Source organism: Martelella lutilitoris, from assembly GCF_016598595.1.
In the GTDB taxonomy this organism is placed as follows: Bacteria; Pseudomonadota; Alphaproteobacteria; order Rhizobiales; family Rhizobiaceae; genus Martelella; species Martelella lutilitoris_A.
The window spans coordinates 173014-230684 of sequence record NZ_CP066788.1; the positions used below are offsets into that span (position 1 = coordinate 173014).

General features: G+C 63.0%; 44 protein-coding genes and 3 pseudogenes (2 of these 47 only partly in view). 28 read left to right on the top strand and 19 right to left on the bottom strand.

Annotated elements, in window-relative coordinates; all coding sequences use genetic code 11:
• The 6 genes in view from JET14_RS22350 to JET14_RS22375 are tightly spaced (at most 22 nt apart) and all read left to right on the top strand, a layout consistent with a single transcriptional unit that may run on beyond the window.
• On the top strand, positions 1-608 hold the 3' portion of the coding sequence (locus JET14_RS22350; RefSeq protein WP_200338345.1) for an ABC transporter ATP-binding protein. Its footprint begins 112 nt before the window's first position; the window shows 608 of its 720 coding nt (coding positions 113-720); its start codon lies off the left edge, out of view; its stop codon occupies positions 606-608.
• A complete protein-coding gene (locus tag JET14_RS22355) occupies positions 605-1318 on the top strand; it encodes an ABC transporter ATP-binding protein (protein WP_200338346.1) in 714 nt (237 codons plus the stop codon). Before JET14_RS22350 ends, JET14_RS22355 begins: the two co-directional genes overlap by 4 nt.
• Entirely contained in the window at positions 1315-2178 is an 864-nt protein-coding gene (locus JET14_RS22360; protein WP_200338347.1) for a branched-chain amino acid ABC transporter permease, read from the top strand. The genes JET14_RS22355 and JET14_RS22360 overlap by 4 nt, the downstream gene beginning before the upstream one ends.
• Positions 2179-2187: 9 nt before the next feature.
• Positions 2188-3219, top strand: coding sequence for a branched-chain amino acid ABC transporter permease (locus JET14_RS22365; RefSeq protein WP_200338348.1), 1032 nt, complete (start codon positions 2188-2190; stop codon positions 3217-3219).
• A 22-nt stretch (positions 3220-3241) separates the two neighbouring features.
• A complete protein-coding gene (locus tag JET14_RS22370) occupies positions 3242-4078 on the top strand; it encodes an intradiol ring-cleavage dioxygenase (RefSeq protein WP_200338349.1) in 837 nt (278 codons plus the stop codon).
• A 7-nt stretch (positions 4079-4085) separates the two neighbouring features.
• The gene (locus JET14_RS22375; RefSeq protein WP_200338350.1) at positions 4086-4418 is read left to right on the top strand and encodes a hypothetical protein; all 333 of its coding nucleotides are present in this window, start codon (positions 4086-4088) and stop codon (positions 4416-4418) included.
• A 10-nt stretch (positions 4419-4428) separates the two neighbouring features.
• Here the strand turns inward: JET14_RS22375 and JET14_RS22380 are convergent, their stop codons facing one another.
• The gene (locus tag JET14_RS22380; protein WP_200338351.1) at positions 4429-5379 is read right to left on the bottom strand and encodes a LysR family transcriptional regulator; all 951 of its coding nucleotides are present in this window, start codon (positions 5377-5379) and stop codon (positions 4429-4431) included.
• Between the two features lie 93 nt (positions 5380-5472).
• Between JET14_RS22380 and JET14_RS22385 the strand changes: the two genes are divergently transcribed.
• The 6 genes from JET14_RS22385 (at position 5473) to JET14_RS22410 (ending at position 13779) form a co-directional block, all read left to right on the top strand.
• Positions 5473-6546 (top strand): maleylacetate reductase, encoded by a 1074-nt coding sequence (locus JET14_RS22385; protein ID WP_200338352.1) that lies wholly within the window; start codon positions 5473-5475, stop codon positions 6544-6546.
• 48 nt (positions 6547-6594) lie between these two features.
• Positions 6595-8352 (top strand): FAD-dependent oxidoreductase, encoded by a 1758-nt coding sequence (locus JET14_RS22390; RefSeq protein WP_200338353.1) that lies wholly within the window; start codon positions 6595-6597, stop codon positions 8350-8352.
• 435 nt (positions 8353-8787) lie between these two features.
• Positions 8788-9747 carry a VOC family protein gene (locus tag JET14_RS22395; protein ID WP_024707919.1) on the top strand — a complete coding sequence of 320 codons (960 nt, stop codon included), beginning with the start codon at positions 8788-8790 and terminating at the stop codon, positions 9745-9747.
• The gene (locus JET14_RS22400; protein WP_200338354.1) at positions 9747-10397 is read left to right on the top strand and encodes an alpha/beta hydrolase; all 651 of its coding nucleotides are present in this window, start codon (positions 9747-9749) and stop codon (positions 10395-10397) included. The genes JET14_RS22395 and JET14_RS22400 overlap by 1 nt, the downstream gene beginning before the upstream one ends.
• Before the next feature lie 200 nt (positions 10398-10597).
• Positions 10598-11872 carry an ABC transporter substrate-binding protein gene (locus JET14_RS22405; protein ID WP_200338355.1) on the top strand — a complete coding sequence of 425 codons (1275 nt, stop codon included), beginning with the start codon at positions 10598-10600 and terminating at the stop codon, positions 11870-11872.
• 290 nt (positions 11873-12162) lie between these two features.
• A complete protein-coding gene (locus JET14_RS22410) occupies positions 12163-13779 on the top strand; it encodes a GMC family oxidoreductase (RefSeq protein WP_200338356.1) in 1617 nt (538 codons plus the stop codon).
• A gap of 181 nt (positions 13780-13960) precedes the next feature.
• Here JET14_RS22410 and JET14_RS22415 read toward each other — a convergent pair whose 3' ends face one another.
• From JET14_RS22415 to JET14_RS22425, 3 genes are read right to left on the bottom strand one after another with little or no spacing between them, the layout of a single operon-like run.
• Positions 13961-14470, bottom strand: a complete 510-nt coding sequence (locus JET14_RS22415) for a DUF805 domain-containing protein (RefSeq protein WP_200338357.1) — start codon at positions 14468-14470, stop codon at positions 13961-13963.
• Complete coding sequence (locus tag JET14_RS22420) at positions 14467-16149, bottom strand: toxin-antitoxin system YwqK family antitoxin (protein ID WP_200338358.1); 1683 nt, start codon at positions 16147-16149, stop codon at positions 14467-14469. The genes JET14_RS22415 and JET14_RS22420 overlap by 4 nt, the downstream gene beginning before the upstream one ends.
• Positions 16146-18293 carry a hypothetical protein gene (locus tag JET14_RS22425; RefSeq protein ID WP_200338359.1) on the bottom strand — a complete coding sequence of 716 codons (2148 nt, stop codon included), beginning with the start codon at positions 18291-18293 and terminating at the stop codon, positions 16146-16148. The genes JET14_RS22420 and JET14_RS22425 overlap by 4 nt, the downstream gene beginning before the upstream one ends.
• 255 nt (positions 18294-18548) lie before the next feature.
• Between JET14_RS22425 and JET14_RS22430 the strand changes: the two genes are divergently transcribed.
• Positions 18549-20441 carry a DUF2207 domain-containing protein gene (locus JET14_RS22430; RefSeq protein WP_200338360.1) on the top strand — a complete coding sequence of 631 codons (1893 nt, stop codon included), beginning with the start codon at positions 18549-18551 and terminating at the stop codon, positions 20439-20441.
• Positions 20442-20496: 55 nt separating this feature from the next.
• Here JET14_RS22430 and JET14_RS22435 read toward each other — a convergent pair whose 3' ends face one another.
• Positions 20497-20955: a pyridoxamine 5'-phosphate oxidase family protein gene (locus tag JET14_RS22435; protein WP_200338361.1), complete on the bottom strand. Its 459-nt coding sequence runs from the start codon at positions 20953-20955 to the stop codon at positions 20497-20499.
• A gap of 151 nt (positions 20956-21106) precedes the next feature.
• The gene (locus JET14_RS22440; RefSeq protein WP_200338362.1) at positions 21107-23836 is read right to left on the bottom strand and encodes a DUF2339 domain-containing protein; all 2730 of its coding nucleotides are present in this window, start codon (positions 23834-23836) and stop codon (positions 21107-21109) included.
• Positions 23837-24022: 186 nt separating this feature from the next.
• Between JET14_RS22440 and JET14_RS22445 the strand changes: the two genes are divergently transcribed.
• Positions 24023-26089, top strand: coding sequence for a hypothetical protein (locus JET14_RS22445; RefSeq protein ID WP_200338363.1), 2067 nt, complete (start codon positions 24023-24025; stop codon positions 26087-26089).
• A 52-nt stretch (positions 26090-26141) separates the two neighbouring features.
• On the opposite strand, the pseudogene JET14_RS22450 reads toward JET14_RS22445, so the two are convergent.
• A pseudogene (locus tag JET14_RS22450) lies at positions 26142-26314 on the bottom strand (AraC family transcriptional regulator); the annotation flags it as partial.
• Between the two features lie 124 nt (positions 26315-26438).
• Here JET14_RS22450 and JET14_RS22455 point away from each other — a divergent pair.
• The 3 genes from JET14_RS22455 to JET14_RS22465 all read left to right on the top strand — a co-directional run bounded on the left by JET14_RS22455 (position 26439) and on the right by JET14_RS22465 (position 30825).
• Positions 26439-27230, top strand: coding sequence for a response regulator transcription factor (locus JET14_RS22455; protein WP_200338364.1), 792 nt, complete (start codon positions 26439-26441; stop codon positions 27228-27230).
• 176 nt (positions 27231-27406) lie between these two features.
• Positions 27407-29173 carry a ShlB/FhaC/HecB family hemolysin secretion/activation protein gene (locus JET14_RS22460; RefSeq protein WP_200338365.1) on the top strand — a complete coding sequence of 589 codons (1767 nt, stop codon included), beginning with the start codon at positions 27407-27409 and terminating at the stop codon, positions 29171-29173.
• Positions 29174-29250: 77 nt separating this feature from the next.
• Positions 29251-30825 (top strand): serine hydrolase domain-containing protein, encoded by a 1575-nt coding sequence (locus JET14_RS22465; RefSeq protein WP_200338366.1) that lies wholly within the window; start codon positions 29251-29253, stop codon positions 30823-30825.
• 298 nt (positions 30826-31123) lie between these two features.
• Here the strand turns inward: JET14_RS22465 and JET14_RS23080 are convergent, their stop codons facing one another.
• Positions 31124-31423, bottom strand: coding sequence for a hypothetical protein (locus tag JET14_RS23080; protein ID WP_200338367.1), 300 nt, complete (start codon positions 31421-31423; stop codon positions 31124-31126).
• 128 nt (positions 31424-31551) lie between these two features.
• On the opposite strand from JET14_RS23080, the gene JET14_RS22475 reads away from it, so the two are divergent.
• Positions 31552-32577: an alpha/beta hydrolase family protein gene (locus JET14_RS22475; protein WP_246750677.1), complete on the top strand. Its 1026-nt coding sequence runs from the start codon at positions 31552-31554 to the stop codon at positions 32575-32577.
• Positions 32578-32637: 60 nt separating this feature from the next.
• Here JET14_RS22475 and JET14_RS22480 read toward each other — a convergent pair whose 3' ends face one another.
• Both JET14_RS22480 and JET14_RS23010 read right to left on the bottom strand, forming a co-directional pair.
• Positions 32638-32823, bottom strand: coding sequence for a hypothetical protein (locus JET14_RS22480; protein ID WP_200338369.1), 186 nt, complete (start codon positions 32821-32823; stop codon positions 32638-32640).
• A 288-nt stretch (positions 32824-33111) separates the two neighbouring features.
• Positions 33112-33270, bottom strand: a pseudogene (locus JET14_RS23010) (hypothetical protein); the annotation flags it as partial.
• A gap of 158 nt (positions 33271-33428) precedes the next feature.
• Here JET14_RS23010 and JET14_RS22485 point away from each other — a divergent pair.
• The 4 genes from JET14_RS22485 (at position 33429) to JET14_RS22500 (ending at position 38095) form a co-directional block, all read left to right on the top strand.
• Entirely contained in the window at positions 33429-34436 is a 1008-nt protein-coding gene (locus tag JET14_RS22485; protein WP_200338370.1) for an ABC transporter substrate-binding protein, read from the top strand.
• Between the two features lie 187 nt (positions 34437-34623).
• Positions 34624-35673 (top strand): ABC transporter ATP-binding protein, encoded by a 1050-nt coding sequence (locus JET14_RS22490; protein WP_200338371.1) that lies wholly within the window; start codon positions 34624-34626, stop codon positions 35671-35673.
• The gene (locus JET14_RS22495; RefSeq protein ID WP_200338372.1) at positions 35670-37352 is read left to right on the top strand and encodes an ABC transporter permease subunit; all 1683 of its coding nucleotides are present in this window, start codon (positions 35670-35672) and stop codon (positions 37350-37352) included. The genes JET14_RS22490 and JET14_RS22495 overlap by 4 nt, the downstream gene beginning before the upstream one ends.
• A gap of 14 nt (positions 37353-37366) precedes the next feature.
• Positions 37367-38095 (top strand): HAD family hydrolase, encoded by a 729-nt coding sequence (locus JET14_RS22500; protein WP_200338373.1) that lies wholly within the window; start codon positions 37367-37369, stop codon positions 38093-38095.
• 44 nt (positions 38096-38139) lie between these two features.
• Here the strand turns inward: JET14_RS22500 and JET14_RS22505 are convergent, their stop codons facing one another.
• On the bottom strand, positions 38140-38916 hold the full coding sequence (locus JET14_RS22505; protein ID WP_200338374.1) for a DeoR/GlpR family DNA-binding transcription regulator: 777 nt from the start codon (positions 38914-38916) through the stop codon (positions 38140-38142).
• A 191-nt stretch (positions 38917-39107) separates the two neighbouring features.
• On the opposite strand from JET14_RS22505, the gene JET14_RS22870 reads away from it, so the two are divergent.
• Positions 39108-42836: an autotransporter domain-containing protein gene (locus JET14_RS22870; RefSeq protein ID WP_246750678.1), complete on the top strand. Its 3729-nt coding sequence runs from the start codon at positions 39108-39110 to the stop codon at positions 42834-42836.
• Between the two features lie 179 nt (positions 42837-43015).
• On the opposite strand, the gene JET14_RS22515 is transcribed toward JET14_RS22870, so the two are convergent.
• Positions 43016-43813 carry a transcriptional regulator gene (locus tag JET14_RS22515; RefSeq protein ID WP_200338375.1) on the bottom strand — a complete coding sequence of 266 codons (798 nt, stop codon included), beginning with the start codon at positions 43811-43813 and terminating at the stop codon, positions 43016-43018.
• Between the two features lie 217 nt (positions 43814-44030).
• On the opposite strand from JET14_RS22515, the gene JET14_RS22520 reads away from it, so the two are divergent.
• The 5 genes from JET14_RS22520 (at position 44031) to JET14_RS22540 (ending at position 51228) form a co-directional block, all read left to right on the top strand.
• Complete coding sequence (locus JET14_RS22520) at positions 44031-45611, top strand: ABC transporter substrate-binding protein (protein ID WP_200338376.1); 1581 nt, start codon at positions 44031-44033, stop codon at positions 45609-45611.
• A gap of 50 nt (positions 45612-45661) precedes the next feature.
• Complete coding sequence (locus tag JET14_RS22525; protein ID WP_200338377.1) at positions 45662-46693, top strand: ABC transporter permease; 1032 nt, start codon at positions 45662-45664, stop codon at positions 46691-46693.
• Positions 46690-47514, top strand: coding sequence for an ABC transporter permease (locus tag JET14_RS22530; RefSeq protein WP_200338378.1), 825 nt, complete (start codon positions 46690-46692; stop codon positions 47512-47514). The genes JET14_RS22525 and JET14_RS22530 overlap by 4 nt, the downstream gene beginning before the upstream one ends.
• A 58-nt stretch (positions 47515-47572) precedes the next feature.
• Complete coding sequence (locus tag JET14_RS22535) at positions 47573-49159, top strand: ABC transporter ATP-binding protein (protein WP_200338544.1); 1587 nt, start codon at positions 47573-47575, stop codon at positions 49157-49159.
• 74 nt (positions 49160-49233) lie between these two features.
• On the top strand, positions 49234-51228 hold the full coding sequence (locus JET14_RS22540) for a CocE/NonD family hydrolase (RefSeq protein ID WP_200338379.1): 1995 nt from the start codon (positions 49234-49236) through the stop codon (positions 51226-51228).
• A gap of 180 nt (positions 51229-51408) precedes the next feature.
• Here JET14_RS22540 and JET14_RS22545 read toward each other — a convergent pair.
• From JET14_RS22545 to JET14_RS22575, 7 genes and pseudogenes are all read right to left on the bottom strand, one after another.
• A pseudogene (locus JET14_RS22545) lies at positions 51409-51894 on the bottom strand (TRAP transporter large permease subunit); the annotation flags it as partial.
• Positions 51895-52046: 152 nt separating this feature from the next.
• Positions 52047-52376, bottom strand: a complete 330-nt coding sequence (locus tag JET14_RS22550) for a cupin domain-containing protein (RefSeq protein ID WP_200338381.1) — start codon at positions 52374-52376, stop codon at positions 52047-52049.
• 36 nt (positions 52377-52412) lie between these two features.
• Positions 52413-54353 (bottom strand): heparinase II/III domain-containing protein, encoded by a 1941-nt coding sequence (locus tag JET14_RS22555; RefSeq protein ID WP_200338382.1) that lies wholly within the window; start codon positions 54351-54353, stop codon positions 52413-52415.
• A 73-nt stretch (positions 54354-54426) separates the two neighbouring features.
• Complete coding sequence (locus JET14_RS22560; protein WP_200338383.1) at positions 54427-55521, bottom strand: ABC transporter ATP-binding protein; 1095 nt, start codon at positions 55519-55521, stop codon at positions 54427-54429.
• A gap of 21 nt (positions 55522-55542) precedes the next feature.
• Positions 55543-56382 carry a carbohydrate ABC transporter permease gene (locus JET14_RS22565; RefSeq protein WP_200338384.1) on the bottom strand — a complete coding sequence of 280 codons (840 nt, stop codon included), beginning with the start codon at positions 56380-56382 and terminating at the stop codon, positions 55543-55545.
• Positions 56383-56392: 10 nt separating this feature from the next.
• The gene (locus JET14_RS22570) at positions 56393-57274 is read right to left on the bottom strand and encodes a carbohydrate ABC transporter permease (RefSeq protein WP_200338385.1); all 882 of its coding nucleotides are present in this window, start codon (positions 57272-57274) and stop codon (positions 56393-56395) included.
• A gap of 169 nt (positions 57275-57443) precedes the next feature.
• Positions 57444-57671, bottom strand: partial view of an ABC transporter substrate-binding protein gene (locus tag JET14_RS22575; RefSeq protein ID WP_024708590.1) — the 3' portion only. The gene runs 1062 nt beyond the window's last position; the window shows 228 of its 1290 coding nt (coding positions 1063-1290); the start codon falls outside the window, past its right edge — the gene reads right to left on this strand; its stop codon occupies positions 57444-57446.

Below are 57671 nucleotides of genomic sequence, written 5' to 3' on the forward strand. Positions count from 1 at the left end.
ATGGCGCGGGGAAGTCCACGCTTTTCAACCTCATCACCGGCAATCTACGGCCGGACGGCGGGCAGGTAATGTTGGGCGACCGCGATGTCACCCGGGAGAGCCCGATGCAGCGCTGCATCAGCGGAATCGGCCGGTCGTTCCAGATCCCGCAGCCTTTCGACCATCTGTCGGTCTATGAGAACCTGCTCGTGGCCGCGCGCTTCGGCGGAGCCGTGGGCGCATCCGAGGCGCCGGGATTGTGCATGTCGATTCTGGCGCGGACGGGGCTGGAGCAACTGGCCCTCCACAAGGCCGGCGTCCTGCCGCTGCTGAGCCGCAAGCGGCTGGAACTGGCGCGCGCGCTCGCCACAAGGCCGCGCGTTATCCTGCTTGACGAGATCGCCGGCGGGCTGACCGATGGGGAGTGCGCGGAGCTCGTAACCACGATCCGCGCAATCCACGCCGAGGGCACCGCCATTCTCTGGATCGAGCATGTCCTGCATGCATTGAACGCGGTGGTGTCGCGGCTGATGGTCCTGAACTTCGGTCGCATGCTGATGATCGGCGATCCGGAAGAGGTGATGGCCGCGCCCGAGGTGCGCGAAGTCTATCTGGGGATCGAGGCATGAGCGCGCTTCTGGACATTCGCGATCTGACCGCCCATTACGGCGACTTCCAGGCCCTGTTCGGCATTGACCTGACGCTGAATGAGGGCGAGACGCTGGCGATCATCGGGGCAAATGGCGCCGGCAAGACCACGCTGATGCGCGCCATCACCGGCATCGCCCGGGTAACGGCGGGCACGGCCGCCCTGAACGGCAAGCGCATCGACCGGCTCACCGCGCCCGATATTCTGCGCGCCGGCATCAGCATGGTGCCGGAGGGGCGGCGACTTTTCCCCAGCCTCACCGTCGAGGAAAACCTGCTGATCGGCGCCCATGTCCGCAAGGGCAATGCCTTCTGGAACCTGTCGCGCATTTTCGAGCTCTTCCCGGTTCTGGCTGAGCGCCGCGGCCAGCCCGCCACCGCGTTATCCGGCGGCCAGCAGCAAATGGTCGCGATCGGACGGGCGCTGATGTCGAACCCGTCCGTGCTCCTGTGCGACGAACTGAGCCTTGGTCTTGCGCCCGTTGTCATCCGCGAGATCTACGCCGCCTTCCCGACGATCCGCGAGAGCGGAACCGCGATCATCGTGGTCGAGCAGGACATCGGCCAGGCGCTAAAGATCGCCGATGGCGTCCATTGCATGATGGAAGGCCGCATCACGCTGTCGGGCCCCCCTTGCGAACTGTCGCGCGATGCCATCCACGACGCCTATTTCGGGATCAGTCACGCATGATTTGGCTTGAAACACTCATTCAGGGCTTGCTGCTCGGCGGATTGTACGCCCTGTTCGCTGCGGGGCTCAGCCTCGTCTTCGGCATTATGCGCCTGGTCAATCTGGCCCATGGCGACCTGATCGTCCTGGCGGCCTATCTTATCCTCGGCATCGGCACGGCCATGGGGCTGAACCCGTTCATCGCCGCGCTGATTGCCATGCCCATCATGTTCGCCCTCGGCTATGTGCTGCAGACCGTGCTTTTGAACCGCGTGCTGGGCGAGGACATCCTGCCGCCGCTGCTGGTCACCTTCGGGCTGTCCGTCGTCATCCAGAACGCGTTGCTGCAGCAGTTTACCGCCGACAGCCGCAAATTGCCGGTCGGTCCCATCGAGGCGCAATCGCTGTCTTTCGGGTCGGTCAATGTCGGCATCATGCCGCTGATCACTTTCGCCTCGGCCATACTGGTGATCCTCTGCCTGAACCGGATCTTCTATCGGACGGCGCTTGGCAGGGCGTTCCGGGCCACGTCCGATGATCCGGTGACGGTTCAGCTTATGGGAATCCGGCCAAGCCGCATTTTCGCGGTGGCGACGGGCATTGCCATGGTCGTCGCCACCATCGCCGCGCTGTATCTGGGCGCGCGCGCCAATTTCGATCCGTCCATCGGTCCCGCCCGCCTTCTCTATGCCTTCGAGGCGGTTATCATCGGCGGGCTCGGGAGCCTGTGGGGCACGCTGATCGGCGGGCTGGTCATCGGCGTCGCGCAGGCCTTCGGCGCGGCGCTCAACCCGCAATGGCAGATCCTGGCGGGCCATGTCGCCTTTGTTGTCGTGCTGCTGTTGCGGCCGCGCGGGCTGTTTCCGCGCGCCTATGATTGAGGACCGGCCATGAGAAAATCCCTGGAACTCCTCTTCGTTGCCATCCTCGTCGCCATCATGGCGATCATCCCGCTGTTCGGCCTGCGCGCGCTGGTGCAGGACCTGTTCATGGTGTTGTGCCTGCTGGTTCTGGCATTGAACTGGAACATGCTTGCCGGCTTTGCCGGCCTCGTCTCCGTCGGCCAGCAGCTTTTCGTCGGCGTCGGCGCCTATTCGATGTTCGCAGCCGTTATCCTGTGGGGTATTGATCCCCTGACCGGCGCGGTGATCGGCGGCTTGGTCGCCATGGCGCTGTCGGTCCCGGTCGCCTTCTTCACGTTTCGTCTGAACGGCGCCTATTTCGCCATCGCGACATGGGCGGTTGCCGAAATCGGCCGGCTTTCCATCGGCCAGTGGCGCGCGCTTGGCGGCGGCACGGGCACCGCTCTGCCGCGTGGAGCCGCGCGCGATATGCCCGGCGTTCAGCTCCTGCGCGACGTTCTCGACATTTCGGGTGCGGCGGCCGTCGATGTACTGACCTACTGGCTGGCGCTGGGGCTGGTCGTGGTGATGCTGGTCGCCAGCTGGCTGTTCCTGCGCTCGCGCATGGGGCTCGGCCTGCAGGCCATGCGCGACAATCCCGTCGCGGCCCGATCCGTCGGCGTCGATGCCGTGCGCCTCAAGGCGCTGGTCTTCCTGTTGACCGCGTTTGGCACCGGACTTTGCGGCGCGCTGATCTTCATACAGACCGGACGCATTGCGCCCGACGCCGCGTTTTCGGTGATCGACTGGACGGCCTTCGTCATTTTCATTGTCGTCATCGGCGGTATCGGCACCTTGCCAGGCCCGATCGTCGGCGTGTTGGTCTTTTACGGCCTGCAGCGGCTGCTTTCCGACTACGGCACGGTCTATCTGATCGTTCTGGGCGTGATCGGCATCGTGATCATGCTGTTCGAAAAGAGGGGATTGTGGGGCGGCCTGATTCAGCGGACCGGTTTCGACCTGCTGTCGCTTGAACACATCCCGCCTGGACCCGGTCCCGATAAACGCACAACAACCTGATGCGCCCGAGGAGGAGCAACGCATGAGCTATTTCAACGAAACGACGTCAGCCGACACGGTCAACGCCCGCATGGGGCCTGAAACCGATCCGCGTCTTGCCGAAGTCATGACATGTCTCGTTCGCCACATTCATGACTTTGCCAAGGAAATCCAGCTGACGCAGGACGAGTGGGAGTATGCGATCGCCTTTCTGACCAAAACCGGCCAGATGTGCTCGCAGGAGCGGCAGGAATTCATTCTGCTGTCGGACGTTCTGGGCGTTTCCATGCTGGTCGACGCGATCAACAACCGGCGTCCCGAAGGCGCGACCGAGAACACCGTTTTCGGGCCGTTCCATGTCGACGGGGCGCCGATCCGGCAGATGGGCGACAATATCTCCCTGGATGGCAAGGGCGAAAGCTGCCTGTTCGAGGGCCGGGTGCTGGACCGCGACGGCAATCCGATCGAAGGCGCGACGGTGGACGTCTGGTCGGACAATGCCGAGGGCTATTATGACGTTCAGCAGCCGGGCATCCAGCCGAAATGGAACAATCGCGGACGGTTCATCACCGGGGCGGACGGCCGCTACAGCTTCGTCGGCATCAAGCCGGTCAGCTACCCGATCCCCGATGACGGGCCGGTGGGACAGATGCTCGGCCATCTCGGCCGCCACCCCTACCGCCCCGCGCATATGCACTATCTCGTCACCGCGCCGGGCTATCAGAAACTGGTGACACACACCTTTGTCGGCGGTGACGAATATCTGGAATCCGACGCGGTGTTCGGCGTCAAGAAATCGCTGATTGCGCCGTATGAGAGGGTTGAGGGCAGCACCACGCAATGGCGCTCTCCGTTCGACTTCGTCCTCGTATCATTGTGAGGTCTGAATGCCCAATGTCAAAATATTCGTCGACGAGGCGCTCTACAACGCGGCACAGGAGAAGCTGGTCGCGCTATTGCCTGATCTGCGGATAGCGCTGTGTTCACTGCTCTCGGTCGACAATGCCGCCTGTCATCTGGCCATGCTTCCGGTTCTCGGCCTGTCCGATCAGCCGCAGGTTAGCGTCGAGCTCAATCTGTTGGCGCGGCCGGACCGGACCCGGGAGAAGATCGCCGAAATTGCCGGAGAGCTTCGCAAAAAGGTCGGCAATGCGACCGGCCAGCCTGTGGCGGTACGCATCTCCATGCTGGATCCGGAGACCTATGTCGCGCTGAAATGACCTTTGCGCTTCAGCGCCGCCGGTGGGTCACCTGTTCTTCATGATCCATACTGGCCTGCAGGCGCTGGGCCTCGATATGCAGGAATTCGATGAACTGCCGGGCTGCGGGCGGTCTCTGTCTTTCGATCATGGTCAGAACGCCGAGCTGGCGGTCGGGATGGTCGATTTTCAACGGCAGCACGGCCAGAGGGATGGTGCGGCGGTTTTGGAAAACCACGGAATAGGGCAGGATGGTCAGGGAGTCCGAACCCATCAGCAGCGACTGGATCGAGGCGAGCGTTCCGCCGGAGAAATTGATCATGAAATCCTTTTGCCCGATCGATTTCAGCGCCCGTTCGAGATCGCGGTAAAGCGGGCTGTTGGCGGGCGGCGCGATCCATGGATAGCGGGCGACGGCATCGAGCGTGATGCCCTTGACCCGCGTCAGGGGATGGTCCGCGCGGCAGGCGACCACGTTCCTGCCCGAAAGCAGAGGCAAAAAGTCCATATCCACAGGCACCTGCCGCGGATGAAGCGGCAGAATGGCGATATCGAGACCGCCATTGCGCAATCCTACGGAAAGGCTGTCCAGATAACCGTAGGACTGGTCGATATACACATCCGAATGACGCGACTGAAATTCGGCGATCATGACCGCCACGACGCCGTCGGTGAAGATCGGCGATCCGCCGACGCGCAGCCTGCCGGCGAGCCCCTGGCGGAAGCGCCGGACCAGAAGGCTGGCTTCCTGGTTGGCGCTGCGGATGCGGCTGCCCAGCCGCGCGAGACTGGCGCCCAGTTCGGTGGCGCGCAATGGCCTGCGCCCGGGCTCGAACAGCGGCATTCCGATCCTCTTCTCGAGCAGGGCCATGCTGCGCGAGACCGAAGGCTGCGACTTGCCGAGCTCATCCGCGCCTTCGGTCAAGCCGCCCTTTTCGACGATCGCCGCCAAGATCTCGAGATGCTCGCTGTCTATTTTCATAACCAAAAGCAATATAATATTCCGATCATCCGATCAATATCTCCGTTTGATTACGCTATTGTGATTTCCAGTCTTCACAGGAGGGAGGGGCCTTTGTCTTTTTTTCGCGAGCAATTCACCGCGCGCAGCGCGGCCGTACGCGTTCGTTTCGGCGCCGGCGTGCGCAAATGCCTCGCCGAGGAACTGGAGACGCTGGGCGCGCGCCGCGCATTGATCCTGACGACGCCCCAGCAAGCGGACCTTGCCGATGCCTTTGCCGAATACTGCGGAGCGCGCGCCGCCGGCGCTTATACCAATGCGACGATGCACACGCCGGTCGACGTCTCGGATGAGGCGGCCAGCCGCGCTGCGGAACTGGGCGCGGATATGCTCGTCTCCGTCGGCGGCGGCTCGACGATCGGGCTCGGCAAGGCGATCGCTCTCAGAACCGGCCTGCCCCAGGTCGTCGTGCCGACCACCTATGCCGGATCGGAGGCGACGCCTATTCTCGGCCAGACCGAAAATGGCATGAAGACCACCCAGACCAATGCGAAGGTGCAGCCCGGCACCATTCTCTACGACGCGGAACTGGTCACGACCCTGCCGGTCGAGATGACGGTCACCTCCGCGCTCAACGCAATGGCGCACGCTGCCGAAGGGCTCTACGCCCGTGACCGCTCCCCCCTTTCCTCGCTGATGGCCGTCGAGGGATTGCGCGCTTTCCGCGACAGTCTGCCGAACGTTCTGGCCGCGCCGACAGATGTGGCTTCGCGCGGGGAAACCCTCTACGGGGCATGGCTTTGCGGCACGGTGCTGGGACAGGTGGGCATGGCGCTGCATCACAAGCTCTGCCACACGCTGGGCGGAAGCTTCAACCTGCCCCATGCGGAGACCCATGCGATCATCCTGCCGCATGCACTTGCCTACAATGCCGCTGCGGTTCCGGAACTGCTGGCGCCGGCGGCAGAGCTTTTCGGCGACGACAATCCGGGCAGGGGACTTTATCGCTTTGCCAGGGAGATCGGCGCCCCTCTGGCCCTGCGCGATCTGGGGATGAGCGAGGCCGATCTGGACAAGGCGGCGGAACTGGCTGTCGCCAATGCCTACTGGAACCCGCGCCCGATCGAACGGGATGCAATCCGGGCGCTGCTTCAGGCGGCCTGGAGCGGGGATATGCCGGCCTTTTGATATTTCGGCGGCAATGTCCGCCTTGTTCTGTTCTTGGGAGGAGACCTTATGCCAGACATCACGACCGATGTATTGATCATTGGCACCGGCCCTGCGGGCTCGGCCACCGCCGCCTTGCTTTCGACCTACGGCATCGAAAACATGGCGGTGAACCGCTATCGCTGGCTTGCCAACACGCCGCGCGCGCACATCACCAACCAGCGCGCCATGGAGGTGCTACGCGACCTCGGTCGCGAGGTCGAGGACGAAGCCTATCTGTTCGCCACCCACCAGGCCTTGATGGGTGAGAATATCTTCTGCGAAAGCCTTGCCGGCGAGGAAATCGGCCGGATGAAGGCCTGGGGCAATCACCCGCTCTCCAAGGCCGAGCATCTCATGTCTTCGCCCACGAAGATGAACGACCTGCCGCAGACCTTCATGGAACCGCTGCTGTTCAAGACCGCATGCGCGCGCGGAACCCAGGCGCGGATGTCGACGGAATACCTGCGCCACCAGCAGGACGCCGACGGCGTTACCACGACCTGTCTGGACCGGCTGACGCAAAAGGAATTCACCATCCGGTCGAAATATCTGATCGGCGCGGATGGCGGCAAGTCCCTGGTCGCGGAGCATGAAAACCTGCCCTTCGAGGGCAGGATGGGCGTCGGCGGCTCGATGAACATCCTGTTCAAGGCCGATCTGACGAAATATGTCGCCCATCGCCCGTCCGTGCTTTACTGGGTGATGCAGCCGGGCGCCGATGTCGGCGGCATCGGCATGGGTCTGGTCCGCATGGTGCGGCCATGGAACGAATGGCTGATCGTCTGGGGTTACGACATCAACGGTCCCGAGCCCGAGGTTACGCCGGAGTTCGCCACCGGCGTCGCGCGGCAGCTGATCGGCGACCCGGATCTTGAGATCGAGCTCCTTTCGGCCAACACGTGGACGGTGAACAACTTCTACGCCACGAAAACGGCGAGCGGGCGCGTGTTCTGCATGGGCGACGCAATCCACCGCCACCCGCCCTCAAACGGACTTGGGTCCAACACCTCGATCCAGGATGCCTTCAACCTCGCCTGGAAACTGGCGATGGTTCTGAAGGGACAGGCGGGCGAGCATCTGCTCGACAGCTACGACGCCGAGCGTGCGCCCGTGGCAAAGCAGATCGTGACGCGGGCGAACCAGTCGATCGCCGAAACCGGTCCGATCTTTGCAGCCCTCGGCATGGCCGAAGGGGTGGACCCCGAGCAGATGCAGAAGAACCTCGAGGCGCGCACCGACGGCACTCCCGAGGCCGAGGCGCAGCGCGAGGCGATCCGCAAGGCCATTGCGTTCAAGAAATACGAGTTCGACGCCCACGGGGTCGAGATGAACCAGCGCTACAGTTCTGATGCCGTGGTAACGGATGGACAGATCGAGCCGGCTTTCCAGCTGGATGCCGATCTTCATTACCAGCCGACAACCTGGCCGGGCGCGCGCCTGCCGCATGTGTGGCTGTACCGCCATGACAACGGAGCCGAGGTCTCGACGCTGGATCTGTGCGGCCATGGCAGGTTTACCCTTTTGACCGGACTGGGCGGCGAGGCCTGGGTCGAGGCGGCGGCCCGGGTGGCGGATACGCTTGGCATTGAGATCGTCACGCATGTGATCGGGCCGCGACGGGAATATGTCGACCACAGCGGCGAGTGGGCGAGACTGGCGGAGATTTGCGACAGCGGATGCCTTCTGGTCCGGCCGGACCACCATGTCTGCTGGCGCGCGACATCGTGCGCCGATGATCCGGAAGCCGAACTGCAGCGCGCGCTGAAACACATTCTGGCCCGGTAGGACATCAGGAAACCGGCGGGCGGCGCGCGACGCGTCGCCCGGTCTCGAATGCAAGACGGCCCGAAACCGGACCGGCGAAACTTCATAACAGAAAGTCATGCAAGCCGCCCAACATCGCATAATCAGCGCTTCCGCCATGCGCTAGTATGATGCGCGAGGAGCATTCGGTTATTGGCGCAATAGCCGATGACGCGCGGGAATCGAACATGCTGCACCTGAAGAGGCGACGGCTCGGATTTTTCGCGTGGGCATTCGGGAGCGGAGCGCTGTTGCAAGCGGATGAGGAGTTTCGGCGGCACTGCGTTTTCAGGCCGATAACGTCTTCGCCGGACCACCCATGTTCATGCGCGGGTGTCGCCGGAAGGGGCGCGCACAGGGGCATGGTCATGCGCTTCGTGCGGGTCGAACAGTTGTTTTTTATGGGAGGATCATATCGTGGCGCAAATCAGCGGCTATCATCATCTGACGCTTTCGACGGATGGTGCGCAGGAGGATTTCGATTTTTACACCAAGACGCTGGGGCTTCATTCGGTCAAGCGCACGGTGCTGTTTGACGGCGTGATTCCGGTTTATCACCTCTATTACGGCTCGCCCGACGGCGATGCCTCGACCATCATCACGACTTTCCCGTTCCGCAAGCCGGGCGTCTATGGCCGCCGCGGCACCAACCAGTCGCGCACCATCATGCAGGCTATCCCGAAGGGCGCCGCGAATTTCTGGGTGGACCGGCTGAACGAGCGCGGCATCAAAGCCGAGAAGATCACCCGTTTCGGCGCCGACCGCGTCGTCTTCGCCCATCCCTGCGGCATTCCGCATGAACTGGTGGAGAGCGACAGCGACGACCGCACGCCGATCGCCAACGAGGCGCAGGGCGTGAGCGCCGAGCACGGCATCAAGGGCATTTACGGCGCCCTGATCGCCTGCTTCGACCGCAGTTCGATGGATGATTTCATGACCGTCGCCCTGCCTTTGACCAAAGAAGCGGACACGGATGAAGGCACGGTCTACCGCGTGCCCGATGCGAATGGCATCATCCAGCGCGTCGAGGTCATCACCGATCGGGAAAGTCCGCAGGGCACCTGGACGCTGTCGGGCGGCACGATCCATCATCTGGCGCTGAACACCGGCGATGAGGAAAACCAGCTGAAATTGCGCGCCCATATCGAGGGTCTCGGCTTCACCGACATCTCCGAGCAGAAGGACCGCAACTACTTCAAGTCCTGCTATGTCCGTTCGCCCGGCGGGGCGCTGTTCGAACTGGCCTGGACGACGCCGCAGGGCTGGGCCCGCGACGAACCTCCCGGCCAGATCGGCAAGACGCTTGTGTTCCCGCCATGGTTCAAGGACCGCGAGGATGAGCTGCGCGCCGGGCTTGAAGAGGCCGAGTTCGTTTGATGGCTTCGGGTGCGCTTCATCTGCCGGCGGAAAAACAGGCCAGGGCGATCTGTGTGTTTGTGCATGGCCGGGGGCAATCGCCCGAGGAAATGCAGGCACATGTCCTGGACCGCCTTGAAGCGCCGGAGGTCGCCTTCGTGCTGCCGCGGGCCGAAGCAGGCTCGTGGTATGAAGCGAGGGCGATCGATCCCCTGACAGACGGGACGCGGTCTGCGCTTGCGGCCGCTCTGGAGCAGCTTGCCGCCGATGTGGCGGGCGCGCGCGCTGCGTTCGGCGCGCTGCCCTTGCTGCTCGCCGGGTTTTCGCAAGGGGCCTGTCTTGTTCTGGAATATGTCTTTGCGGGGCTAGCCGCCCCGCAGGCGCTCGCGGCCTTCACCGGTTGCCGCGTGGGCGCGGAGACGGATGAGCGGCCCCGGCGGCTGGCGCCGGATCTGCCGGTCTACCTGACGGGCTCGGACGCCGATCCGTGGATTCCCGTCAAAGCCTTTGCCGAAGCCGCCAGGGAGATCGGCGCGGGCAAAGGCCGGCTGCGCGCGGACGTCTTCCCCGGTCGCGGCCATGAAGTATCGGATGCGGAAGTGGCCATGCTGCAAAGCCTGTTGCAGGATCTTGCTGCGGGAGCGCCCCTTGGCATGGGGGCGGCGCGCTAGCGCATCGGCCCAAAAATCGGAATCGATTTTCGGAAAGCACGATGCGTAGATTCAATAGGTTAGAGCGTCCTTTGTGCGTCCGAATGGACGCACGGCGCTCTGGTTGCATATTTTCCCGAGCCGCCGTTGCGGAGGCGTTCGCGATGCGGATGGTGACCGGCGGGCAGAGGGATCGGACGGAACACAAAGGGAGAGGAAAAATGATCAACAGACGAAAGTTTCTGCGCTCCACGGCGGCCACCGGGCTGATGCTTGCCGCGCCCGGGCTCGCGGCGCCCGCGATCGCCCAGGGCCGGAAGATCAAGCTCGGCTATGTCTCGCCGCAGACCGGCCCGCTTGCCGGCTTTGCCGAGAGCGATAATTATAATATCGAGGCCTTTCTCGCTTCGTCGGTCGGCAAGAACTTCGAGGTTATTGTCAAGGACAGCCAGTCCAATCCCAACCGCGCCGCCGATGTCGCAAAGGAGCTGATCCTGAGCGACGAGGTCAATCTGATGCTTGTCGCCTCGACGCCTGAAACGACCAATCCCGTTTCAGGCGTGTGCGAATCCGAGGGCATTCCGGTGCTTTCGACCGTGGCGCCCTGGCAGCCCTGGTTTATCGGCCAGCAGGCCAATCCGCGTGATCCCTCAAGCTGGCAGCCTTTCGAGTTCGCGTTCCATTATTTCTGGGGCATGGAAGATATCATCGCGGTCTACACCGCCATGTGGGATCAGCTCCAGACCGACAAGTCCGTCGGCGGCCTGTTTCCCAACGATGCCGACGGCAATGCCTGGGGCGATCCCGAAACCGGCCTGAAGCCGGGCCTTGCCGAACGCGGCTATGCACTGACCAATCCCGGCAGCTTCCAGAACCTCTCAGACGATTTCTCGGCCCAGATCAACGCCTTCAAGGCGGCGAACACCGATATCATCACCGGCGTTCTCATTCCGCCGGATTTCACCACCTTCTGGAACCAGTTGCGCCAGCAGGGCATGCAGCCGAAGGCCGTCACGGTCGCCAAGGCGCTTCTGTTCCCGCAATCGGTGGAGGCGCTCGGCGAGGCGGGCAACAACCTGTCGTCGGAAGTGTGGTGGACGCCGAACCATCCCTTCTCGTCTTCCGTGACCGGGCAAAGCTCGGCCGAGCTTGCTGCGGATTTCACCGCCAAGACCGGCCGTCCGTGGACCCAGCCGATCGGCTTTGTGCACTCGCTGTTCGAGGTCGCCGCCGATGTGATGGGCCGGGCCGAGGACCCCACCGACGGAGAGCTTGTCGCCGAGGCGATCGCCGCGACCGACATGGAATGCGTCGTCGGCCCGATCGCCTGGAACGGCAAGGGCGTGCCGCCGTTTGCGGCGAAAAACGTCTGCAAGACGCCGCTCACCGGCGGCCAGTGGCGGATCAAGGATGACGGCGGCTATGACCTGGTGATCGTCGAAAACGGCGCGGCGCCGGAAATTCCGACCGGCGGCAAGATGGAAGCGCTCAGCTAGCGCGTCTTTCGGCCGGATACCCCTTTGTCTTCCGCCCGGATGACAAGGCGGAGGTCTGGGGCGGGTCTGGGTCTCGATGAAACGCGGACCCGCTCCACATTCATCCAATCGATCGGTGCCCGCGCGCGCCGAAGGCAATGTTGCCGCCTTTTGTCAAAAAAAACTGGCCTGCGCAATCCGATCGGTTCAGACTGGCATTGGCGGGCTCGCCTTGAACCAACGGGATCGGGTCCTTGATGTCTGCATCGACGCAAGGGCCGTGGGCATCGACGCTGCCTGGAGTGATGAGCATGGTTGAAACAGAGACCGTCGACGACGGCGAATTCGATTATATCGTCGTCGGAGCGGGATCTGCCGGCTGCGTGCTGGCCAATCGGCTCAGCGCCAATTCGGCAAACCGCGTGCTGCTGCTTGAGGCGGGCGGGCACGACAACCACCACTGGGTCCACATCCCGGTCGGTTATCTCTATGCCATGGGCAATCCACGGCTCGACTGGTGCTATCGCACGGCGCCGGAGCCGGGGCTGAACGGCCGCGCGCTTGCCTATCCGCGCGGCAAGGTGCTGGGCGGCTGTTCCTCGATCAACGGCATGATCTACATGCGCGGACAGGCGGCGGATTACGACCAGTGGCGGCAGGCGGGCTGCACCGGCTGGGGCTGGGACGATGTGCTGCCGCTGTTTCGCAAGTCCGAAAATCACTTTGGCCCGGCAAGCGCCGTCCACGGCAAGGGCGGCGAGTTGGACGTCTGCGAACAGCGCCTGCACTGGCCCGTGCTCGATGCCCTTGCTGCAGCGGCCGAGGAAATCGGCATTCCCGCCACCGACGATTTCAATGACGGCGACAATGAGGGCGTCGGCTACTTTCCGGTCAACCAGCGCGGCGGCCTGCGCTGGAACGCCCGCAAGGCCTTCCTGAACCCCGCCCGGTCGCGATCCAATCTGCGCATCGAGACGAAGGCCCATGTCGCGCGCATCGCACTGTCGCAGGGGCGCGCGGAGGCGGTGATCTACCGCCAGAACGGCCGGACCAGACGGGCCGCCTGCCGGGGCGAGATCGTGCTTGCCGCGGGCGCGGTGAACACGCCGCAGCTTCTGGAGCTTTCCGGCATCGGCGATGGTGGCCTGCTGCAGTCCCTCGGTCTTCCCGTGGCGCTCGATATTCCCGCCGTGGGCGAGAACCTCCAGGACCACCTCCAGATCCGCACCGTGTTCCGCATCACCGGTGCGCTCACATTGAACGACCGGCTCGCAACGCTGGCAGGCAAGGCCGGCATCGCGCTCGAATATGCCTTGCGCCGCACCGGGCCGATGTCGATGGCGCCGAGCCAGCTTGGCATCTTCACCCGGTCTTCGCCCGAGCATGAGCGGGCCAATCTCGAATACCATATCCAGCCGCTTTCGCTGGAAGCCTTCGGCCAGCCGCTCGACAGGGAGCCGGGTGTGACGGTTTCCGTCTGCAACCTGCGCCCGGAAAGTCGCGGTACGATCCATATCACCGCCCCGACGCCCGACGCGCCGCCCGACATCCGCCCCTTGTATCTCTCGGCGCGCGCCGACCAGATCGTCGCCGTCGACAGTCTCCGCCACGCCCGACGCCTGATGGCCGCCGCCGGTCTGGTGGGGCTCAACCCGCGCGAGATCAAGCCCGGCCCGGATGTGCAATCGGACGAGGATCTTCTGAAGGCCGCCGGCGCTCTTGGCACCACGATATTCCACCCGGTCGGCACGGCCCGCATGGGCGGCGACCCCGCAAGCGTGGTCGACCCGGAACTCAGACTGCGCGGCCTCGCCAATCTGCGCATCGCGGATGCCTCGATCATGCCCACCATCCCCTCCGGAAACACGCATGCGCCGGTGACGATGATCGCGGAAAAGGCCGCGGAGATGATGCTGGCGGCCCGATAGGAATCGCCCGGCACAAGATGTTTTTCCTATAAACGCGGGCTTCAGCGTGTCGCATGCTGGCCCTGTCATGGGCCATGCGCGGCGAACGGGAGACTGACATCTGCTCCACCGCCAAAGCGGGCATCGGCAAATATCTTCCCGGAAAGTTGATCTTTTCGGCGGATCGTCGCCGATCGCGCCTTCATGCTTCCGGCGGCGGGCCGAAACGGTTCGGCTTGCCGCCGCCCGCGCGAGCCAGGAGCACGATGAGATAGATCGCGGAGCCGGCCCCTGAGAGCGCCGCGACGCTGACCACGGCGATGATCTGCGGACCGGTATTGCCAAAGGTCGCGACCTCTTCGAGCGGTTTGGAGAGGCCAAGGAGCAACGCGAAGCTGATGAGGGTGATGGCAAGCGGCAGCCCGGCAGGCAACAGGATCCACCATCCCCGCCGGTTCACGTCATGCAGGCGGCGGACGCCGGCCGAAAGCAGGGGAAGCAGCGTGACGATGATGAAGAATACCGTAACCGGATGACGATCCTGAAGCCCACGTTCCGGATCGGCCGGAAACAGAAGATCGTCGGCCATGCCGGCACTCAGCTGGCCAATCACAAGCGCCAGCACGAACCACCAGTATTCCGCCCGCGAGGCCCGCCCGCCGAAGCGGGCGAATTTCCTCAAGGAGGTCAGGATCGCCCGATGCGGACTCATGGCGCATTCCGGGCGGGGGTCGCGTCTCCCTGCAGCCGGCCGTCACGCCAGAGCTGATGGGAGACGGGACCCTCGGCGTCGTAATAGGTGGTGGTGCCGTCGCGCTTGTCGTGTTTCCACATCTGCACTTCCTCAAGCGCGCCGTTTTCCGCCAGGATGTAGCGCGGCCCGTCCTTCATACCGTTGCTGAAGCTTGTGACCGCGATGCGGTAGCCGTTGCCGTCAAAGGTCGTCCAGCGGCCTTCCTGGATACCGTAGTCGTAGCGGCCCTGTCGCGTCTCATCGCGGTAGGGCACCTGTTCCAGCCATTCGCCGTGCTTTTCGCCGTCGACATAGCGGCCGCCGGCAATCATCCGGTCGCCGTCCAGCTCCTTGTAGGGGCCGTCCAATACGCCCGCGTCATAGGTGGCGAGCCGTTTGAGCTCGCCGTTCATCCTGTATGTGCGCTGCGCGCCGGTCAGCTTGCCGTCATCGTCATAGGTCTCGTGGATGACGTCGCTGGAGTGTTCCGTCCGGCGCCAGTCGCCGACGCGCTTGCCGTGGTCGTAATAGCCCCGGTCCCACTCCCGACCGCGCCAGGCGCGGGTGTAAAGACCGTCCTCCTTGCCGTCGACATAGTGGACGCGGGTGGTGATCTGGTCGATTTCGGTGGTCGAGACGAACAGGCCGCGATATTCGCCGTCAACCAGTTCGGTGCGGTCGAGAAGCTTATCGTTGAGATACTTCGTGAACAGGAGATAGCCGTCGGCCTTGATCTCGGTTTCGGTGAAATTGCCGTAATGCTCGACGGTTTTTTGCCCTTCGCCGCGGCCTTCGATCTGCACCGGTTCCTGGAGCCAGATCAGCGCTCCGTCCTTCCATTTCCGGTTTCTCAGTTCGCTTCCATCTTCGGCATAGTCGGTCTGGGCGACCAGTTCGCCGGATTCCGACCAGCGTTTTGCGCTGCCGGTCGGTTTGCCCATATCATAATGCTGCTCGGCCCGGCGCGCGCCCGAGGGCCAGTATTCGGTGACGACCCCATCGGCCGCGCCATCGACATAACGGCCTTCCTCGATGAGGTTTCCGTCCTCGTCATAATCCTTGTAGGGCCCGTCGCGTCGGCTAATCGACCAGTGGATTTCGGCGGCAAGCTTTCCGTTTTCGTGGTATTTGCGTTCCACGCCGTCGATATGGCCGTCGACATGATTGTTTTCGGCCGAAAGCGTGCCGTCCTCATAATAGAGGCGCCACGGACCGTTTAGCACGTCATCCTTCCAGGTGGTTTCGCGCTGGGTCTTGCCATCCGCCCAGTACCGGACCTCCGTGCCGTTTTTCTTTCCATCCTCATAAGGCGTGCGGCCCACGACATTCTCGTCCTCGTCGAAGGTCACCATCTCGCCGTCGCGACGGCCGGCCTCGTTGAGCGGAACGCGGGTCTTGAGGTAGCCCGAGCCGGGATAGAAGGTCTCGATCTTTCCGACCTTGCGGCCTTCATCCAGCGTCGGGGCGGTGTTCCAGACGCGGGCGTAACGGTCATCGTCTTCGTCGTAGATATCGATGATATAGACGCCGTCCTTTGCCTTTTGCGGCGGCGTGTAGCTGTAGGCGCCGTCCGGGGCTGGTGCCAGGTTTTCATCGACATTGGCGGCATGGGCGGCGCTTGCGGAAAGCGCGAGCAGAAGGGCGAGAGCGGTTTTCATCGGGCGTCCTCCCTCGGTTCGGGCAGATCGGGAAAGCGGATCTCGAAGCGTCGTGTCACCGGGGCGGAACCGGTATCCGCTTCAAGGATGCGTTCGGGCCGGCCGGCGGCGCGGATGTTCCCGTCATCGAACAGCGCTGCGGCGAGCGTATCGTCTGGGGAAAGGGGCGTGCCATCCGGCGTGACCAGCGCCAGCGCCGTGCCCTCGGCATCGACCAGCCGGAAACGCGCGTTGAATGCGCCAATCGTCATGGCGCTGTCCGCGCCGAGGGTTTCCGGATCGATCAGCCATGGCCGCGCGGGATCGAGCGCTTCGCTCGCCTCACGCCAGGCGACGGCGGTCTCGCAATCGATGACGACCGTGATCGGTTCATGCCCATAGAAATGGGTGCGGATGCCGTCATCGGTCTGAAGCTGCAGCGTCGTCGTGCCGGTCCCTTCGTCCGCCTGCGTTTCGAAGACCAGGGCGTGACCGGCAAGCGATACGGGCTCATCCAGCCCCGCCGCGCAGTGCTTCGCCTGCGTCGTCGCCAGCCTGAACCGCAGCGCGGCGAGATCGAGGCCTTCGGGCGTGAGCGCATCGAGCGCCGGCGGCGCGCCAGCCGGATAAAGCGCCCGCATCTCGGGTTCGGTGTCGGGATCGATGCGTTTGCCGCGTTCGGTACGGAAGGTGACCGCGCGGGTCGCGGCCGGCGTTTCGGCATAGCGTTCGACGCGGATGTCGATCTTTTCCGGCACGGTTTCAGCCTTGAGCGCCACCCTGAGGGCGCTGTAATCCGGCAGCGCCAGTCGTCTCGCCTGGCTTTCGGCCGGCGTCAGCCAGTCCGAGCCGCTGTCGGCGGCATAGATCTGGCCCTTGACGTCGCTTCCTTCCGGGAAGGAAAGGCCGAAGAAATCCCAGGTTTTGCCGGAGAGCAGCAATTCATAGCCGTCATCGGTTGGCCGGAACTCGGCCGAGGCACCGTTGCGGCTTACGCTGGCCTTCCCGTCCGCATCCGGTCGCAGCGTGAGCGTGAAAGGTTCCGACGGATACCAGTCGACATCGGCGGTGAGCGCCGTCGCCCGCTCCAGATCGTCGCGGACATCGCCGATGCCGACCGGGCGCGCCCGCGAGACCGTCCGAAACCCGCCATCGCCCGGAACAGTCACGGGCAAGGTGGCGATGAACTGCGTCGGCAACTCGGTTTCGTGGTCGAAGAGATGAAAATCATGAAGCGCGAAACGGCCGATATTGCTGCCCGCCGCGGGATCATGGGCGAAGCTTAGCGTGTAGGTCTTGCCATGCCTGTCTGCCTCTCCCGGTTCGCCGGGAAACACCATGTCGGGCTCGGGCGGCATGACGATGGTTGAAAACGGAAAGGTCGGCATGTCATGCCATTCAGGCTCGCCCCGGAATGCGTGGGTGTAGAGCGGGAAGGGGCTCTCCGTATTCGCCATCGCGATGGTCTGGCGCGAGAAACGCTCATCCTCCGCGCCGGGATTGATGCGCGTATCATAGGTCATCACCGAGCGTTCGACCCAGCCGCTCTCGCGCGCCAGCACCGAAACGCCGGACAGTCTCGTATCCGCCGACACACCCTCATAGCTGAGGAAAACCTCGTTTGGCGTCACCGCGCTGACCGTGATCTCCACATTGGCGACGCCCGACAGCGTGGTCGTGGTCGTCCAGCCTTTCTCGACTTCGATTTCGACCGGCAGGACCGGCTGGCCGAGCTGGTCGCGCATCTGGGCCAGCATGGCTTCCGGCATCTCGGCATCGCCGCGCGGGGCGAAATCCTTGAGCCCGTGACTTTCCGGATCGATCGTGGCGGAAAAGCCCTCGCGCATCAGGTCGGCAAGATCGTCGGGCGCGTCGCCGAAGGCGGTGCTCGTCACCCGCGATCCCTCGTCATAGGCGAACCACAAAGGGAGGACATCCATGCTGATTTCGCCATCGTCGTCGCGGCCGGTGACCGCGAAGCGGGTCAGCGCCGAAACGAACTGGTTGTCGCGGAAACGCGAATCACTGAAGCCGGAAGCCATGGAAATTTCGAGGTGATAGGTCCGTTCGCTGCCGACAGCCGGGTCGAAAATGATGGTCTCGGCCTTTGCCACGCCGGGAATGGCGGCGACAAGCAGGGCGAACCAGAAACGTCGTTCGGTCATGCTTTCTCCTTCGATGGCGCAGTCATGAAGGGGTGGGCTGAGAGAGGCAAGTAACTGTAAGTTGAGATTTACTTCCTGTCGGGAAAGACCGTTCTAACGAACGGATTTGTCTATGCTTTTTGGCCGGGCTATAAGGGCCCGTCACCCGGATTCGCCACACCAAAAGCCAGGGCCTCAGCCTATTTGTTCATGAAATCATGCTCGGTTTTCCAGACAGTTTTTGCCCGCCGGCACGGCAAAGCGGATGGCGGGCTTTTGGTCTCGGGGAAGCGGATCATCACGGCCTTCCTGCTTGTGCTGATCTGGCTCTCGCCGGCCTTGGCGCGCGAGCGGATCGAACGTTTCGAAAGCGACATTGCGATCGGCGCGACCGGCCGCCTCGATATCACCGAAACAATCGCGATCAAGGCGGAGGGGTACCGGATCGAACACGGCATCTTTCGCGATCTGCCGATCGCGGGTCGGACGGCGGAGGGCGGCGTCGATCCCGGCGCGCTGCAGGTCCTTTCGGCCACGCTCGACGGCAAGCCGGTGCCCATGCGCGTTGCCCGCCGCAGCGACTATATCCGCATCTTTCTGGGGGATGCCGGAACCGATCTCGAACCGGGCGTTCACACCTTCCGGTTTGCCTATCGCACCGGACCGCAGATCGAAAACCGCGACGGTCACGACGAATTCTACTGGAATGTAACCGGCTCCTACTGGGCCTTCCCGATCGACAACGCCGCCGCGACCATTCGCCTGCCAGAGGGCGCGGCGGCCACGCAGGTCGCCGGCTATACCGGCCCGCTCGGCGCGACGCGCGCGGAAGTGTCCCGCGGCCTCAGCCCGGATGGCGGCACGGTCGATATCTCGACCTACCGTATTCTCGACCCGGAGGAAGGGCTCACGGTCGCTGTCAGGTTCCCGAAGGGCTTCGTCAGCGAGCCGGCGGCCGCCGAGCGGTTCCGGTGGTGGGTGCGTCGCAATCCGGGCGTGGCGATTTCCGCCGTCGGCCTTGGCGCTCTCGGCCTCATATTCCTATTCGTTTCCCGCAGGATCAGGCGGCCCGGAGAAGAGCAAGCATCACGATACCCTGTGGTCGAGCGGCGAAAGCCGCCGCGCGGCACGACGCCTGCTCAGGTGCAGTATATTTCGATGCGGCGGATGCTCGGCCATTCCGCGCTCCTCGCGACGGTCATCAATCTCGGCCTGCGCGGGCTGATGACCATCGTGCCCGAGGGCAAGGCCTGGCGGATCGTGCTGGATAAGGGCGATCCCGGCATGCTGGCGCCCGAGGAGGAAGCGCTGGTTTCGGGCGTGCGCGCCGAAGGCGGCAGCGTCCTGGTCGAGCGCAAGAACCGGCAGACGCTGCGGCGGCTTTACGGCGATTTCGCCCGCGCGGTGCGCACCACCCATGGCCGGCGGTATTACGCGCCGAACGGCAGGTGGAAACTGGCCGCCGCCTTCCTCTGCTCCGGCCTTGCCGCAGCTCTTGCGCTGACCGGCATGGATGGCGAAGGGTGGATCCTCGCCTATGGTCCGCTGCTGCCGATCGTGATCGGCCTTGCCTTTGCGGGCTTCGATGCGCGCGCCTCGGCGGATACGTTCAGCAATACGGCGGGAAACGGCATGGGCGGCGGGCTGGTCGCGAGCGCGGGGCTGTGGCTGGTGACAGGCTTCTTCACCGGCGCCTTCGGCTGGGCGACGGCGCTCGGCCTCGTGGCAACGCCGCTGCTGTTCTGGGTGTTTGCCGCGCGGATCGGCCAGCCGACGGAAGAGGGGCGGGCGCGCGAGGCGGAAATCGCGGGGCTGCGCCTCTATCTCGAACGCGTCGGCGACATGCGCCACGCCAATCGCAGCGAAAGGGACGCGCTTCCCGCCCTTCTGCCGTTTGCGGTGGCGCTCAATATGAAGTCAGAATGGAGCCGCGCCTTCGACAGTGTCATGGACGCCGGCCCCGGCACCATCAACCCGATCCCCTTCGGCCTGCACCCGACCTTTTACGACACGGGCGCGAATGGCGCGACCATCTTTGGCGCCTGTCAGGCCCTCAGCACCAACCTGACGGCCTGCATCTCGCCCAACGGATCGGGCTCGGGAGGCGGTTTTTCGGGGGGTGGCTTCTCCGGCGGGGGCGGCGGAGGCGGTGGCGGTGGTGGCTGGTAAACCGCGCCGCCACCCAAAACGTCGCAAGTGAGGCCGTGCAGGGCTCTATGGTCGGCTAGAAGCGGACCTCGAAATGGTCGCCCATATCGGGCTCCTCGTCCGTCACCTTGGCCTTTGCGATCTGGATGGCAAACCCGATCGCGCCCTTGGTGGCCCAGACCTCGGCGAAGTCCGGCGTAAACCGGATCAGCCGGATGTCGGGATCGTCGATGCCATCGAACCAGCTTGAAGCAATCGGATTCCAGAGCTCCTCGAGCTTTTCCCGGTCCTGGACCACCTCGGACCGTCCCTCGACGCGGGCATGCATCTCGCCATTACCGGTGACGATCAGCGAACTCTCGGTCTCGCCGGCCTCGATCGCCTTCACCAGATCAGTGCCCTTTGCGGTGATGAACCAGATTACCCCTTCCTTGTCATTGGGGTAGGGTGCCATCGGCACATGGCGGGCCGAACCAATGCCCAGCATCGCGGCGCGAACGTCGTCCATTTCTTTCCAGAATTCGGATTTTGACATTGTTTTCTCCTTTGGAGGCATAAACGTCTTCCGTCCGGAAAAGTTGCTTGCCGGAATCGCGGATCGGGCCACACGTCGATTTTCCCGCAAGGCCCCGTGAGGGCGCGGTCGCGAATGCGCCGCGTCTGCAGACGGGCGCGCGGAGGGACGTCTATCGATCTTGCCCGCCGCCCGAAGCTTCGCGCGGCCCCGCCATGCTGTTCCAGCGCAGGTTCATCACACGGTCGAGCCAGCCAAGACCGGCGAGCGCCAGTCCGAGCCCGATGAGGGAGACGACCCGTAAAAGCCCTTCCAGGCCGGAAATATCGATGAGGAAGACCTTCGCGATCGTCAGTCCGGCCGCGGCCATGGCGACCTTGCGCAGGACGTTGGAGCGCCTGGAGAAGCTGACGGCGAGCAGGATTGCGCAGACGATCAAGAGCGCGATCGTGTAGCTGTAGAGCTCCGGCTGGGTGACGCCGGGCGCCGAAAGGTCGGGCCCGTGCCAGAACCGGCGGATTTCGCAAACGAGATAAAAACCGGCCAGCAGGCTCGATATGCTGACAAGGCCGGTCCGCAGCCACGGCCCGAGATTGACGATCCTCCAGGCGCCGATCGCCAGCACGGCCGCGAGCGGCAGGTAGCTGAGCGCAAGACTGTCGAAAACCATCGGGCCCGTGACGGGGTGGAACCGGAACAGCAGGGGATTTGAAATCGTCAGCGGCACGGCAATCAGCGCGGCGGAAACGAGGCCGAAGAGCAAGGCGAGACCCAGCCGGAACAGTCTCAGCCACCTGCCCGTGGTCGGCACCCGGTTGATCTGCGCCAGCATGGCGACGGCCATCACGGCGGCCAGAAGCCCCGGCTCATCCGGCACCAGCCGCTGCAACACCGCGCAGGCGAAGACGGCGGCGACCGTCCACGTGGTGGTCTCGATGGCCGCCTGAACCGACTGACGTGCGCGCGACACCGTGAGGCGCCATCCGGCATAAAGCAGCACCAGCGTGCCGCCATAGGCTTCAAGCAGCGCCAGCCACGACGTGTCGCTGCGCACGGCCCAGAAAAAGCCGGGATTGGCCACCAGCCGGAAGGCGATGATGGCGAGCGCCGCCTTGGTGAAGAGGCCGATCAGGGCAAGGTCGAACCGCCGGTCGAGCGCGATCGTGAGGACGACGACAACGCCGAGCGCCAGCGTGAGGGCCGCCTTCGTGAGCACCACGAACAGCGCCAGCGCCAGCATCGAGAGCGCGGCAATGGCGAAAAGCGCCGCGCGCATCTGGCGCCGGCTGCGCTCCTCCGCGCGCAACGTCCGGTCGGTCAGCAGCGCCATGACGGCCGATACCGCCAGGAGATGGATGCTCCAGAGATAATCCCCGAAAGCCGCCGCGGGCGACCACAGAAATTCGAAAATGAAGGCGGTCGCCGGGGCAAACGCCGCCGCGCCCAGCGCAAACCCGAGCGCCGTGTTTTGGTCCTCCCCGCAACGGGTCATCCGCCAGAAGGCCATCAGAGATGCACCGACGGACAGGATCAGGGCGAAGGTGATGAAAGCGGAAGACCCGGCTGTTGCATCTGCCGGAGGCTGCAGCGCGGCAACGAATGACGCGAACAGCGGACCGCGCTCGACGACCTGCAGGACAGGCACGGACAGAAACGCGGCGGCAGGCAGGAACGACATGTCCCTCAGCGCTTCCGCACGGCGCATCCATAAAAGCGTCGCCGCGAGGACGAAGGCGATGAGCAGAAAGGCAAAACAGGCCTCTGTCGCGGATGGCGCATCGGTGGACAGGAGAAGGCCGGCGCCGCTGACGAACAGCGTCATGGCCGCGACGACCCGGGTGGGGAAATCGGCGCGCGGCTTGAGACCCGCAAGTGTCGCCAGAACCGTCTGGCCGGCATGGGAGGGCACAAAGCTCTGCACCGGGAGGATCACAGCCGCCAGCCAGGAGAGAGCAAGAAAGACCGTATAGTGGATCAGGCCGCCGGTCGCGAGGTAAAGTCCGGTTGCGGCCATCGCCGTTGCGGTCAGCACGAGGGCGGAGACCCATGCCCAGCGCTTGACGCTGTCCACCGCAAGGCCGGCAATGGCGATGAAGGCGAAATAATAGAAAAACAGCCAGCCGCTCTCCGCACTGCCGCCGACCAGAAACGGCGCGGCGGTGGCCCCGATAATGCCGACGGCGCTCAGGACCGAGCCGTAAAGCCAGCCGAGCGCAACCGCGAGAATGCTGAGCAGAACCAGCCCGGCCAGCGTCATCTCGGCGGAAACCAGTCCATAGAGAAGACGGGCGGCAAGCACGGCGGCAAACAGCGTCACCAGACCCGCGCCTGCAAAGACGGAGGGCAGGTAGCGCGTTGACGGCGTCGTCTCGTCGCCGAAGCGGCGGCGAAGCCCTTCGCCGGCGCCCACCAGCGCCACGCCCAGCATCAGCGCCCCGAAAACCCGCCAGACCGGCGTCAGAAGCCCGTTTTCGACGCCATATTGCACCATGAAGATGCCGCCCAGCGCCAGCGAAAGCGCCGCGAGCGCGATTGTCCAATTCTGGCGCAGCCATCCGCCGAACGTCTGCAGCAACGCTCCGGTAAAGACGAAGGCCCGCGGCGGGCCGCCGGTGGCTGGGGGCATCTTTCCGGCGTCCGTCGATCCTGATTCCTCAGGTGACCGGGCCGTTTCCGGTTCTGTCGTTTGGGCCGCGTCCTCCGCCCGCTCCGCCATCGCTCTTTCCGGCTCTTCGGCCGTGACGGCCGTGGCGGCATCACCGCGGCATTCCAGTTGCTCCAGCCGCGCCAGAAGGCTCCGCTGAGCATCCTCCAGTCTCTTCATCCGCTTCCGCATCCCGGCGTTGGACGCGATCAGCGCCAGAACAAGGATGAGAACCAGAAACTCGAAGAACGATGTCATATCAGGGCATTCCACTTTCACGACGCAATAGGGGCGGTCTAGCGCATCGGCCCGAAAATCGGAATCGCTTTTCGGAAAGCACGATGCATCGGTTCAATAGGTTAGAGCGTTCTTTCGTACATCGCCGCTGCGTCATGCATGCGCAACCGGAATCAATCGCCTGACTAAAATCTCGGCCGCTCACGGTTGCGCATCGCGGCCCGGCAAACTAATCGGGTGCTCTCAAACAGAAAAAGACTGACAGGCAAAAGGACGCACTCCATGGAAAACGAGAAAAAGCGCAGGCACACGTCCAGACGGATCCTGCTCTGGTCGGTCGCGGCAATTGCCGTGATCGCGGCGGCGGGCGTGGTCGGCGGCAAGGTCATGCTGGAGAAGACGGTCAGGAACAGTCTTGAGCAGAGTGGAACGCGGGCCGCCTCGGTCGAGGTCGACTTCACGGGCCATGTCCATCTGAGCGACGTGACCGTTCCCCTGGAGAATGACCAGACGCTGCATATCGCCTCCATAGAGGCGCGGCCAGAATTCCTGTTTCTTTCCGGCATGATCGACGCAAGGGACCTCGCCTTTGAGGCAGGCCCGATGCATGTCTCTGTCCCGAGCGTGCTGGTTGAGGACGCCGGCATCAACCGCGCCTTTCTCGCCGCTGCGTCCGGCGAGGCCGATCTGACGCCCGCCGAGCGCGTCGCGCGGCTTTCGGCAGGCCGCATCGAGATAGCGTCCGTCGCGGTTTCCCAGAGCCAGCAAGGGATTGACCAGACCACGACCTACTCCGACGTCGTGCTTGAGAACATCGTCGACGGCCATGTCGGACGCTATTTTGCAAGCGGCATGACCAGCGACACGGAAGTCGCTCCCGATCCGCGCGCAGACGGGGATGCGAAGCCGGTATCCGTCAAGCTTTCGGTCGGCGCGATTGAGGGCGAGGACATCGATGCCCCCTTCCTGACACGAATCTACACCGAAGCGAAGCCGGCCGATGGCGAGAACGCGGCGCAACAGGTCTACGGCCCGGTCACGGTGAAGGATTTCGTGATGGAGACCGCAGACGGCCGGGTAACCTATGCGGAGATGAGCAGCGATGGCTTTTCCATGCGCCTTGCCGACGAGCCGTTCCTCACAACGCCGGAAAGGTTGGGAGCGTTATCGGACACAGAGGCGCTGCTGCCCGGCGACGGAGAGCGGCTGGGTCTCGAGGCCTTTCTGCTTCTCGATGCCATCGCGAAAGGCGACCTGCAGATTTCCGGCATTGGCCTGACCACGGACGAGGAGCCGGACATGACCTTCGCGATCGATAGACTGGCGGTCACGTTTGATGATCTTGTCCTCGGCTTTTCGATGGACGGGCTTGACGTGCGCGCCGGAGACGACTCCCTAACCGTGCGAAGCGCGTCGTGGACGGACTTTTCGCTGGCTCCCACGCTGGCGGGGGTTCGCGAATATCTCAAGACCGGCCCCGGCGCGCCGGACATGGCGTGGAAGGCTGCGTTCCTGCCTGCTTTCGGCACCCTCAGCCTGTCGGATTATGCCGTCAACATGAACCCCGACGCCGAAAACGGTTTCGATGTCGACAAGCCTCTCAATGTCGCGGTCAAGGATTTCAGCCTGGCGCTTCAAGACCCCGTCAACGGCATCCCCAGCGATATCCGCATGGTGATGAACGAGCTGAAGCTGGATCTGGCGGGACACGACGACAACGAGGCGTTCGCCCTCTTGAAACAGCTCGGCTATCAGGAGGTGAGTATCTCTGAAAACATCGCGCTTCACTGGGACAAGGCGAACAAGGCGCTGATCGTCGAAGACATCGGTTTCAGCGGCGACGACATGGGAAGCGTCTCGCTTTCGGGCGTAGTCGGCGGCTTCGGGGAAGCGTTCTTCTCCGGCGACAAGGCACTGATGCAGGCTGCCGTCTTCGGCCTGAACGGCCGCGCTGTGACGCTGAAAGTCGAAAACGACGGCCTCTTTGCCCGGGGGCTGAAGCTTTACGCCGATCGGAACGGGATGAGCGAGGAACAGGCCGCGCTCACCCTGTCAATGTTGCCCTCGATTGCCGCGCAGACCGTCGGCGATGGCGATCCCGGGGTTCAGGCCATGATCGATGCGATTTCGGCCTTCATCGCCGACCCGAATACGCTGGAAATCGCCATAACTGCGAAATCCGACCAGGGCATCGGCGCACCGGCCTTCATGGCCGCGACGACGGATCCGGCAAGCCTGCTGCAACAGGTCGATATCACGGCAAAGGCAGACTGAGAGACAGGCCGGCGGCCCGGTCTCGGGCTGCCGGCCTCACATGCCATCCCGGTCATCCGGCGGCGGTCGGGGGCTCGTCACCGAGATTGCGCGATACCCTCTGCGCCAACGCCCGCCGGCCAGTTCGCGCAGGGCGATGACAGGACGCAACCGGCGCCGCCAGCGGCCGAATGTCAGGCCGGTTTCCCCGAGCATCAGGCGTTTGAGGGATCGCTCGCCCATGGCGGCTCAAGCCTTCCGGGATGTTCCGCGGGGCGAAAGGGTTGCGGATCGCCGCTCTTGCCCATAATTTTTCCCCTGGCTTACACAAAAGAGTGGAAATCGCGGCCCTCAACGGTCACATAGTCTGATGCTGAACGAAACAATCGATACCGAACGGATTTATGCGCTCTGGGACGAGCTTTCGGATTTCGAGGCGTCGCGCATGCCTGAGGCGCGCGTGCATCTGCTGTCCGTCGTCTGCGATATGATCGACGCGCGACAGGCCGACTGGATCGGCGCCGTCAGGCTTGTCGACAACATCCATCGCGATCCGCTTTTCGGCTGGCGCCCGCGCAGCCTCTCGGCCCTTTATCCCGACGCGGAAACCGAACGGACCATCCAGGAAGCCTTTGCCCTGATGGAGAAGGGCGAACCCGACATCACCACGATCCGCAATGCCGAGCTTGCCGGACAATTCCGGGTTTTCATGCTGGACGAACTTGCAACGCCCGAATGGTTTGAAAGCTATTCCTACAAGACCTTCTATCGCGGGCTGGACCGGCTGGATTCGATCTGGGTCGGCATTCCCATCAATGCCGACGCCGAGATCCAGATCGGCTTTCACCGCGCGCTCTCGCAACCGCGATTTTCGGAGCGTGATCGGCGGATTGTGACGCACGCCTTGCGCGGCATCCGCTGGTTCTATCGCCTGCAGATGCTGTCGGAAGGGATCGGCGTCGCATCCGAACCCTTGACGCCGATGGAGAGCAAGGTGCTGCGCGACCTGCTGCAGGGGCTTTCGGAACGCCAGATTGCCGAAAATAACGGCCAGAGCCCTCATACCGTCCATGATCATGTCAAGCGGATCTACCGCAAATACGGCGTTTCCAGCCGCGCCGCGCTGATGGCGCTCTGGCTGGGTCAGCCCATCCCCCCCTGATCAGGGGATTCCAAACGCAGGACGGCTGGTCGATAAGCCTTGGCAAAACAGGGTCTCGTCAAATCCGGCGCGCCGCGCCGCCGTCATCAGGCTGAATGGAGAGCAGGGTCCCTTGTGCAACGATCAATGTTGGGGGAACCATGCGTCAAACAGCCCTGTCAGAGAATCCCGGTTTCTTGACGGTAACGCACCTGAAATTGCTTGCACTGCTCGAAGAGGAAAAGGCTGAGGTCAGCCTTCTGGATACATCGCGCAAAAACGGTCCTCCCGCGCGCCCGGCTTCGTCATGGTGGGGGTTTCTCGCCTGTGGTCCGCTGGCGATCGTCGGCCTCTTCGCGCATGCCGACACGGCGCTCGCGCAAACCGCGGAGCGGATCGAGCAGACGGTGGCCGGCCAGACGACCATTCTCGAGCGCTTCACCCCGCCGCAGCGTATCGGCACGGTCGATATCAAGGTCCAGGACCAGCGCAAGCGCACCCCCGAAAAGGATGCCGCCCAGGTACGCTTCACGCTGAATTCCCTGACGGTCGAGGGCGCGGAGACGCTTTCCGACGCAGCATTTTCCGATCTCTGGCAGGGCATGACGGGCAAGGTCATCACGCTAGCCGATCTCTATCGGATCGCCGCGGAGATCGACGCCCGGTACCTGAGCGCGGGCTATCTCGCCATGACCGTCGTGCCGGTCCAGGATTTTTCCTCCGGCAAGATCACGCTCCGCGTCTATGAAAGCTATGTCGAGACGCTGGAAGTCAACAGCACCATTCCGGACATCCGCGAGCGGCTTGCGCCCTATATCGACCGGATCATCGCGATGCGCCCGATCCGGATCAAGGAGGCCGAGCGCATCCTGCTGCTGATGAGCGACCTCGGCGGGCTCGATATCGAAGGGACGCTGATCCGGCCGGAGACCCCGCAAGGCGGCGGAACGTTGCGCCTCGACATCGGTTTCGACCGCGCCTCGGCCGCAGCCGGGCTCGACAATCTCGGGACCGATGAGGTCGGCCCGCTGGAACTCTCCGGCAATGTCACCGTCAACGACATGCTGGGGCTTTTCGACACATTGAGCCTCGTCGGCGTCACGATTCCCGACACGCCGCAGGAGATGATTTTTCTTCAGGCATCGCAGGATATCCCGATCGGCTTCAACGGCCTGTCCGCCGGATACGACCTTTCCTACATCACCCAGAAACCCGGAGGCGACCTGAAGGCCGACGATATTCATATCGAGTCCGTGATCGGCACGGCGCGGCTCGACTATCCCTTCATCCGCACCATCGACCAGAGCCTTTTCGGCAGGATCGAGGTCAATCTGCGCAATGACCGCGTCGATGTGATGGGCGCCCGGGCGGCGCGCGAGCAGACCCGCTGGGCGGCCATGTCGCTGACTTACGACCGGCAGAGCGGACCGACGGCATTCCTGACGACGGCCGAGTTCGGCCAGGGGCTGGGACAGGAAACCGCCCTGCCCGAGGTGCCGGAGGATTATCGGTTCGCGCGACTGAACTTCGACATCGCGCATGATCTTGGCGCCGACACCGCCATTCGGCTGCGCAGCGCCGGACAGTATTCCCCAACGCCGCTGCCGGCGGCCGCGCAGTTTTCGCTGGGCGGCGATCCCTATGGCTGGGCGTTTGACGGCGGCACGCTGTCCGGCGCCAGCGGCGCGGCGGCGGCCCTTGAGCTCAGCCACGACATTGAAACCGGCTGGTCGGCGCTTCCGGGCCTGACCTGGACGACGTTTGCGGATTACGGCGTGGTCTGGAACGAAGACGCAAGCGCCGACTATGCGCGCGACGCGCTGGGGTCCGTCGGCGTCGGCGTCAGCGGCATGCTGGCGGAGAAGATGAGTTTTCAGCTGATCGCGGCCGTGCCGTGGTACAGTCCCGACGATGGCGAGGATGAGGGGCTCAGGGTTTTCTTCCGACTGGGCCTGCCGCTCTGACGCGGTCCCGTCCACATCGGCATACAACAACACGACGTTCCGGCCGCGCCGGTGATTAGGACGAGGAGAGGTTTTCCATGTCACAGTTCAGGGCTTCGCGCCGCCATTTCCTAGCAACGGTTTCGCTGGCTTCAGCTTCGCTGGCCTTGCTCTCGACTCCGGCACTTGCCGATATGCTGCCGCCGTCACGCACGCCAGGCGTCCCGGTTCCGCCCGGACAGATCGACGCGGCCGTGGCGGCGCTTGACGGCATCGTCGAAGACATCAAGGCCCGCAGCGGCGTGCCCGGCCTTGCCGTCGCCGTGGTTCACGGCGGCGAGACCATCTATGCAAAGGGCTTCGGCACGCGTGACGCCAATGGCGAATTGCCCGTGACGCCCGATACGGTGTTCCAGCTCGCCTCGCTCTCCAAATCTCTCGGCGCGACGGCCGTCGCCCGCCAGGTCAGCCGCGACGTGGTCTCCTGGGACAGCCGCATGCGGGATCTGCTGCCATGGTTTTCGCTCTCCGATGCGGCGGTGAGCGAAAGGCTGACGATCGGCGACCTCTACAGTCATCGCTCCGGCCTGTCGGACCATGCCGGCGATGAACTGGAAGACCTCGGCTTTGACCGCCAGACCATTCTCGAAAGGCTGCGGCTCCAGCCGCTTTCGCCCTTCCGCACCAGTTACGCCTATACCAATTTCGGCCTGACGGCGGCGGCTGAAGCTGTTGCGGAGGCTTCCGGCATGACGTGGAGCGAGCTTACGGAAGAAGCGCTGTTTCAGCCGCTTGGCATGACGCGCACCAGCGCGCGGTTCGACGATTTCATGGCACGCGAAAACCGGGCGACGCCCCATGCCAAGACTCCGGACGGCTTTCAAGCGCTCTACCAGCGCGAGCCCGATGCCCAGTCACCGGCGGGCGGCATCAGCTCGACGGCCAATGACATGACAAAGTGGATGAAGATGATGCTTGCCGATGGCGGCGACCTCATCCGCCCCGATGCCCTGCAGCCGGCGATCAGCCCGCAGAGCTTTTCCAGCAGGCCGCGCAGCCCGGATGAACGCGCGGGCTTTTACGGCTATGGCTTCGGCGTTGGCACCGACCCGAGCGGCCGCGTGGTGCTCAGCCATTCGGGCGCCTTCATCCTGGGGGCCGGCACCTATTTCGCGCTGATTCCTTCGCTCGATGTCGGGATCGTGGTTCTGTCGAACGCCGCTCCGGTGGGCGCGGTCGAGGCGATCGGCGCGAGCTTCACCGACATGGTTCAGACCGGCAGCGTGACGCGCGACTGGTTCTCGGGCTATGAGCGGCTGTTTGTCGGTTCCTACACGCCGCTCGGCGAGACCGCCGGCAAGCCGTTTCCCCGGGCGGCCGCGGCGCCGCCGCCCGCCAGCTATCTGATCGGCCGCTACAGCCATCCCTATTTCGGAACCGTGGAGGTGGTCGAGGACGCGGCCGACCGCCTGGTCTTGCTGGCCGGACCCGAGCCGAAGGCGTTTCCGCTGATGCCGTGGGACGGCGCAATGATGGTGTTCGATATCGAAAATGAGAACGCCCCTGCGGGCTCGCGCTCCGCCGCAACGTTTTCCGGCGGCCCGGACAAGGCGGAAACGCTGGAGGTCGAACTCTTCGTCATGAACGGACCGGCTCGGTTCGAACGGATATAGAGCGGTTTCCAGCCAATCATTCTGAGGTAAAAGGCTCGCGGGCGGATCGTGTCCCGCGGCGCGGCGCTTCTTCCGGATCGACCGCCATTGCGGCATCGAAGCTGCTCGATGCGGCGTTATCGCTGGTCCGCGCCGGGGGATACACGGCCACCACCGGCGCATTCTTCGCCAGCGCCCCCTATCACGACCATGATGATCCGTTCGAACGACTGATCGGTTACATCGAGTTCCGCACGGCGATCATCGAGGGCGATCTCGCCGAGTTTAACAGTCTCGTCGGCACCATGACGCAGGCGACCTATGGGTCGAATCCGGCGATCCGCGATGCCTGCGCGGCAGGCATTTTCGGGCATGCGGCCACGCTGGAGCCCGACATCGCGGCGGCGATGAAAGCGCGCGGGATTGCGGCAGACTGGACGCCCTGCAGCACGGCCTGGCCGCGCGCAGCCAGGCCGTGCTGCAGGGCGCGTTCATACTGGCCAAGGCGACGGGCGACCGCGCAATCGCGCGCGAGACCGTCGATCACCCGAGACGCTATCTGCTGCTCCTGTTCGAAACGGCGCCGAAGATCGGTGCCTCGATTCCCGAGGAGGATCATCACATGACTGGAATTCCAAATCCTGAAACGAAGACGATCTCCGGAATTGCCCGCCGGTCCGGATTTGTGTTCAATGCACTGCGTCCATAAGTATACCGTCAAGTCATGAGATGCGGAGATCGGGTCAATTGAGATTACGCGCGGTTCTGACGTTCGCTCTCGTTTTGACCGCCGCCGCGGGCTTTCTCCTTTGGCGGCTGGCCGATCATGACCTCGACCGGCGCAACAGCGAGCGCTTCGACTTCGTATCCGCGGGCGCGCCCGTGTCGGGCACGCTCTGGCTTCCCGACGAGACGCCAAGGGCAGCCGTCGTCCTCGTCCATGGCGACGGCGCCCAGGATCGCACGTCAGAAGGCGGATACGCTCCGCTGATCAACGCCATGCTCGATCGAGGCATCGCGGTGGCGTCCTGGGACAAGCCTGGCGTCGGTTCGTCTGCAGGTAACTGGCTGCAACAGACCATGGAAGAGCGTGCGGACGAAACGCGCATTGCGCTTCAGCTGCTGGCCCGGCGTTTCGATGGCCTTGTACACGGGGCTGTCGGCTTTTCGCAGGCAGGCTGGGTGCTGCCGCAGCTTTCATCCAACGATGCGGATTTTGTCGTTCTGGTCGGAGCGGCCGTGTCCTGGCAGGATCAGGGGGACTATTACACGCGCACGCGGCTTGCGCGCGAGGGGCTTGATCCGCCGGCGGTCGATCTGGCGATTGCCGAACAGAAGCTGGAAGACGCGCGCATCTTCGGGCCGGAGGCGGCCAGTGCGCCGGCCGGGATGCCCGCGGATCGCTGGCAGTTCATCAGGATCAACCGATACGCCGATGCGCGCGCTGCGCTTGCCCGGCTCGATCTGCCCTTGCTTGCCATCTGGGGCGCAAACGACCTGAATGTCGAGCCTGAGCGCAATGCGGCAATCTTTGGTGAATTCGTTTCCGGGCGGAATAGCCATAGCGAGATCATCATCTGGCCCGGGGCCACGCATGGCCTTTTGAAATCATCCGCCTACAACTGGCAACTGGCCGATGACTGGTCTCGGTTTGCAATCATGCGCTTTGTCCTTGAGGGCCGTCACGCCTTTGCGCCCGGTGCGCTCGACACGATAACCGAATGGATCCTGGCCAGAGGCAAATTCGGAGCGTCGGTGCGGCAACCATCATGAGAAACCTTCCCAGGGGATGAAAGGTTGCCGGCCATTGCGCCGCGACCGGCATGTGCCCGGTCAGTTGCGAGCGCCATCGCTCAGCAGCATCGCCTCGATATCATCGAGTTGCGATTGCAGGTCGGCGCTGTCCTCCGCCCCCCAGATGCGCAACGTGAACAGTCCCTCCACCGCCAGAAAGGCCGTTCGCGCCGCGCGCGCCTCTTTGCTGTCGCCCATTCGGGACAGGATCGAGCGGTACGACATCTATCCCCTCCTCATGGCCTGTCTGCTGGTGCCCATGGGCACTCTGGCGGACCGGGTGGGAAACAGGAAGGTGCTATTGTCGGGCCTAGCAATCTTCGCCTTCGCATAGGTTGCGCCGCCGGCGAACAGGGCGCCGCCCTGATTGCCGCAAGCAAGGCCGCCTTCAGTGCAACCCATATCGCGTTGCTGTCCGTGGCAGCCGCCGTGATTGCTGCTCTCGCCATCGCCGTCTACATTCTGCTGGCGCGCTATCGCCCGATCGGAGGCGCTCGCCACTGAATGCGACGGTCAGAGGCCGGCAGCGTACACCCCAGGAGCGATGCGCCTTGACGGGTCCCGGCGCGGAAGCCGGATTTCGACGGCAAGGCCGGCGTTTTGGGAAGGAAGGATCAGCGCATCGCCGCCATGCGCCTTTGCAATCGCCCTGACGATGGGCAGGCCGAGACCCGAACCGCCTCTATTGGCTCATACCCCATTGGAAAAGCATTCCCGTCGGGGCCTTGTATCTGACAAAAAACATCCGTACTGTCGCAAAACATTCATTTTAAGCGGATAAATGTCTTAAAACGTACATTTATGACGTTTCAGGTACAAAGGAGAGCAAAATGAAGAAACTTGGTTTGTGGACGATCGGTGCGGTGGCCGGCGCGCTGATTTCGAGCGCGGCGTTCGCCGAGACCATCACGGTTTACACGTCCTACGAAGAGGACGAGGCCGCGGCCTTTCTTGAAAAGGCAAAGGAGGCCATGCCCGATATCGACGTCAATCTTCTGAGGCTCTCCACCGGCGATCTCGCCGCCCGCATCATCGCGGAAAAGGCCAATCCCCAGCATGACGTGCTGTGGGGTTTTGCGGTGACCTCGATGGTCAACCCGCAGATCGAGGAGACGCTGGAAGCCTATGAGCCGAAGGGCATCGATACCGTTCCCGCGCAGTTCCGCGACCCCGACAACAAGTGGTTTGCGGTCACCGGTTACATGGCCGCGTTCTGCGTCAACAACGAGCGCCTCGAGGCCGAGGGGCTGGAAATGCCGACCTCCTGGGCCGATCTGACCGACCCGTCCTTTGCCGATGAAGTCGTCATGCCCAACCCGGCAAGCTCGGGCACCGGCTATATCCAGATCGACGCGCTGCTGCAGATGATGGGCGAAGACGAAGGCTGGACCTTCCTCGACAAGCTCGACAAGAATGTCGCGCAGTACATCAAGTCCGGCTCCCGCCCCTGCAACGTCGCCTCGATGGGCGAGTACACCGTCGGCGCCTCCTACGCCATGCGCGCCATCAAGAACATCGAGGAAGGCTACCCGATCACCATGGTCGTGCCGTCCGAAGGCGCTGGCAACGAGCTGGAAGGCAATGCGCTTGTCGCCTCCTCCGAGCATAAGGATGCCGCCAAGCGCTTCCTCGACTGGACGCTCAGCCCCGAAGCGGCCACGGCCTATTATGACTGGAAGACGATCGTGACAGTTCCGGGCGGCGATGTGCCGGAGCGGTTCATTTCCGCCGGCCTGCCCGAGGATGTTCCGGCCGCGCTGTTCCCGGTCGACTTCCGCGCGGCGGCTGAAGACCGAACGGAAATCATCAACACCTGGCAGGAACGCTACGAGCGCTAAGAAACGCCAGAGGATGACGTAGCCGGCGGGCGATGTTGCCCGCCGGCGCTTTCCGCCCAACGCATTTCGGCGGAGACAAGCTTCGGCTGACCAATTCAATTTAATTGCTTTACGTGCCCCGCGTAGAAAAGCGACATCGTCTTTTCCCGGCCCGCACGCCCAAACCCCCATCAGGAGAGAACGCGCGATGGACCTTTCGATCCGCAACCTTGTCAAGCGCTTCGACAGGCTGACAGCAGTCGACAATGTCACGCTCGATGTCCCGCACGGAAACTTCGTCTGTTTTCTGGGACCATCGGGCTGCGGCAAGACCACGCTGCTGCGCGTCATCGCCGGGCTTGAAGACGCGGACGAAGGCACGATCCAGCTCGGCGGCGAGGACTTGACGGCGGTGCCCACCAGGGCGCGCAATTTCGGCGTCGTGTTCCAGTCCTATTCGCTGTTTCCCAATATGAGCGCGGCGCGCAATGTCGGCTATGGGCTTGAATGCCGGCGCTGGGACAAGGCCAGGATCGGCAGCCGCGTCGACGAGATGCTCGACCTCGTGCACCTTGGCGACCATCGCGCCAAGCTGCCGGCGCAGATGTCGGGCGGCCAGCAGCAGCGCATTGCGCTGGCGCGCGCGCTCGCGCCCGATCCGTCGCTGCTTCTGCTCGACGAGCCGCTGTCGGCGCTTGACGCCAAGGTGCGCGAGGAACTGCGCGTGGAAATCCGCAGCCTCCAGCAGCGCCTGAAGCTGACCACGATCATGGTGACTCACGATCAGGAAGAGGCGCTGGCGATGGCGGATGTCGTCGTGGTCATGAACAAGGGACGCATCGAACAGATCGGCTCCCCGCGCGAACTCTATGCCGAGCCGAAAACCGCCTTCGTCGCCGATTTCATCGGCCGCATGAACATCTTGCGGCTGGATGAGAACGCGCGCATGCAGCCGAGCTTCGGCGGCGTCGCGCTTCATCTTGCCGACAGTGCGCACGCGGCGGACCATATCACGGCCCTCGGCGTGCGCCCGGAAATGATTTCCCTGAGCGATGCAGACGCCAGCGGCGACAACACGCTTCCCGCAACCGTCTCCGGCGTCACCTATCTCGGCAATATCACCCGCGTCGAGGTGGTGACGAATGCCGAGCCTAAGGCGCCGATTACCGTCGAGTTGCACGGCGCGAGCGCGGTTCCGAAAGTGGGCGAGCGTCTCGGCATCGTCATCCCGGCCGAAGCCCTGAGGGTGCTCGCATGAGCGACGCCGTGAAGACCGCAAGCCGCCCCGCGCGCGGCATCGACATTGCCGACCGCGCCAGCGTCTGGGCGATGACGCTGTTCGTCGCAGCGCTCCTGATCATCTTCCTGCTGCTGCCGTTGCTGGGCATTCTGATGCGCAGCCTCGAGACCCCCGACGGTCTCGGCTTGGGCAATTTCATCGCCACCTTCTCGACCATGCGGTTCTGGGAGCTTGTCGGCGACAGCATTCTGGTCTCGCTCACCTCCACGGCAATCGTGGTGGTGGTTGCCTATGGCTATGCCTATGCGCTGCAGCGCGCGATCATCCCCGGCAAATGGTTCCTGCGGACCGTGATCCTGGTGCCGCTGTTCGCGCCGTCGCTGGTTCAGGCGCAGGGACTGATCCTGCTTCTCGGGCGTAACGGCATCCTCAACCGCTATCTCGATTTCGATCTCGATATCTACGGCTTCTGGGGCGTGGCGATCGCCAATGCGCTTTACGCCTTTCCCTACGCCTTCCTGATCCTTTCGGCGGCGCTCGCCGTGGCGGATGCCCGGATCTATGAGAGCGCCGAGGCGCTCGGCGCCGGCCCGCTGCGGATTTTCCGCGACGTCACCCTGCCCGCCACCCGCTACGGGTTGGCGGCCACGCTGTTCATCGTGTTCATGCTGGCAATCACCGATTTCGGTAATCCGATGGTGATCGGCGGCGATTTCAACGTGCTGGCGACGGAAGTCTACAATCAGGTCATCGGTCAGGCCCAGTTCGGCCTCGGCGCGGTCATCGGCGTGGCGCTGCTGGTCCCGGCCATGTTCGCCAAGCTGATCGAAAAGCGGATGACGGCACGTCAGCACGCGTTGGTCACCGAGCAGTCCCGTCCCCTGACGCCAAAACCCTCGGCCCGGCGCGACCTGTTCTTCTCGCTCTATGCCTATCTGGTGGCGGGCCTGGTCGTGTCCGTCGTCGCCATTGTCGTGTTCGCAAGCTTCGTGCATCTGTGGCCATACAATATGAGCTTCACGCTGCGCCACTACCGGTTCGACGTGCAGAACGGCACGGATCCGCTCTGGAACAGCGTGTTCGTCGCTTTCGCGACCGCCATTGTCGGCATCATCGTCACCGGGCTCGGCGCGATTGTCGTGCACAAGTTCAAGACCGCGCTGACCGGTCCGCTGTCGTTTCTGGCGATCCTGCCGGCCGCCGTGCCCGGCATCGTGCTCGGTCTCGGCTATATCCTGGTGTTCAACGACCCCCACAACCCGCTCAATTTCCTCTACGGCACCTTTGCGCTGATCGTCATTCTCGAGGTCTATTACAACCACGCCCACGCCTTCCTGATCTCGTCCACCAGCCTGAAGCAGATCGGCGCGACCTTCGACGAGGCCTCGACGACGCTCGGCGGCACCTCGATGACCACCTTGCGCAAGGTCACCCTGCCGCTCATCTGGCCGACCCTTCTGGGTGTGGGCGTGTTCTATTTCATGCGATCCATGGTCTCGTTGTCGGCGGTGATCTTTCTCGTCACCCCCTCGACCCAGCTTGCCTCCGTTTCGGTGCTGCAATTGTCGGATCGCGGCGCGATCAACCAGGCGGCCGCCTTTTCGGTCTGCATCATGGGGATCGTGGTGCTTTGCCTGATCGTCGTGCGCGTGCTGATGCGGCTCGCCGGCGTCAGAGACGTAAGTCTCATAAGATAAGAGCGGAAAACGCCATGACGGCCTCCCCCATCAAGGCCATCCTTTTCGACAAGGATGGCACCCTCCTCGATTACCAGCGCACATGGGCGCCCATCAACCGGGCCGCCGCCGAGCTTGCCGCGAGCGGCGATCCGGCGCTTGCCGCGCATCTTCTGAGCGTCGGCGGCATGGACGCCGAAAGCGGACTGACATCGTCAAACAGCCTGCTGGCGGCGGGAAACACCGACGAGATCGCCAGGGCTTGGATCGAGGCCGGCGCGCCTTTCACCGTCGGCGAACTGACCGCCGCGCTCGATACGCTGTTTACAGCCGCGGCCTCCGACGCCGTTCCGGTTACCAATCTGGTCAAGCTGTTTCGCAACCTGCATCAACGCGGCTTCCGGCTCGGCATCGCCAGCAGCGACAGCCAGGCGGCGATCGAAAGTCTTGTGGAGCGGCTGTCGCTGACCCCATGGATCGATTTCATCGCCGGCTATGACAGCGGCTACGGCGTCAAACCGGAACCCGGCATGCTGCTGGCGTTCTGCGCGGCGATGGGCGTCTCCCCGGCGCAGACCGCGGTCGTCGGCGACAATCCCCATGACATGAACATGGCGATCTCCGGCGGGGCGGGCCTCAAGGTCGGCGTTTTGACGGGAACGGGAACGCGCGACGTGTTGCAGCCTCTGTGCGATGTCTGCCTTCCGGGTATCCAGACTCTCGCCACCGAAGTATTCGAAAACACACCGGCTTCGAGGACATGAAACGGACAGCGGAAAAGCGGCTGAAAGCGCGCTTTGGCCGCGCTTCAGCAGATGATCTCGACGTCGTTTTCCTCCAGAAGGCGACGGATTTCCCCCTCCGGCATGGTGTCGGTGACAAGGGTGTCCAGGTCGGATATCGACCCCAGCCGCACCATGGCCCGCTTGCCGAACTTGCTGCTGTCGACGGCCACAAGCGTGCGGCGCGATTGCGCCATCGCCGCCGTCGCCACAACGCTTTCGGCATGGTCGTCGTCGCAAAGGTCGCCGTCATTGTCGATGCCGCTCACCGAGATGATCGCACTATCGAACTTGAAGTTGCGGATGAATTCGGGCGTCTCTTCCTGGAAGATGCCGCCATGAATGGGACGCACGAAACCGCCGGGAACGGCCAGCGTGAAATTGGTGTTCTCGTTCAGGATCGTCGCCACCCTGAGGCTGTAGGTCAGAACCCTGAGATGATTGCGGCGCGACAGCGCGCGTGCGATCGCCTCGCAGGTCGTGCCGGAGTCGATGAAGATCGACGCGCCATCGGGCACAAGATCGGCGACAAGTTCGCCGATGCGCTGCTTCTGCTCCGCATTGTCGACGCGACGACGGCGGTAGACAGTTTCCTCCAGCGGGCCGACGAGAACCGCGCCGCCATGAAGACGACGCACGCGGCCCGCCTTTTCAAGCGCAAGAATGTCGCGCCGGGCCGTCTGCGTGGTCACCGTGAAGAAATCGGAAATCTCCTCTACGGAGATATAGAAGTTCTTCTCCATCAATCGCAGTATCGACGACTGACGGCCTTCCTTCTTTCTTTCCTCGCCGCTTCTTTCCACGTCCGCACCACCTCCAGCACCATTTCCGATTCTGTGTCCCCTTTTTGAAACACCGGGCGCGTGTACGCAAGGAATCTATAAAAATGTTGTAAATATGACATATACGGGGACTATATGTCGCTTTCGAAACATACTAACCTGACGACGCAAATCGAAATTTCATAGCGTTCCGATTACGAAAGGAATACCCGATGAATGGTATCATTCAGCGGCTGGGAAGCCGCGCGCAGATTTCAGGCAAGATGCTCGGCCTTCTGAGCGGCGTTTCGCTGCTGGCCGTCAGCGCTGTTCCAGCGAAAGCCGAAGACAATGCGCTGCGCATCATCTCCCTGAACACCTGGGGCGCATCGACGCTCATCCCCGAAGCCGCCGACCTTCTTTCATCGGGCAATTACGACTTCATCACCATCCAGGAATACCGCAACAGCTACGGCGTCGATATCCAGAAGAAGATGGCCGACCTTGGCGCTGGCGATTACGAGCTGCACTCGAAGGGCGACACCGGCCTTGCCTGGCGCGACAAGGACATTATCGATTACAGCAATACCGATGAGCCGGTTCACGTGGTTGTCGGCGGCGAGAACGGCCGCCCGCAGACCATCATCGCGACGGAGCATCTCGATTACCGCGACGATGCCTTTCTCCATCGTAACCGCGAAGCCCATGAGCTGAACGACTGGGCGGCAAGCAAGGCGAGCCCCATTATCATGACGGGAGACTTCAACGCGGGCGACGTCTCCGAGCGCGGACTGCTGGAAGTGGTTCAGCAGGAATTCATGATGAAGCGCGCGCGAGAGACCGGCAATGCGGACCACAAGGCCTGGGCGCTGCAATATGTCGCGCGCAATCACGCCATCGGCTCTGAAAAATACGCCGCCGCCGAAGCCTATATCAACCGCAAGTCCAACACCATGCCGGAAGGCCTGTTCACCGACGAGACCTATCCCGTGGCGGGCAACACGCCCTACACGATGAACCTTCTGAAGAAGCAGTACCAGATCCTGCAGAACCCCGAGGATCGCGAACGCTTCGCCCCCCACAAGCTGGCGGATGGCAGCACAACATGGCCGAGCGTCGAGGAAGACGACGAGGCCTTCAAATGGCCGTCCTGGGGCCGCACCCAGATCGACCACTTCATTGCGTCGCGCCCCTATGCCAAATGGTGGGAACTGACGGATGCCGAAGACGACCACTATGTCGGCGGCGTTCTCGACCAGGACATCAGCACGACGGACGAGGGTCACGCGCTCTCCGATCATGAGCCGCTCGCCCATGAAATCCGCTGGAAGGGCCCGAATGTCGAGGAGATCGGCGACGGCAGCGGCAAGATCCGCCTGACCTTCGATGCCAACACGCGCGATTCGGCAGAGCGCGCCAATGAATTCCGGCTGTCGCGCAACAACCACCGCACCGATGTCTATCTCGGCCAGCTTTCCGATGAGGATGGCCGTCCGATCTATGCGCAGGCCCCGGAAGTCACCGAGGACCGCCTCGGCTTCCTGCTCGCCAACGCGGTCTATGACCGTCACGACCCGGAAGCCTTTCAGGAGGAGCTTTCCCTCTACGTGCCCGCCGAACAGCAGGCGGTTTACAAGGCCTATCTCGACAAGCTGACGGATACCTCCAATCCGGAATTCTTCCGCAACGTTCTCGACGACTATTTCCAGGCGCATCGCGAAGAGTTCCCGGGCATCGGCAGCATCAGCGACATGAGCTGGGAGCAATGGGGCGATATCCTCATGAAATATGTCGATGAGGACCTTGCCTTTGACACCAAGCCGGAAAACCCGGCCTGGGACGAGCTTGTCGAAACGTTCGGTCTCAGCGATCCGGCCGTGCGCGCCGCGCTTTCGGCGAAGACCGGGCTCGACTTCGAAAACGATCCCTTCGCGCCCCTCAAGCTGGCGCTCGACTGCGCCGACGCGCAGCATCTGTCGCTTCAGGGCGCCCGCGCGATGTGCGTGGATGATCATGAGCGCTTCCGCGACATCGTCGTCACCGCCGGCAAGACTGTGGCGATCGACGAAAGCGCGGCACTCGGCTCCTCCGACGGCCTGATCACGCTCGACAATGGCGGCATCCGCACCGCCGGACCGGACGATGACTGGGCTCAGTGGACCGGCCCGATCACGGCGCTCGACAAGGCCATCCGCTTCGACGGCCGGGGCTGGATCGATGTTTCCCACCCGACGGTTCCGGTGACCGCTCTGAAGACATTCTCCGGCGACGGCACGTTTGAAAAGCGCGGCGTCGGCACCCTGCTCTTGACGGCCGACAGCTCCGGCTTTGCCGGCACCACGCTGGTCAACGAGGGCAAGCTGCTGGTGGGCGACGAAAACGGCGCCGGCGCGATCGGCGGCAGCATGGCCGTCAATGACGGCGCGATACTCGGCGGCTCCGGCACGATCGGCTCCGGCGCGGGATCGCTGGTCTCGATTGCCGCGGGCGGCACGCTGTCGCCGGGCAATTCCATCGGCACGTTGACCATCGACGGCGACCTCGCCTTCGCCAGCGGCTCGATCTTCGCCGTCGAAGTCGACCCGGAAAGCGGGCGCAGCGACGCTGTGACCGTCACCGGCAAGGCCTCGCTGGACGGCACGCTCGCCCATGTCGGCTTCGACGGCGTCTACGATCCGCGCTCGACCTACACCGTCCTCTCGGCCGGTGAGATCGAGGGCGAATTCGCAAGCGTCACCTCCGATTTCGCCTTCCTGACGCCCGACTTTCTCTATGGCACGGGCGAAATCGGCCTGAAGCTGCAGCGCAACGACCGCGATTTCGCATCGCTGACTCAAACTGCCAACCAGGCAGCCGTCGCGGCAAGCGTGGAGTCGATCGGCTTTACCGCCGGAAACCAGCTCTATGACGCGATCGTCATGCTGCCGGACGATCCCGATTTCATCCGCAACGGCTTCGACCAGCTTTCCGGCGAGATCCATGCATCGGTCAAATCCGCGCTGATCGAGGAAAGCGGCATCGTCCGCGGCGCGGAGGCCGATCGCCTGCGGGCAGCCTTCGGCACGGTCGGCGCATCGTCGGCGCCGGTTCTGGCCTATGGCCCGGACGGTGCAAACCTCGTCGCTCCCGATCAGGCAAACGGCATCGCCGCCTGGGGCAGCGCCTTCGGAGCGTGGAACACGTTCGACGGCAACGCCAATGCCGCCGGCCTCGACAGCGCGACGGGCGGCCTGCTTGTCGGCGTCGACATCCCGCTTGCCGAAACCTGGCGCGTCGGCGCGCTTGCCGGCTACAGCCATTCGAGCTTCGACAGCGATGACCGCGCGTCGTCCGGTTCCAGCGATAACTACTCGCTCGGCCTCTATGCCGGTTCGCAATGGGGCGGCCTCGGCTTCCGCTCGGGTCTCGCCTATACGTGGCACCAGATCGACACCAGCCGTTCGGTGTTCATCCCGGGCCTTACGAATGCGCTCGACAGCAGCTATGACGCCGGCACCTTCCAGGCGTTCGGAGAACTCGGCTATCAGTTCGACCTCTCCGACGTTCAGCTGGAGCCGTTCGCCAACCTCGCCTATGTCAATCTGGATACGGATGGCTATGGCGAGAGCGGCGGCGCAGCGGCATTGAGCGGCGCAAGCGGCAGCTCAGATACCACCTTCACCACCGTGGGCGCGCGCGTCTCCTCCGACTTCATGATCGGCGCAACGCGAGCAAAGGCAAGCGGCATGATCGGCTGGCGTCACGCCTTTGGCGATATCACGCCGTCCGTCACGCAGGCTTTTGCGGGCTCGACGCCGTTCGCCGTCACCGGCGTCGCCGTTGCCGAGGATGCCGCCGTGGTCGAGGCCGGCCTCGACTTCGACCTGTCGGCCAACACCACGATCGGCGTGTCCTACCAGGGCCAGTTCGGCGACGACGTCAGCTACAACGGCGTCAACGCAAGGCTCCAGGTGAAGTTCTGATCTGAAGGCAGGCCACGTTCCGGCGGAATAATTCCCGTCCGGAGCGTGGCCTATTTCCGAGAGGCTTGCGCCATTGCGCACGGCCGAAAGGGGGCATCCGTCCCATCGGCTCATCTTCTGATTTCGAGCGCGGTCGCAACCGGCGGAGTCGTTCCGGCTTGCCGGTCCTCGCAAGGCTTTTATCGTGCTGCGACAAGCGTGTGATTTTCGCCTTCGCTGTTGAGATAGCGGCGGACGGGAAGCGGCAGTTTCGGCGATTTTTCATTGAACAGGCCGCATCCTTCCAGCAGTCTGCGCTTGTCGGGGTTCGGCCCGGCCACGCGCCAGATCGCCCGCGTGGAATAGGGCAGGTTTTCCTGGCGCCAGGAAACGCCGGTCGTCACCCCGCGCAGATAGGTGCGCTGATGCTCGGCAAACGGCATCAGCGTCGTCTGACACAGGAAGGATTGTTCCCCCACCCCGCGCTCGACGATAAAAAGCCGGTTACGCCAGTAGGCCGCCAGTCCGACATATTTCGAGAACTGTCGAATCTCCTGGTCCCGGTCATAAATCCGCTCGATCGATTTGACCGTGATCTGGCCGTTTTTCTCCTCGATCCTGGCACAGCTTCGGACGATTTTCCCGGGCCATGACAGGCTTTTATGGTAAAGTTCGTAATAGCCCGTATACTGACGCAGCTCCGGCAGGTTTCCGGGGAACCCCTCCCGCAACAGAAAATCCGGTCCGACGGTCTCGGCAGGCGTGCCGAGTACGTCCTGGAAGCGCTTTTCCGGCAGCAGGAAGTCCTGCGGCTTGAGGTTGAAATGCCGCGCGATTTTCCCTGTATTATAGGGCGAAGGGCGCGTTTGCGCGGCAAGATAGCGGTTGAACTGCTGTCGATTGATGCCGATCTCGCGGCAGATTGCAGTAATCGACGGGCGAGTGTTGCAGGCAAATCGCAGATTGGCTGCAAAGAGACTGTTGTTTTGGGATTTCAATGTTTTCGAGGCCGGTCATTATAGCGTCAATTAGCGTCATTGTGCGTCAATACGCGAAGTTGCCTGGCTTGCGCAAGCCGCTTATGCCTTTGCGCATGAAATTTGACGGACCCGTCAATCGCGCCTTCAGGCATTTCGATATCGCCTTTGCGATCATCCGCAGTCGCGGGGCGACGCGGTCGATATGTGCAATGCTAAAACAGTCAGGGGAAACCATATGAGAAACACGAAATCAGCCATTCAGAAGACCGGCCTCAACCGTCGCGCCTTTCTGGCCTCCGCAGCCGCGGCCGGATTTGCGGCGACCGCTTCCGGTCTTCTCATTCCGCGCGAAAGCCTTGCGGCCGAAGAGCCGCAGCGCGGCGGTCATCTCGTTCTCGGCCTCGACGGCGGCCAGACCACCGATATTCTCGATCCCGGCACCTATGCCGGCAGCACCATGTTCCTGGTGGGCTTCACCTGGGGCGACCGGCTGGTGACCACCGATCCGGTATCCGGCGAGGCGCTGCCGAGCCTTGCCGAAAGCTGGACCTCTTCCGACGACGCGAAGACCTGGACCTTCAAGCTGCGCAAGGATGTGCGTTTTCATGACGGCACGCCGTTTACCGTCAACGACGCCGCCCAGACGCTCCGCCGCCATTCCGACAAGGATTCCACCTCCGCGGCTCTCGGCCTTCTCGAAGAGATCGAGACCATCGAGGAAAGCGGCGGGGATCTGGTGATCACGCTGAAGAACGGCAATGCCGACCTGCCGCTGATGCTGACGGACTATCACCTGCAGGTCCAGAAGAACGGCGGCATGGATGACCCCAACAGCGCCATCGGCACGGGCCCCTACAAGCTGGAAAGCTTCGAGCCGGGCATTCGCATTACCTTCTCGAAGAATGAGGATGACTGGAACGAGGATCGCGGCTTCGTCGACAGCGTCGAGGTTCTGGTCATCAACGACAACACCGCCCGCATCGCGGCCCTTTCGTCCGGCAAGGTGCATTTCATCAACACGCTCAGCCCGAAGACGATGTCCTTGCTGTCGCGGGCGCCGAATATCGAAACGATCAGCACCAAGGGCAAGGGCTTCTATTCCTTCCTGATGCATGGCGACACCGCGCCCTTCGATAATAACGATCTCAGAATGGCGCTGAAGCTCGCCATCGACCGCGAGGCGATGCTGAACACGGTGCTCGGCGGCTATGGCACGCTCGGCAACGATTATCCGGTCAACGATGCCTACGCGCTGGCGCCGACCGATATCCCGCAGCGGGCCTACGATCCGGAAGAAGCGGCGCACTACTTCAAGAAATCCGGCCACGAAGGCCCGATCCTGCTGCGCACCTCCGATGCCGCCTTTACCGGCGCGGTCGACGCCTCCGTCCTGTTCCAGGCCAATGCCAAGGAAGCGGGCATCGACCTCCAGCTGCAGCGCGAGCCGGCCGACGGTTACTGGTCGAATGTGTGGAACAAGAAGCCGTTCTGCGCCTCCTATTGGGGCGGCCGGGCGACGCAGGATATCCGCTACACCACAACCCAGCTTTCAACCTCGACCTGGAACGACACCCGTTTCAAGGACCCCGAATTCGACAAGATGCTGCTCGAAGCCCGCGCCGAGACCGACCAGGACAAGCGCCGCGCGCTCTACCGCCAGATGGCGATCATGGTGCGCGACAATAGCGGCCTGATCCTGCCGGTGTTCAACAATTACCTCAATGCCCGCTCGGTGAAGATGCAGGGCTGGATCGACGACGTCGGCAACGACCTGTCCAACGGACAGATCGCCAGCCGCGCCTGGCTCGTTTCTTGATCCGAAGAAAAGAGGAAGCCGCGGGATCAAGCCGCGGCTTTCACACCCCCATGACAGAAACACAACCAACACCAACCGCCCCTGTCGGCGCGCCCTCTCCCGGCCTGATCTTCGTTTTGCGCGCGCGCTTTCCCATGGCAAGCCGTATCGGCGAGCGGATCGTGCTCGGCATAGGCCTGCTTCTCGCCAGTTCGATCCTGATCTTCGCCGGGATCGAAATCCTGCCCGGCGACTTCGCCGAGACCTATCTCGGTCAGGCGGCAACGCCGCAGGCGATCGCCAATCTGCGCGCCGAATTCGGCCTCGACCAGCCGCTCGTGACCCGCTATTTCGACTGGCTCGTCGGCATATTGCATGGCGATTTCGGAACGTCCTGGGCAAGCGGCCAGTCCGTCAGCGGCCAGATTGCCGCCCGGCTGGGCAATTCGCTGCTTCTGGCGGGCGCCGCAGCCGTGATCGCCGTTCCGCTCGCCGTCGGCCTTGGCCTTCTCGCCGTGCTCTATCGCGACCGTCTGGCGGACCGGCTGATCAACCTCGTCTCGCTTGCCGCCGTCTCGCTGCCGGAATTCTTCGTCGCCTATCTGCTGATCATGGTGTTCGTGGTCCAGCATCCGGTCGCAGCCTTTCCGGCCACGGTCTATGACAGTATGAGCCTGTGGCAGAAGCTTCAGACCATCATCCTTCCGGTGGCGACGCTGGTTCTGGTGGTGCTCGCCCACATGATGCGGATGACCCGTGCGGCGATCATCAATGTAATGTCCTCCGCCTATATGGAGACCGCCGAGCTGAAAGGCATCGGCGCGATGCGGGCGATCGTGAAACACGCGGCCCCCAATGCGCTGGCGCCGATCATCAATGTCGTGGCCCTCAACCTCGCCTATCTGATCGTCGGCGTCGTCGTGGTCGAGGTGGTTTTCGTCTACCCCGGCATGGGCCAGTACATGGTCGATGCGGTGACGATACGCGACTTGCCGGTGGTGCAGGGCTGCGGGCTGGTCTTCGCCGCGATCTATATTCTGCTCAACATGACAGCCGACATTCTGTCCATTGTCGTCAATCCGCGTCTGAGGCATCCGCGATGAATATCCGTTCCGTTCCGCTGACGGCGTGGATCGGCATGGCCGGTATCGCCATCGCCGTCATCGCCGCCGTCTTTGCGCCCTTTCTCGCGCCCTACGGCGAAAATCAGGTTGTCGGAAGCCCCTGGGAGGCGGCGAGCGCGGCCTTTCCGCTCGGGACCGACAATCTCGGCCGGGACCTGCTGTCGCGCATGATCTACGGCGCGCGCATGACGCTGTTCGTGTCGTTTTGCGCCACCGTGCTTGCCTTCTCGCTGGGCGTTGTCCTGAGCTTCGTAGCGGCCGTCATGCGCGGCATAGTCGATATGGGCCTGTCGCGCCTCAACGACCTGATGATGTCGATCCCGACGCTGATCTTCGCGCTGATCGTGCTGGCGGCGCTGCCCCAGAACCTGTTCGTGCTGATCGTGGTCATGGCGGTGCTCGATTCCACCCGCGTGTTCCGTCTCGGACGGGCACTGGCGGGCGATATCGCCGTGATGGACTTCGTCGAGGCGGCAAGGCTGCGCGGCGAAAAGACGGTCTGGATCGTGTTCCGCGAGATCCTGCCGAACGCGATGACGCCGTTGCTTGCCGAATTCGGCCTGCGGCTCGCCTTCGCCGTTCTGTTCATCTCCACCCTGTCTTTCCTCGGGCTCGGCATCCAGCCGCCGACCGCCGACTGGGGCGGCATGGTCAAGGACAACAAGGACGGCATCATCTTCGGCGTGTCCGCGGCGCTGGTGCCGGGGGCCGCGATTGCCGCGCTCACCATCTCCATCAATCTCGTCGTCGACTGGCTGCTGAAACGCACATCCAGCCTGAAAGGAGGCCGCGGTGGCTGAGCTTCAAACATCGGACGAATCCCCTCTGCTTCAGGTCCGTAACCTGCAGATCGGCGCGATGGCCTATCCGCCGGGCGAACGCCCGCATCCGATCGAGATCGTCAAGGACGTGAGTTTCACGCTGGAACGCGGCAAGGTGCTCGGGCTGATCGGCGAATCGGGCGCGGGCAAGTCCACCATCGGGCTCTCGCCGCTCGCCTATGGGCGCGGCGGCGTCACCATCACCGGCGGCGAAGTGCTGTTGGACGGCGTCGATATCCTGAAGCTCGGCAAGTCCGGCACGCGGGCGCTGCGCGGCGCGCGGGTCTGCTATGTCTCGCAATCGGCGGCGGCCTCGTTCAATCCGGCCCACAAGCTCGGCGATCAGGTGATCGAGGCGACCGTGCGCCACGGGCTGATGAGCCGTGGCAAGGCCCGGAAGCGTGCTGTCGAACTGTTCGATATCCTCGGCCTGCCGGATCCGGAGAGTTTCGGCAACCGCTATCCCCACCAGGTGTCCGGCGGACAGTTGCAGCGGGCGATGACGGCGATGGCGCTCTGCAGCCATCCGGAACTGATCGTCTTCGACGAGCCGACAACGGCGCTGGACGTCACCACCCAGATCGACGTTCTGGCCGCGATCAAAAATGCGATCGCCAGGACCGGAACCGCCGCGCTCTACATCACCCATGACCTCGCGGTAGTGGCCCAGGTCGCCGACGACATCATGGTGCTGCGCAACGGCGAAACCGTGGAATATGGCAGCGTTGAAAAGATCATCGAAAACCCCGATGCCGAATACACCCGCGAACTGGTGAATGTCCGCGCGATCCGCCACGCGGAGGCCGCCGACCAGTCCGACCGCTTCTTCGAGATGAACAACATCTCGGCCTCCTACGGCACCATGCCGGTGCTGTTTGATGTGTCGCTGCATGTTCCCAAGGGGCAGACGCTCGCGATTGTCGGCGAATCCGGTTCGGGCAAATCGACACTTGCGCGGGTCGCCACCGGGCTTCTGCCGCCGACAGCCGGTAGCGTGCGGTTCAATGGAAAAGACCTGCCGCCGGCGCTGAAGAACCGCAGCCGCGAGGAGCTGCGGCAGCTTCAGCTGATCTATCAGATGGCCGACACCGCCATGAACCCGCGCCAGACCGTGGGCGGCATCATCGGCAGGGCTGTGACCTTCTACGAGGGCCTGCGCGGTTCGGCGCGCCACAGCCGGGTCAACGAGTTGCTCGAGCAGATCGAAATGGGCAGCGGTTTCTACGACCGTTACCCCGCCGAGCTTTCCGGCGGCCAGAAACAGCGCGTGGCGATTGCCCGCGCGCTGGCCGCCCGGCCGGAGCTGATCATCTGCGACGAACCGACCTCGGCGCTCGACCCGCTGGTGGCCGACGGCATTTTGAAGCTGCTGCTGCAGCTTCAGAAGGAAAAGCAGCTTTCCTACATCTTCATCACCCACGACATCGCCATTGTCCGGGCGATTGCCGACAGCGTGGCGGTGATGCATCAGGGCAAATTGGTCCGTTTCGGCCCCAAGGCGGAGGCGCTTTCCCCGCCCTTCGACGACTATACCGATCTGCTGCTGAAATCCGTGCCCGAAATGAAGATCGGCTGGCTGGAAGAGGTGCTTGCCAACCGCAGGACTTCCAGCGCCGGCAACTGACACATTCCGGCCGGGCCACCCCTCCGGCCCGCGCTCCCTTACTGACAGACCCCGAATACGAAAAGGTCAAAACCATGGCGAAACAAGGTTTTACGACGTCCGAGGACCAGTGGATCACGCTTGCGGACGGCACGCGCCTGGCAACGCGAATCTGGATGCCGGACGGCGCGGCCGACAAGCCGGTGCCAACCGTGCTGGAATATCTGCCCTACCGCAAGCGCGGCGGAACCGATCCGCGCGACGAATCCACCTATCCGGTCTTCGCCGCCGCCGGCATTGCCGGTGTGCGGGTCGATATCCGCGGGTCGGGCGAATCCGACGGCGTCATCGATGGCGAATATACCCCGCGCGAACTCTCCGATGCCTGTGAAATTCTCGAATGGATCGCCGCACAGCCCTGGTCGAACGGCAATGTCGGCATGATGGGCATTTCCTGGGGCGGGTTCAACTGCCTGCAGGTGGCCGCCCTCAAGCCGCCGCAGTTGAAGGCCGTGATCTCGATCGCCTCCACCGTCGACCGTTACAATGACGATATTCACTACAAGAACGGCACGCATCTCTCCGCCCAGCTCTCATGGGCGGGCACGATGCTCGCCTATCAGTCGCGCACGCCGGATATCGATCTCGTCGGCGACCGGTGGAAGGACATGTGGCTGGAGCGGCTGGAAGGCCAGCCCTTCTTCATGGAGGAATGGCTTGCCCATCAGCGCCGCGACGATTTCTGGAAACACGGGTCGATCTGCGAGGATTTCGACGGGTTCCCGGTTCCCGCGCTGGTCATTGCCGGCTGGGCGGATGGCTATCGCAATACGCCGCTGAAGGCGATCGAGGGCCTCGGCGACAGGGGCAAGGCGATCGTCGGCCCGTGGGTGCACAAATATCCGCATTTCGCCTGGCCGAAACCGCGCATGGACTTCCACGCCGAAGCCATCGCCTGGTGGAAACGCTGGCTGGACGATGCCGGTAATGGTGCTGAACAGCTCCCGCAGATGCGCGCCTATATCCTCGATGGACCGCGCCCGGCGCTGAGGCGCGACAGCGATCCCGGCTACTGGGTCGCCAAGCAGTCCTGGGAAGCGCCAGAGACGGACACTCTGACGGTTGGAGCCGACGGCACGCTCAACGCGACAGGTGGCAGCGAGGGCACAGGCGACATCTATCTGCGCTCCCCGCTCGACACCGGCATCAGCGGCGGCGAATGGTTCACGCTGAAGCCTGACGCGGAGATCGCCGGCGATCAGCGCAGCGATGACGGCGGTTCGCTGACCTTCCAGACAGCGCCGCTTGCGGAAGAGGCCGTCTATCTAGGCGCGCCGGAACTTACCGTCGATGTTGCCTGCGAGGGCGACTGGGAAAACCTCGCCGTGCGGATCATCGATGTCCATCCCGACGGCACGGAGACCCGCGCCTGCTACGGCGTCCTGAACCTTGCCCATCGCGACGGTAACGAAACGCCGGCCAAGATGCCGCGCGGCGAGAAGACGCGCATCACCATGCAGCTTGACGCCATGGGCTATCGCTTCGCGCCGGGCCATCGCATCAAGCTCGCGCTTTCCACAAGCTACTGGCCGATCATTCTGCCGTCACCCGAAGCGCCGGGGCTCACGATCGATACCGCGAGCATCCGCCTTGCCCTGCCGCTCCTCGGCGATCATGAGCGCATCACCGTCGCCGAGCCGGAAAACCCAAATCCGCTGCCGCAATATGAAATGCGGTCACCGGAGGAGACCCGCCGCTCGGTCGAAAAGGATCTGGTCACAGGGCTGACCCACTACCGCATCTACGAAGACACCGGGCTGGAAGTGCATCCGCAAAATGGATTGCGCACGCAGGAAATCCGCAATGAGGACTGGTCGATCGACCCCAACGACCCGCTGTCGATGAAGGGCGATATCGACTGGAATATCCGGATCGAGCGCGATGGCTGGTCGGTTTCGACCAGGACAACCACGACAATGCGCTGCACGAATAAGGACTGGATCATCGCGGCAAGCGTGACGGCATTCGAAGGCGACCGCGAAATCTTCGCGAAGTCCTTCGAACAGCGCATCCCCCGCGATTTCATGTAGTCGGCGCTGCCGCCGGGCATCGGGCGATGGATCGACATCCCCCGATGCTCCGCTTTCCATCTATTGAGATGTCGGATGGACAAAAGCCGGATTCTGCTTTTCGCTCGACGCCGCAATGGCGACGGCGAGGAAGCGGAAGGTGCCTGCCATTCTGTGTACTTCCGCCGCCAGCCGACACCGCTACATCAGGTTGGGCAACAGAAGCGCGATCGTGGGGAAAATCAGGATCAGGACGAGACGGACGACATCGACGACCAGAAAGCTCGAAAGCCCCCTGAATATCGTCGCAAGCGAGACGTCCTTGACCACCGAGCGCAACACGAAGGCGTTGAGGCCCATGGGCGGCGTGATGTAGCTGACCTCGGTGACGATCACGACATAAATGCCGAACCAGATCAGATCAAAGCCGTATTGGGCGACGATCGGATAGAAAATCGGCACGGTCAGCGTAATCATCGACAGGCCTTCCAGCATGCAGCCGAGCACGAGGTAAATCAGGGTGATCATCAGGATCACGCCCCACGGATTGTCGCCGAAACCCGTCAGAATGGTCTGCATGTCGCTCGTCATGCCGGAGAGATTGACATAATTGGCGAATGTCAGCGCGCCGAACAGGATGAAATTCATCATCGCTGTGGTCTTGGCCGTGTCGTAAAGCGTCGAAAGCGCTTCCAGCGTGGCGTACGAAGGCTGTGCCATGCTGCGCCAGCGCGCGGGCGTCAGGCTCTCCATGCGGACGCCGTCAATCGTGATTTCGCACCTCGTTACAAGCCTTGAGTTCCAAACCGGAAGTGCGTTGTGGCGGGGCTCAAGACCGCTCAGGATAATTTCAGAAAGTCCTCACGCATCGGCACGAAAGTGTCGAGCAGCTTGCCGGCTTTCAGGCAGCGGCAGCCATGCGGAACATCGGGAGCCTTGTAGAGCAAGTCGCCGGCCTTCACGATCTTGGTTTCATCGCCGATGGTGAATTCGAACGTGCCGGAAAGAACATAGGTGAACTGCTCATGGTAGTGGTGATGAAGCGGCCCGATGGCGCCTTCCTCGAAGGATACTTCGACCGACATGCCGTTTTCGCTGTAGGCAAGGATTTTCCGGCTCACGCCGTCACCCAGATCCTCGACCTGGACGTCATTGCTGTAAACAAACATCTTTCTTCCTCCTTTCGACAGGACGAAAACCGTCCGTCATTCAACGTGCATCGTCAGTCCGAAACGGGCCCTGGCGAGATCTGCAGCCTCAAAGCAAATGCGGAAGATGCGCCCGCCCCAGACTTCCAGATGGCGCGGATCGGTGATCTCGATCGGTTCCACATTACGGACGCGCAGATTTTCCGGCGTAATGACGAGTGTTCTGTTCTCACCGGCTATCCGGCATGATCCGTCCTCCTGCACCGTGATCTTTCGGTCGGAGACATGCAGCGGCAGCATGAAGCGTCTCAGCGGTACGCCGAGCGTTACTTCGTCATCGATCCGGATTTCGGCGGCCTCGTGGCTGAACGTGATCTTGCGATGGATGCGTCGAGAGCCCGGCTCGCTGAAATAGGCCGGCCCGGCGTCGAGGCTGAGGACAGTTGAGACGCCGTCATGCCGGTAATCAACATCGCGCGCGGCAGCCCCCGCCCCTGCATACTGCAGCTGTTCATTGACGCTCGGAACATTATGACCCTTCGAGCTGATGTGCCACATGTCGTAGCGCGTTTCGGTAAAGGTCGCGCGCGAATAGGCGCCTTGCCCGAGGTCGATGATCATCGGTTCACCATCGAGATAGACGCTGAAATGCCCGACGTCGTTATGGGAGTGATGGTTGACCTCCGGATCATTGCTGCCGGCGATTGCGCTCAGCATCAGGCCCGTTCCCGGTCGCTCATCCGAGCGCGCGATCATCATCTGCATATCGGCAAGCCAAACACTTTTTTCGCAGGTCCGGGGCACGGCATTCCGGTTTTCAGGCGTCCAGAACAAAAGCCGGGTCAGATGCACGAGAAACTGCCGGGCATAGTCATTGCGTCCCCGCGCCCTGCCCGGATTGGCAAGCTTGCGCGCCGCCAGCCGGTCGATATCCTCGCTGACGAGGCTTGCAAGCTGCTCCGAACCGATCAGACCGGCATAGCGGCTCAAAAGCCCCTGGTCGAGGTCGAGCTTCAGGCCGCCATCGGCGAAGTTGACGAAGAGGTTCTCGCCGATGTTGAGGGGCAGGATATGCTCCCCGAAATTGCGGAATTTCTCATTTTCCGCTGCGTTCAGGGAGAGGCCGAAACGCTCTTCGACGAGGCTGACAAACCCGGCAAGTCGCCCTGCGCTCACAACCCAGTAGCCGGGCCCCTCGATACAGGCGCCCGATGGCTCGATCGTGTCGAAGAAGCGCTGCATCGGCACCATGAGTTTCAGCGCAAGACTGACGAGCCGTTGTTCGTCCTCGACCGTATAGCAGGCGGCCAGCAGAAGATTATGCGAACACCACGCCGTCCAGTTGTTGCGCCCGAGATACCAGCCATAAAGCTTGGGTCCTTCTAGCAATTGCAGTGCGCGCCGGTCGATTTCGCCATGAATGCGGTGGTAGAGCGACGGTACCGTTTCCAGCAATGTATGCTTGAGAAGATAGCATGTCTCGGCCAGCGTCGCGGCCGTTTCACAGGCGAACAGATCGAGATAATCGTCGCCGGGCACCGGCAGGGGATCATCCTCTTTCCAGGGATTGGCCCGCTTGAACATCACCATGTCGTGCTGGCCGGCAAAATTATGCGCCGGCACGCACCAGCTCACCTCGCCGAGAATTTCCCAGAGATAGTCGATGATCTTCGCAAGATATGTGCCCTTGGCCGTCAGGCATTCCGCGATGACGAGATGCGACAGTTCGTAGCGCCGGCGAAAGTAGCTTTCCTCGTAAAAGGTCCGGTCGCCATTGGTCATGAAATTCATGTACATCGTGCCGGTCAGCGGATCGATCTCTTCATCCAGAAGCTGGTCGGCAACGGCGATGATGGCCGCAACCGGCATTTTCAAAGCCGGTTCTTCGGCAACGGCCGCCCACCGGTCACGCGCCTCGATACCGGGAAACGGTTTCCAGTCTTTGTGTTTTTGCAGTCCATCAAGGAGCCGCTCTATTTTCATCGCATCTTTGAACATTTCAATTTCCCGTTCGGGCACAGGCCGATGACCGCTGAGCGGCCGGCTGGTCATTTTCGATATGTCTTGCGCTTCAGCTGTCTTCGCGGCGGCGGATCCGTTTCCCGCTTTCGGCATCGAAGACCCGGACCTTGGAGAGGTCGGGGATGATCGTGACCGCCTGTCCCGCTTCCAGCGGACGCTGTTCCTTGAAGGCCGCAGTAAGGCGGTAGCCGCCCGTATCCGATACGATCACCATGTCCGAGCCGGTGTTCTCGACGGCATGAATGGTGGCGAAAATGCCGCCCTCCCGATGCCCTTCCACAATGCCGACATGTTCCGGGCGAATGCCGTACAGAATAGCCTGCCCCTCGCGGCAATCATGACCCGATCCGAGCGAAAGCAGGGTTCCGTCGACAAGCCGGGCTGACGCCTCGCCATGACCGCCTTCCACACGCGCCTCGACAAGGTTGATCGACGGCGTACCAAGAAAGCTGGCAACGAAGGTGTTGACCGGATCCTCGTACAGCGTCAACGGCGGTCCCGCCTGCTCGATCCTGCCATCGCGCAGCACGACGATCTTCTGACCGAGCGTCATGGCCTCCACCTGGTCATGCGTCACGTAAACGGAGGTCGTGCCCAGGCGTCGATGCAGATCGGCGATCTCGCCGCGCACCTGTACCCTGAGCTTCGCATCGAGATTGGAGAGTGGTTCGTCGAACAGGAACACCGACGGATCGCGTACGATGGCCCGGCCCATCGAAACGCGCTGCCGCTGGCCGCCGGAAAGCGCCTTCGGCAAGCGCTCAAGCAGTGGCTCAAGCTCGAGCATACGCGCGGTCTCCTGCACCTTTTCGGCAATCTGCGCCTTCGGCATGCCGGCAAGTTTCAGCGCAAAACCCATATTCTCGGCCACCGTCATCTGCGGATAAAGGGCATAGGTCTGAAAGACCATGGCGATATCGCGCTGTTTCGGCGGCAGCTCGGTCACGTCGCGCTCGTCGATCCTTATCGCGCCGCTTGTGACGTCTTCGAGACCAGCGATAATGCGCAGCAACGTCGACTTTCCCGAACCGGAGGGCCCGATCAGAACACAGAACTCGCCATCTTCGATATCAAGCGACACGTCATGGATCACGTCGACCGCGCCGAAGGACTTGTTGACATTTTTGAGGCTTACTGAACCCATTTTTTCACCTGAACCTTTCGCTTAGCCCTTGACCGCGCCGGACATCAGCCCGCGATTGAACTGTTTTTGAAGCAGGAGATAGACAATGATGCAGGGCACCGTGGCGATGACGGTAACGGCGATAAAGATGTTCTGCTGCATGATCTCGTCGACGCGCAGCGAGCGCAGGACAACGGGCAGCGTATAGAGATTGCGGTCGTCGACAGCAATCAGCGGCAGAAGATACTGGTCCCAGATCATCAGGAAGCCGAAGATGGTTGCCGTGCCCAGCGCCGGCTTGACGAGCGGCAAAACCACGCGCCAGAAAATCTGCAGCTCATTGGCGCCATCGACCCGTGCCGCATCTTCAAGATCGCGCGGAATCGCTTTCATGAACTCCGTCAACAGGAACACCGAGAATGCCCAGCCAACCACCGGCAGGATCATCGCCGCATAGGTGTTGTAGATGGACGTATGCAGGATCGGCAGTTTTGCATGCAGGATCAGGTAGAGCGGGATCGCGATCACTTCATCCGGCAGCATCATCGTCGACAGGATCGCAAGGCTGACGATGACGGCACCCCGAAACTTCTTGCGGGCGAGCGCATAGGCGGCGAGAGCACTGACCAGCGTCTGCAGTGCCGTCGCGATGACAACGACGAACATGGAGTTGAAGAGGTAGATCCAGACCTTCACTTCCGTCCAGGCGTAGATGAAATGGTCGAGCGTCGGCTGGCTCGGCCAGAGCACCAGCTGTCCGGGCTGAACCGTGTTCTTGGTAAAGGCGGTGGCGACAACACCCCAGAACGGGCCGCAAAAGACAATGAGCAACAGGGCATAGACCAGCCCGCGGGCGATACGTTGAGAGAGCGTCATTTTCATCAGATCATCCTCACGTCCGGTCGATCCGGTTCTTCACGGTGACATGGACGATGGTCAGGGTCACCGTGAAGGCGAACAGCAGGAAGGATACCGCCGAGGCATATCCGTAATCGAAGCGCTCGAAACCGGTCTTGAAGATACTGGTCATGATCACTTCGGTGGCGCCGGCCGGCCCGCCGCCGGTTGTGGTGTAGATTTCGGTGAAGACGCGGAAGCCGCGGATGAGCGAAAGCATGATCACCACAGAAAAGGCAGGCACCAGACCGGGGATCGTGACATGCCAGAGCTTGCGCAGCGGGCTGGCGCCATCGACATCGGCAGCGTCGTAAAGCTCCCGATTGATGCCCGCGAGACCGGCGATGAAGATCACCATGTTGTAGGGCACATTTTTCCATATCTGCAGCAGTATGACGATGAACAGCGCCTGATCGGGATCGGACATGAACCCTTGCGGCGCGACGCCGAAGACGCCCAGCATCTGGTTCACCACCCCGGTTGTCCCCGGATAGAAGAGAATCCGCCAGATTTCGGCGAGAACGGCGATCGAGGTCACCGCCGGGAAGAAAATCGCGGTCCGGATCAGACGGATATGGCGGGCCTGCCCCTCCAGAGCCATGGCGACGGCAAAGGCGAGCATGCCGCCGGCAAGCGTGGTCACGACGACATAGATAAGCGTATTGAGCGTTGCCGCATGCAACGCGCTGTCGGAAAAGGCGCGTTCAAAATTGGCAAGTCCAACCCACTGATCGGCGCCGATGAACTTCACCTTGTAAAAGCTCATGAACAGCCCCTTGACGATGGGCACGAACTTGAACCAGGTGAAAACGATCAGCGCCGGAGCCAGAAAAAGCCAGGGAATGATCCAGCTCAGATTTTTGGAACGAAACCGCATATGCTCCTCCGCGGAACGCCAGAAGGCTCTGGCAGGCGCCGGAAACGCCCCGGCACCGAAAGTTGCGAAAATTGAGGGTAATGACGTGCAGCCGGACATGTTTCACTGGCTGCCTGGCGCCGCGCCACGGGAGAGGCAAATGCGCGGCGCCAGACTTGTTGGGCAGACCCTACCTGGCGAGGACGCCCTGCTGGTCGAGTTCGGCGTTGATGACCTCGTCTGTGTTCTCAAGGCCAGCCATGATATCGGAATCGCAGCTTGAAAGCACCTGATTGAGACCCTCGGCTGCGGCCTGCCGGATCGGTTTCCAGTTGGGCACGCTCGGGAAGTAACGGGCCGACGTGGCATAGAGATCGGCATAGGTTGCCCATGCCGGATCGGGCTGGACCGCCTTGGT

Excerpts from the sequence above, each read along its gene's own strand:
- JET14_RS22490 (WP_200338371.1), top strand. The coding sequence starts at position 34,624 with ATGGACCTTTCGATCCGCAACCTTGTCAAGCGCTTCGACAGGCTGACA.
- JET14_RS23080 (WP_200338367.1), bottom strand. The coding sequence starts at position 31,423 with ATGATCCTCCTCGGGAATCGAGGCACCGATCTTCGGCGCCGTTTCGAA.
- JET14_RS22870 (WP_246750678.1), top strand. The coding sequence starts at position 39,108 with ATGAATGGTATCATTCAGCGGCTGGGAAGCCGCGCGCAGATTTCAGGC.
- JET14_RS22485 (WP_200338370.1), top strand. The coding sequence starts at position 33,429 with ATGAAGAAACTTGGTTTGTGGACGATCGGTGCGGTGGCCGGCGCGCTG.
- JET14_RS22440 (WP_200338362.1), bottom strand. The coding sequence starts at position 23,836 with ATGACATCGTTCTTCGAGTTTCTGGTTCTCATCCTTGTTCTGGCGCTG.
- JET14_RS22355 (WP_200338346.1), top strand. The coding sequence starts at position 605 with ATGAGCGCGCTTCTGGACATTCGCGATCTGACCGCCCATTACGGCGAC.
- JET14_RS22500 (WP_200338373.1), top strand. The coding sequence starts at position 37,367 with ATGACGGCCTCCCCCATCAAGGCCATCCTTTTCGACAAGGATGGCACC.
- JET14_RS22420 (WP_200338358.1), bottom strand. The coding sequence starts at position 16,149 with ATGAAAACCGCTCTCGCCCTTCTGCTCGCGCTTTCCGCAAGCGCCGCC.
- JET14_RS22495 (WP_200338372.1), top strand. The coding sequence starts at position 35,670 with ATGAGCGACGCCGTGAAGACCGCAAGCCGCCCCGCGCGCGGCATCGAC.
- JET14_RS22550 (WP_200338381.1), bottom strand. The coding sequence starts at position 52,376 with ATGTTTGTTTACAGCAATGACGTCCAGGTCGAGGATCTGGGTGACGGC.
- JET14_RS22390 (WP_200338353.1), top strand. The coding sequence starts at position 6,595 with ATGCCAGACATCACGACCGATGTATTGATCATTGGCACCGGCCCTGCG.
- JET14_RS22540 (WP_200338379.1), top strand. The coding sequence starts at position 49,234 with ATGGCGAAACAAGGTTTTACGACGTCCGAGGACCAGTGGATCACGCTT.
- JET14_RS22530 (WP_200338378.1), top strand. The coding sequence starts at position 46,690 with ATGAATATCCGTTCCGTTCCGCTGACGGCGTGGATCGGCATGGCCGGT.
- JET14_RS22560 (WP_200338383.1), bottom strand. The coding sequence starts at position 55,521 with ATGGGTTCAGTAAGCCTCAAAAATGTCAACAAGTCCTTCGGCGCGGTC.
- JET14_RS22525 (WP_200338377.1), top strand. The coding sequence starts at position 45,662 with ATGACAGAAACACAACCAACACCAACCGCCCCTGTCGGCGCGCCCTCT.
- JET14_RS22435 (WP_200338361.1), bottom strand. The coding sequence starts at position 20,955 with ATGTCAAAATCCGAATTCTGGAAAGAAATGGACGACGTTCGCGCCGCG.
- JET14_RS22370 (WP_200338349.1), top strand. The coding sequence starts at position 3,242 with ATGAGCTATTTCAACGAAACGACGTCAGCCGACACGGTCAACGCCCGC.
- JET14_RS22555 (WP_200338382.1), bottom strand. The coding sequence starts at position 54,353 with ATGTTCAAAGATGCGATGAAAATAGAGCGGCTCCTTGATGGACTGCAA.
- JET14_RS22400 (WP_200338354.1), top strand. The coding sequence starts at position 9,747 with ATGGCTTCGGGTGCGCTTCATCTGCCGGCGGAAAAACAGGCCAGGGCG.
- JET14_RS22455 (WP_200338364.1), top strand. The coding sequence starts at position 26,439 with ATGCTGAACGAAACAATCGATACCGAACGGATTTATGCGCTCTGGGAC.
- JET14_RS22465 (WP_200338366.1), top strand. The coding sequence starts at position 29,251 with ATGTCACAGTTCAGGGCTTCGCGCCGCCATTTCCTAGCAACGGTTTCG.
- JET14_RS22565 (WP_200338384.1), bottom strand. The coding sequence starts at position 56,382 with ATGAAAATGACGCTCTCTCAACGTATCGCCCGCGGGCTGGTCTATGCC.
- JET14_RS22410 (WP_200338356.1), top strand. The coding sequence starts at position 12,163 with ATGGTTGAAACAGAGACCGTCGACGACGGCGAATTCGATTATATCGTC.
- JET14_RS22365 (WP_200338348.1), top strand. The coding sequence starts at position 2,188 with ATGAGAAAATCCCTGGAACTCCTCTTCGTTGCCATCCTCGTCGCCATC.
- JET14_RS22360 (WP_200338347.1), top strand. The coding sequence starts at position 1,315 with ATGATTTGGCTTGAAACACTCATTCAGGGCTTGCTGCTCGGCGGATTG.
- JET14_RS22425 (WP_200338359.1), bottom strand. The coding sequence starts at position 18,293 with ATGACCGAACGACGTTTCTGGTTCGCCCTGCTTGTCGCCGCCATTCCC.
- JET14_RS22535 (WP_200338544.1), top strand. The coding sequence starts at position 47,573 with ATGGCCTATCCGCCGGGCGAACGCCCGCATCCGATCGAGATCGTCAAG.
- JET14_RS22415 (WP_200338357.1), bottom strand. The coding sequence starts at position 14,470 with ATGAGTCCGCATCGGGCGATCCTGACCTCCTTGAGGAAATTCGCCCGC.
- JET14_RS22520 (WP_200338376.1), top strand. The coding sequence starts at position 44,031 with ATGAGAAACACGAAATCAGCCATTCAGAAGACCGGCCTCAACCGTCGC.
- JET14_RS22480 (WP_200338369.1), bottom strand. The coding sequence starts at position 32,823 with ATGTCGTACCGCTCGATCCTGTCCCGAATGGGCGACAGCAAAGAGGCG.
- JET14_RS22405 (WP_200338355.1), top strand. The coding sequence starts at position 10,598 with ATGATCAACAGACGAAAGTTTCTGCGCTCCACGGCGGCCACCGGGCTG.
- JET14_RS22380 (WP_200338351.1), bottom strand. The coding sequence starts at position 5,379 with ATGAAAATAGACAGCGAGCATCTCGAGATCTTGGCGGCGATCGTCGAA.
- JET14_RS22570 (WP_200338385.1), bottom strand. The coding sequence starts at position 57,274 with ATGCGGTTTCGTTCCAAAAATCTGAGCTGGATCATTCCCTGGCTTTTT.
- JET14_RS22375 (WP_200338350.1), top strand. The coding sequence starts at position 4,086 with ATGCCCAATGTCAAAATATTCGTCGACGAGGCGCTCTACAACGCGGCA.